The sequence below is a fragment of the Gordonia liuliyuniae genome, assembly GCF_021738805.1.
Lineage (GTDB): Bacteria > Actinomycetota > Actinomycetes > Mycobacteriales > Mycobacteriaceae > Gordonia > Gordonia liuliyuniae.
Genome location: NZ_JAKKOR010000005.1, coordinates 57,672 through 115,342, shown reverse-complemented (window position 1 = coordinate 115,342; position 57,671 = coordinate 57,672). Strand labels below are relative to the sequence as shown.

At 67.6% G+C, this 57,671-nt stretch carries 55 protein-coding genes (2 of these 55 cut by a window edge); 49 read left to right on the top strand and 6 right to left on the bottom strand.

Translation table 11 applies throughout. The features are described from left to right. From thrS to L5G33_RS06080, 10 genes are all read left to right on the top strand, one after another. Positions 1–2,051 carry the 3' portion of a threonine--tRNA ligase gene (gene thrS / locus L5G33_RS06125; protein WP_236997282.1) on the top strand. 52 nt of this gene lie to the left of the window's left edge, so only the last 2,051 of its 2,103 coding nucleotides appear in the window; the start codon falls outside the window, past its left edge; it ends in the stop codon at positions 2,049–2,051. Further along, complete coding sequence (locus L5G33_RS06120; protein ID WP_236997281.1) at positions 2,048–2,605, top strand: ATP adenylyltransferase; 558 nt, start codon at positions 2,048–2,050, stop codon at positions 2,603–2,605. The genes thrS and L5G33_RS06120 overlap by 4 nt, the downstream gene beginning before the upstream one ends. Then, entirely contained in the window at positions 2,598–3,272 is a 675-nt protein-coding gene (gene pgsA / locus L5G33_RS06115; protein WP_236997280.1) for a phosphatidylinositol phosphate synthase, read from the top strand. The genes L5G33_RS06120 and pgsA overlap by 8 nt, the downstream gene beginning before the upstream one ends. Positions 3,273–3,278: 6 nt before the next feature. Further along, a complete protein-coding gene (locus L5G33_RS06110; protein WP_236997634.1) occupies positions 3,279–4,190 on the top strand; it encodes a phosphatidylinositol mannoside acyltransferase in 912 nt (303 codons plus the stop codon). Positions 4,191–4,197: 7 nt separating this feature from the next. Then, entirely contained in the window at positions 4,198–5,322 is a 1,125-nt protein-coding gene (locus tag L5G33_RS06105) for a glycosyltransferase family 4 protein (protein WP_236997279.1), read from the top strand. 31 nt (positions 5,323–5,353) lie between these two features. Continuing rightward, the gene (locus L5G33_RS06100; protein ID WP_236997278.1) at positions 5,354–5,866 is read left to right on the top strand and encodes a LemA family protein; all 513 of its coding nucleotides are present in this window, start codon (positions 5,354–5,356) and stop codon (positions 5,864–5,866) included. A gap of 111 nt (positions 5,867–5,977) precedes the next feature. Further along, positions 5,978–6,883 (top strand): pyridoxal 5'-phosphate synthase lyase subunit PdxS, encoded by a 906-nt coding sequence (pdxS, locus tag L5G33_RS06095; protein WP_308191540.1) that lies wholly within the window; start codon positions 5,978–5,980, stop codon positions 6,881–6,883. Positions 6,884–7,089: 206 nt separating this feature from the next. Next, on the top strand, positions 7,090–7,875 hold the full coding sequence (locus tag L5G33_RS06090; RefSeq protein WP_236997277.1) for a PP2C family protein-serine/threonine phosphatase: 786 nt from the start codon (positions 7,090–7,092) through the stop codon (positions 7,873–7,875). Further along, positions 7,872–8,609, top strand: coding sequence for a hypothetical protein (locus tag L5G33_RS06085; RefSeq protein ID WP_236997632.1), 738 nt, complete (start codon positions 7,872–7,874; stop codon positions 8,607–8,609). The genes L5G33_RS06090 and L5G33_RS06085 overlap by 4 nt, the downstream gene beginning before the upstream one ends. 190 nt (positions 8,610–8,799) lie before the next feature. Next, the gene (locus tag L5G33_RS06080) at positions 8,800–9,273 is read left to right on the top strand and encodes a helix-turn-helix transcriptional regulator (RefSeq protein WP_236997276.1); all 474 of its coding nucleotides are present in this window, start codon (positions 8,800–8,802) and stop codon (positions 9,271–9,273) included. 6 nt (positions 9,274–9,279) lie between these two features. Here L5G33_RS06080 and L5G33_RS06075 read toward each other — a convergent pair whose 3' ends face one another. Next, the gene (locus tag L5G33_RS06075; protein WP_236997275.1) at positions 9,280–11,238 is read right to left on the bottom strand and encodes an acyl-CoA dehydrogenase family protein; all 1,959 of its coding nucleotides are present in this window, start codon (positions 11,236–11,238) and stop codon (positions 9,280–9,282) included. Positions 11,239–11,322: 84 nt separating this feature from the next. Here L5G33_RS06075 and L5G33_RS06070 point away from each other — a divergent pair, with 84 nt between their 5' ends. The 12 genes from L5G33_RS06070 (at position 11,323) to L5G33_RS06015 (ending at position 23,857) form a co-directional block, all read left to right on the top strand. Then, on the top strand, positions 11,323–12,174 hold the full coding sequence (locus tag L5G33_RS06070; RefSeq protein ID WP_236997274.1) for an acyl-CoA thioesterase: 852 nt from the start codon (positions 11,323–11,325) through the stop codon (positions 12,172–12,174). A gap of 53 nt (positions 12,175–12,227) precedes the next feature. Next, entirely contained in the window at positions 12,228–12,842 is a 615-nt protein-coding gene (pdxT, locus tag L5G33_RS06065; protein ID WP_236997273.1) for a pyridoxal 5'-phosphate synthase glutaminase subunit PdxT, read from the top strand. Between the two features lie 64 nt (positions 12,843–12,906). Then, entirely contained in the window at positions 12,907–13,662 is a 756-nt protein-coding gene (locus L5G33_RS06060) for a YebC/PmpR family DNA-binding transcriptional regulator (protein WP_236997272.1), read from the top strand. A gap of 63 nt (positions 13,663–13,725) precedes the next feature. Continuing rightward, complete coding sequence (gene ruvC / locus L5G33_RS06055) at positions 13,726–14,298, top strand: crossover junction endodeoxyribonuclease RuvC (RefSeq protein ID WP_236997271.1); 573 nt, start codon at positions 13,726–13,728, stop codon at positions 14,296–14,298. Then, positions 14,295–14,888 carry a Holliday junction branch migration protein RuvA gene (gene ruvA / locus L5G33_RS06050; protein ID WP_236997270.1) on the top strand — a complete coding sequence of 198 codons (594 nt, stop codon included), beginning with the start codon at positions 14,295–14,297 and terminating at the stop codon, positions 14,886–14,888. Before ruvC ends, ruvA begins: the two co-directional genes overlap by 4 nt. After that, positions 14,885–15,958, top strand: coding sequence for a Holliday junction branch migration DNA helicase RuvB (gene ruvB, locus L5G33_RS06045; RefSeq protein WP_236997269.1), 1,074 nt, complete (start codon positions 14,885–14,887; stop codon positions 15,956–15,958). Before ruvA ends, ruvB begins: the two co-directional genes overlap by 4 nt. A 123-nt stretch (positions 15,959–16,081) precedes the next feature. Further along, a complete protein-coding gene (gene yajC, locus L5G33_RS06040) occupies positions 16,082–16,513 on the top strand; it encodes a preprotein translocase subunit YajC (RefSeq protein WP_236997268.1) in 432 nt (143 codons plus the stop codon). 11 nt (positions 16,514–16,524) lie between these two features. Continuing rightward, positions 16,525–18,123: a protein translocase subunit SecD gene (gene secD / locus L5G33_RS06035; RefSeq protein WP_236997267.1), complete on the top strand. Its 1,599-nt coding sequence runs from the start codon at positions 16,525–16,527 to the stop codon at positions 18,121–18,123. After that, positions 18,120–19,166: a protein translocase subunit SecF gene (gene secF / locus L5G33_RS06030; RefSeq protein ID WP_236997266.1), complete on the top strand. Its 1,047-nt coding sequence runs from the start codon at positions 18,120–18,122 to the stop codon at positions 19,164–19,166. Before secD ends, secF begins: the two co-directional genes overlap by 4 nt. Continuing rightward, the gene (locus tag L5G33_RS06025) at positions 19,163–20,941 is read left to right on the top strand and encodes an ABC transporter substrate-binding protein (RefSeq protein ID WP_236997265.1); all 1,779 of its coding nucleotides are present in this window, start codon (positions 19,163–19,165) and stop codon (positions 20,939–20,941) included. Before secF ends, L5G33_RS06025 begins: the two co-directional genes overlap by 4 nt. After that, positions 20,938–21,516, top strand: coding sequence for an adenine phosphoribosyltransferase (locus L5G33_RS06020; RefSeq protein ID WP_236997264.1), 579 nt, complete (start codon positions 20,938–20,940; stop codon positions 21,514–21,516). Before L5G33_RS06025 ends, L5G33_RS06020 begins: the two co-directional genes overlap by 4 nt. A 37-nt stretch (positions 21,517–21,553) precedes the next feature. Then, complete coding sequence (locus L5G33_RS06015) at positions 21,554–23,857, top strand: RelA/SpoT family protein (RefSeq protein ID WP_236997263.1); 2,304 nt, start codon at positions 21,554–21,556, stop codon at positions 23,855–23,857. Between the two features lie 30 nt (positions 23,858–23,887). Here the strand turns inward: L5G33_RS06015 and L5G33_RS06010 are convergent, their stop codons facing one another. After that, positions 23,888–24,838: a peptidylprolyl isomerase gene (locus tag L5G33_RS06010; protein WP_236997262.1), complete on the bottom strand. Its 951-nt coding sequence runs from the start codon at positions 24,836–24,838 to the stop codon at positions 23,888–23,890. Positions 24,839–24,964: 126 nt separating this feature from the next. Between L5G33_RS06010 and L5G33_RS06005 the strand changes: the two genes are divergently transcribed. Further along, positions 24,965–25,675, top strand: a complete 711-nt coding sequence (locus L5G33_RS06005; protein WP_236997261.1) for an MBL fold metallo-hydrolase — start codon at positions 24,965–24,967, stop codon at positions 25,673–25,675. Then, positions 25,672–26,937, top strand: coding sequence for a histidine--tRNA ligase (gene hisS, locus L5G33_RS06000; RefSeq protein WP_236997260.1), 1,266 nt, complete (start codon positions 25,672–25,674; stop codon positions 26,935–26,937). The genes L5G33_RS06005 and hisS overlap by 4 nt, the downstream gene beginning before the upstream one ends. Positions 26,938–27,046: 109 nt before the next feature. Here the strand turns inward: hisS and L5G33_RS05995 are convergent, their stop codons facing one another. Beyond that, a complete protein-coding gene (locus L5G33_RS05995) occupies positions 27,047–27,859 on the bottom strand; it encodes a type IV toxin-antitoxin system AbiEi family antitoxin (RefSeq protein WP_236997259.1) in 813 nt (270 codons plus the stop codon). A gap of 316 nt (positions 27,860–28,175) precedes the next feature. After that, positions 28,176–29,024 carry a KPN_02809 family neutral zinc metallopeptidase gene (gene ypfJ, locus L5G33_RS05990; RefSeq protein WP_236997258.1) on the bottom strand — a complete coding sequence of 283 codons (849 nt, stop codon included), beginning with the start codon at positions 29,022–29,024 and terminating at the stop codon, positions 28,176–28,178. A 122-nt stretch (positions 29,025–29,146) separates the two neighbouring features. Between ypfJ and aspS the strand changes: the two genes are divergently transcribed. From aspS to aroB, 11 genes are all read left to right on the top strand, one after another. After that, positions 29,147–30,958, top strand: a complete 1,812-nt coding sequence (gene aspS, locus L5G33_RS05985) for an aspartate--tRNA ligase (protein ID WP_236997257.1) — start codon at positions 29,147–29,149, stop codon at positions 30,956–30,958. 7 nt (positions 30,959–30,965) lie between these two features. Beyond that, positions 30,966–32,126, top strand: coding sequence for a hypothetical protein (locus L5G33_RS05980; protein WP_236997256.1), 1,161 nt, complete (start codon positions 30,966–30,968; stop codon positions 32,124–32,126). A gap of 10 nt (positions 32,127–32,136) precedes the next feature. Beyond that, a complete protein-coding gene (locus tag L5G33_RS05975) occupies positions 32,137–33,495 on the top strand; it encodes a replication-associated recombination protein A (protein WP_236997255.1) in 1,359 nt (452 codons plus the stop codon). Between the two features lie 92 nt (positions 33,496–33,587). Then, positions 33,588–36,347, top strand: coding sequence for an alanine--tRNA ligase (gene alaS, locus L5G33_RS05970; protein ID WP_236997254.1), 2,760 nt, complete (start codon positions 33,588–33,590; stop codon positions 36,345–36,347). Then, positions 36,344–36,790, top strand: a complete 447-nt coding sequence (ruvX, locus tag L5G33_RS05965) for a Holliday junction resolvase RuvX (protein ID WP_236997253.1) — start codon at positions 36,344–36,346, stop codon at positions 36,788–36,790. Before alaS ends, ruvX begins: the two co-directional genes overlap by 4 nt. A 30-nt stretch (positions 36,791–36,820) precedes the next feature. Next, positions 36,821–38,623, top strand: a complete 1,803-nt coding sequence (locus L5G33_RS05960) for an endolytic transglycosylase MltG (protein WP_236997252.1) — start codon at positions 36,821–36,823, stop codon at positions 38,621–38,623. Continuing rightward, positions 38,616–39,449, top strand: a complete 834-nt coding sequence (locus L5G33_RS05955; RefSeq protein ID WP_236997251.1) for a shikimate dehydrogenase — start codon at positions 38,616–38,618, stop codon at positions 39,447–39,449. The genes L5G33_RS05960 and L5G33_RS05955 overlap by 8 nt, the downstream gene beginning before the upstream one ends. A 69-nt stretch (positions 39,450–39,518) precedes the next feature. After that, positions 39,519–39,932 carry a prepilin peptidase gene (locus L5G33_RS05950; protein ID WP_236997250.1) on the top strand — a complete coding sequence of 138 codons (414 nt, stop codon included), beginning with the start codon at positions 39,519–39,521 and terminating at the stop codon, positions 39,930–39,932. 83 nt (positions 39,933–40,015) lie between these two features. Then, complete coding sequence (gene aroC / locus L5G33_RS05945) at positions 40,016–41,194, top strand: chorismate synthase (protein WP_236997249.1); 1,179 nt, start codon at positions 40,016–40,018, stop codon at positions 41,192–41,194. Between the two features lie 14 nt (positions 41,195–41,208). Then, on the top strand, positions 41,209–41,739 hold the full coding sequence (locus L5G33_RS05940) for a shikimate kinase (RefSeq protein WP_236997248.1): 531 nt from the start codon (positions 41,209–41,211) through the stop codon (positions 41,737–41,739). Beyond that, positions 41,736–42,845 carry a 3-dehydroquinate synthase gene (gene aroB, locus L5G33_RS05935; RefSeq protein WP_236997247.1) on the top strand — a complete coding sequence of 370 codons (1,110 nt, stop codon included), beginning with the start codon at positions 41,736–41,738 and terminating at the stop codon, positions 42,843–42,845. The genes L5G33_RS05940 and aroB overlap by 4 nt, the downstream gene beginning before the upstream one ends. Positions 42,846–42,878: 33 nt before the next feature. Here the strand turns inward: aroB and L5G33_RS05930 are convergent, their stop codons facing one another. After that, positions 42,879–43,361 carry a B-4DMT family transporter gene (locus tag L5G33_RS05930; RefSeq protein WP_236997246.1) on the bottom strand — a complete coding sequence of 161 codons (483 nt, stop codon included), beginning with the start codon at positions 43,359–43,361 and terminating at the stop codon, positions 42,879–42,881. 48 nt (positions 43,362–43,409) lie between these two features. Between L5G33_RS05930 and L5G33_RS05925 the strand changes: the two genes are divergently transcribed. From L5G33_RS05925 to pyrF, 10 genes are all read left to right on the top strand, one after another. Beyond that, on the top strand, positions 43,410–44,558 hold the full coding sequence (locus tag L5G33_RS05925; protein ID WP_236997245.1) for an aminopeptidase P family protein: 1,149 nt from the start codon (positions 43,410–43,412) through the stop codon (positions 44,556–44,558). Positions 44,559–44,616: 58 nt separating this feature from the next. Further along, a complete protein-coding gene (gene efp / locus L5G33_RS05920) occupies positions 44,617–45,180 on the top strand; it encodes an elongation factor P (protein WP_236997244.1) in 564 nt (187 codons plus the stop codon). Between the two features lie 37 nt (positions 45,181–45,217). After that, entirely contained in the window at positions 45,218–45,667 is a 450-nt protein-coding gene (gene nusB, locus L5G33_RS05915) for a transcription antitermination factor NusB (protein ID WP_372476864.1), read from the top strand. A gap of 62 nt (positions 45,668–45,729) precedes the next feature. After that, entirely contained in the window at positions 45,730–46,308 is a 579-nt protein-coding gene (gene pyrR, locus L5G33_RS05910) for a bifunctional pyr operon transcriptional regulator/uracil phosphoribosyltransferase PyrR (RefSeq protein ID WP_265742569.1), read from the top strand. After that, positions 46,305–47,303: an aspartate carbamoyltransferase catalytic subunit gene (locus L5G33_RS05905; protein WP_236997242.1), complete on the top strand. Its 999-nt coding sequence runs from the start codon at positions 46,305–46,307 to the stop codon at positions 47,301–47,303. Before pyrR ends, L5G33_RS05905 begins: the two co-directional genes overlap by 4 nt. After that, a complete protein-coding gene (locus L5G33_RS05900; RefSeq protein ID WP_236997241.1) occupies positions 47,303–48,610 on the top strand; it encodes a dihydroorotase in 1,308 nt (435 codons plus the stop codon). Before L5G33_RS05905 ends, L5G33_RS05900 begins: the two co-directional genes overlap by 1 nt. Then, positions 48,607–49,191: a PH-like domain-containing protein gene (locus L5G33_RS05895; RefSeq protein WP_236997240.1), complete on the top strand. Its 585-nt coding sequence runs from the start codon at positions 48,607–48,609 to the stop codon at positions 49,189–49,191. The genes L5G33_RS05900 and L5G33_RS05895 overlap by 4 nt, the downstream gene beginning before the upstream one ends. Next, complete coding sequence (gene carA, locus L5G33_RS05890; RefSeq protein WP_236997239.1) at positions 49,192–50,424, top strand: glutamine-hydrolyzing carbamoyl-phosphate synthase small subunit; 1,233 nt, start codon at positions 49,192–49,194, stop codon at positions 50,422–50,424. Further along, a complete protein-coding gene (carB, locus tag L5G33_RS05885) occupies positions 50,424–53,759 on the top strand; it encodes a carbamoyl-phosphate synthase large subunit (RefSeq protein WP_236997238.1) in 3,336 nt (1,111 codons plus the stop codon). The genes carA and carB overlap by 1 nt, the downstream gene beginning before the upstream one ends. Beyond that, positions 53,756–54,577, top strand: coding sequence for an orotidine-5'-phosphate decarboxylase (gene pyrF, locus L5G33_RS05880; protein WP_236997237.1), 822 nt, complete (start codon positions 53,756–53,758; stop codon positions 54,575–54,577). The genes carB and pyrF overlap by 4 nt, the downstream gene beginning before the upstream one ends. A gap of 53 nt (positions 54,578–54,630) precedes the next feature. Here pyrF and L5G33_RS05875 read toward each other — a convergent pair whose 3' ends face one another. Continuing rightward, complete coding sequence (locus tag L5G33_RS05875; RefSeq protein ID WP_236997236.1) at positions 54,631–55,695, bottom strand: alpha/beta fold hydrolase; 1,065 nt, start codon at positions 55,693–55,695, stop codon at positions 54,631–54,633. A 220-nt stretch (positions 55,696–55,915) separates the two neighbouring features. On the opposite strand from L5G33_RS05875, the gene mihF reads away from it, so the two are divergent. The 4 genes in view from mihF to coaBC are tightly spaced (at most 8 nt apart) and all read left to right on the top strand, a layout consistent with a single transcriptional unit that may run on beyond the window. Beyond that, the gene (mihF, locus tag L5G33_RS05870) at positions 55,916–56,230 is read left to right on the top strand and encodes an integration host factor, actinobacterial type (protein ID WP_132993466.1); all 315 of its coding nucleotides are present in this window, start codon (positions 55,916–55,918) and stop codon (positions 56,228–56,230) included. 2 nt (positions 56,231–56,232) lie between these two features. Further along, entirely contained in the window at positions 56,233–56,853 is a 621-nt protein-coding gene (gmk, locus tag L5G33_RS05865; RefSeq protein WP_236997235.1) for a guanylate kinase, read from the top strand. Then, entirely contained in the window at positions 56,854–57,150 is a 297-nt protein-coding gene (gene rpoZ, locus L5G33_RS05860; RefSeq protein WP_236997234.1) for a DNA-directed RNA polymerase subunit omega, read from the top strand. Positions 57,151–57,158: 8 nt separating this feature from the next. Further along, a protein-coding gene (coaBC, locus tag L5G33_RS05855) for a bifunctional phosphopantothenoylcysteine decarboxylase/phosphopantothenate--cysteine ligase CoaBC (protein WP_236997233.1) crosses the window boundary here: on the top strand, positions 57,159–57,671 show its 5' portion. The gene runs 717 nt beyond the window's last position; 513 of the gene's 1,230 nt are visible here — the first part of the coding sequence; it begins with the start codon at positions 57,159–57,161; the stop codon falls past the right edge of the window.

Genomic DNA, 57,671 nt, shown 5'->3' with positions numbered 1-57,671 from the left:
GGGTTCCGGCGGGCACTACTGCGGGCGCAGCGATGCGGGACACAGAACTTCCCGACGGCGTCGAGCTGCCGAACAAGGGGCCGCAGGCCGTCGTCGTCGTCCGGGAAGCCGACGGCACCCTTCGCGACCTGTCGTGGGCGCCGGACATCGACAAGTACGTCGAGCCGGTGACCGCCGACTCCGACGACGGTCGTTCGGTGATCCGACACTCCGCCGCGCACGTGCTCGCGCAGGCCGTGCAGGACCTGAACCCGAAGGCACAGTTGGGGATCGGGCCGCCGATCACCGACGGCTTCTATTACGACTTCGCCGTCGACGACCCGTTCACCCCCGAGGATCTGAAGGTCCTCGAAAAGCAGATGCGCAAGATCATCAAGTCCGGTCAGAAGTTCTCCCGCCGCGTGTACGAGTCCAAGGACCAGGCCCGCGCGGAACTCGCGAACGAGCCGTTCAAGCTCGAGCTGATCGACGATAAGGGCGCAGCCAACGATGACGAGATCATGGAGGTCGGCGGCGGAGAGCTCACCGCGTACGACAACCTGAATCCGCGCACCGGCGAACGCGTCTGGGGCGACCTCTGCCGCGGCCCGCACGTTCCGACCACCAAGTACATCCCCGCATTCAAGCTGACTCGCAGCTCGGCCGCCTACTGGCGAGGCGACCAGAGCCTGGCCGATCTGCAGCGCGTGTACGGCACGGCCTGGGAGACGACCGACGCGCTCGATCTCTATCTCGACCGGCTGGCCGAAGCGGAGAAGCGCGACCACCGTCGTCTGGGCAGCGAACTCGACCTGTTCAGCTTCCCCGACGAGCTCGGTTCGGGTCTGCCGGTGTTCCACCCCAAGGGCGGCATCATCCGCAAGGAGATGGAGGACTACTCGCGCGAGCAGCATGCGGCCGCCGGGTACGAGTTCGTCAACACCCCGCACGTCACCAAGAGCAACCTGTTCGAGGTGTCCGGACACCTCGACTGGTATGCCGACGGCATGTTCCCGCCGATGCAGCTCGACGCCGAATACAACGAGGACGGCACGGTCCGTAAACCCGGCCAGGACTACTACGTCAAGCCGATGAACTGCCCGATGCACAACCTGATCTACGGCTCCCGCGGACGGTCGTACCGGGAGCTTCCGTTGCGGCTGTTCGAGTTCGGTTCGGTCTACCGCTACGAGAAGTCCGGCGTGGTGCACGGTCTCACGCGCGCTCGCGGATTCACTCAGGACGACGCCCACATCTACTGCACGCAGGAGCAGGTCGTCGACGAGCTCACGACCACGCTGAACTTCGTGCTGCAGTTGCTCAAGGACTACGGACTCGACGACTACTACCTGGAACTGTCGACGAAGGATCCGGTCAAGTACGTCGGCTCGGACGAAGTCTGGGAGCAAGCCACGCAGACGCTCCGGGAGGTCGGCGAGGCGTCCGGGCTCGAACTCGTCCCCGACCCGGAGGGCGCGGCGTTCTACGGTCCGAAGATCTCCGTTCAGGTCAAGGATGCGCTCGGTCGCACCTGGCAGATGTCGACGTTGCAACTCGACTTCAACCTGCCGGAGCGTTTCGACCTCGAGTACACGGCGACTGACGGCACCAAGAAGCGTCCGGTGATGATCCACCGCGCGCTGTTCGGCTCCATCGAGCGGTTCTTCGGCGTGCTCACCGAGCACTACGCGGGCGCTTTCCCGGTCTGGCTGTCGCCGGTGCAGGTGGTCGGCATCCCCGTTGCGGACGCGTTCGCCGGGCATCTGCAGACGACGATCAATCGGCTCAAGAGCCGCCGGGTCCGCGCCGAGGTTGACCACTCCGACGACCGGATGCAGAAGAAGATCCGCAACCACACCGCGGCCAAGGTTCCGTTCATGCTGCTCGCCGGGGAACGCGACGTCGAAGCCAACGCTGTCAGCTTCCGGTTCCGGGACGGCACGCAACTCAACGGGGTGGACGTCGACGACGCGGTGGTCGCCATCGACGAGTGGGAGGAGTCGCGCCGCAACGACTCGCCGACCGCCGACACGATGCGTGAGTTCCTCGAACTCGTGAGGAAACGCCGATGACAGCGGCCGACCGTTCGGCGCGCGAAGGCCTGGAACGACTCTGGACTCCGCACCGGATGAGCTACATCACCGCGGAGTCGCCGAAGAAGGCGTCCGATGGCGGTGAGCTCACTGGCCATCCGTTCCTGGACATCCCTCGGATGACGGACGAGGAAGGCCTCATCATCGCGCGCGGCGAGACCGTGTACGCGGTGCTCAACCTGTACCCGTACAACCCTGGGCACACCATGATCGTGCCGTATCGCCAGGTGGCCGACCTGGAGGATCTGACGGTCGACGAATCGCGCGAGCTGATGTCGTTCACCCAGCATCTGATCCGTGTCATCAAATCGGTGTCGAACCCGAACGCGTTCAACGTCGGTCTCAACCTCGGTGCGGCCGCAGGCGGGTCGCTGTCGGAGCACCTGCACCAGCATGTCGTGCCACGATGGTTGGGCGACGCGAACTTCATCACCGTCGTCGGCGACACGAAAGTGATGCCACAACTGCTTCAGGACACGCGGACGCTGCTGGCGCGGGCGTGGACGGACCTCGGGGGACCAGAGAGTGCTTAGCATCAAAGGCCGCGCGTCGGTGTCGAAGGTGACGCTGCCGATCGGCCGTGCCCTCATCCGGACCGGTCTTACCCCGGACCTGATGACAATCATCGGCACGGTCGTGACCGTCGCCGCGTCGATCTGGCTGTTCTCACAGGGGCACCTGTTCGCCGGAGCCCTCGTGACGTGGGCGTTCGTCATGTTCGACATGCTCGACGGCGCGATGGCCCGCGCCCGCGGCGGCGGCACCCGTTTCGGTTCGGTGCTCGACGCGACGTGCGACCGCATCGCCGACGGCGCGATCTTCGGCGGCCTCGCATGGTGGGCGGCCGTCCAGGACCCGCACGAACTGCTGCTCATCGCCACCCTGATCTGCCTGGTGACCTCACAGGTCATCTCGTACGCCAAGGCGCGCGCCGAGGCGGCGGGCCTGAACGGCGACGGCGGGCTCATCGAACGACCCGACCGCCTCATCATCGTGCTCGTCGGCGCAGGCCTCACAGACTTCCCGGGACTGCACTGGTGGTGGGCGATCCACGTCGCGATGTGGGCGCTCGCGGTCCTGAGCCTGATCACCGTCGCGCAGCGCATGTGGTCGATCTACTGCTCGCCGGGCGCGCGTGAACTGATCCCGGCCGCGACACCGGCCGTAGCCGAGTCCGACGAACGAACCGGGGAGGCCTGACAGGTGCTGGGCGGATTGGGCGACATCGTCGCCGACCTCGGCTATCGCGCCGGGTGGGCGGCCGTCAAGTACTCGCCGGAGACACTGGCGCGCGGCGTCTTCGACGCGGCGGGAACCTTCGCCGGCCGCCGCAACGGTGGACCGGAACAGCTCCGGAAGAACCTGGCCCGGGTGATCGGCACGACGCCCGACGACGTCCCCGCCCAACTGGTCGAAGAGGCCATGCGCTCGTACGCGCGCTACTGGCGTGAAGCGTTCCGGCTGCCGACGACAGACCCCGACGCGATCGCGGCAAGCGTGGCAATGACCGACTACGACCGGGACTCGCTCGACGCGTCGATCCGGTCCGGGCGAGGCGTCGTGATGGCGCTGCCGCACTCGGGGAACTGGGACATCGCAGGCGTGTGGCTGGTGAAGAACTACGGCCGGTTCGCGACCGTCGCCGAACGTCTCGAACCGGAGTCGCTGTTCGACCAGTTCGTCGCCTACCGGGAGTCTCTCGGCTTCGAGGTGTTCCCGCTCACCGGCGGCGAACAACCACCGTTCCAGGTCCTCGCTGAGCGTCTGCGCGCGGGTGGCCTCGTCTGCCTCATGGCCGACCGTGACCTGTCCGCGCACGGAGTGCCGGTCACGATGTTCGGGGAGAAAACCCGCATCCCAGCAGGCTCGGCGAAGCTCGCCATCGAGACCGGCGCGGTCCTGCACGCCGTGCATCACCGGTATACGGGTGTCGGGACGTCGCACCTGAGTTGCGGTACCGTCATCGACACCGACGGCGGCATCGCACCGACCGCGCAGCGGCTCGCCGACGCGTTCACCCGCGACATCGCGACCGCACCCGCCGACTGGCACATGCTGCAGCCGTTGTGGGAGGCCGACTGGTCGCCCGAACGTCGGGCGCGGCTCGGAATCGAATGAGGTTCGCGTGAAGATCGGCATGATCTGCCCGTACTCGTTCGATGTGCCGGGCGGTGTCCAAGCGCACGTCGTCGAGCTTGCGGAGGTGTTCGTCGGCCGCGGGCACGAGGTGCGTGTGCTCGCGCCCGCCGGCCCCGACGTGGTCCTTCCCGACTACGTCGACTCCGCTGGCCCCGCGCTCGGCATCCCGTACAACGGATCGGTCTCGCGTGTCACGTTCTCGCCCAAGGCCTACCATCGTCTCCGTCGATGGATCGCGACGAACGAGTTCGACGTGCTGCACGTGCACGAGCCGAACTCGCCGAGCCTGTCCATGCTGTCGTTGATGGTCGCCAGCGGGCCCATCGTCACGACGTTCCACACGTCGACGACGAAGTCGATGTGGCTGTCGATCTTCGATTCGGTGCTTCGCCAGTTCCGCGAACGGATCAGCGGCAAGATCGCGGTCTCCGAGCTCGCGAGGCGCTGGCAGATGGAGTCCCTCGGCAACGACGCGGTCGAGATCCCCAACGGTGTCGACGTCGCGGCGTTCACCGAGGCGACTTCGCTGGACGGATATCCGCGGGCCGGCCGCACCGTGATGTTCCTCGGCCGGTTCGACGAGCCGCGCAAGGGCATCGACATCCTGATGCGTGCGTTGCCGAGCATCGTCGAAGAATTCCCCGATGTCCAGGTCCTCGTGGTCGGCGGCGGGAACGAGGCGGCGCTGCGTCGACGCGCGGGCGGTCTGGCCGATCGTCTCCGATTCCTCGGCATGGTCGACGACGAGACGAAGGCGCGCGCGTTGGCGAGCGTCGACGTGTACGTCGCACCGAACCTGGGCGGCGAGAGTTTCGGCATCGTGCTCGTCGAGGCGATGGCCGCAGGTGCCGCGGTCGTGGCGAGCGACCTTGTCGCGTTCTCCCGGGTCCTCGACAGCGGGCAGGCGGGCTGCCTGGTGGCGACGGGGTCGCCGACCGCACTCGCCGACCAGGTCAATTCGCTGCTCGGCGACGACGAGCTGCGCGCGCGATACGTCGCCCGCGGCCGCGAGCGCGCCGACCTCTACGACTGGTCGCGAGTCGCCGACCAGATCCAGAGCGTCTACGACACCGTCACTTACAACGCCGGCCCCGTGGTGGTGTCCGACTGATGCGAACGAATGACGCCGCAGGCGGCACCGCATGACCGCCGCCGCGACCACCGCGACCGTCGTCGGGCTCGCCGTCGGCGTCGGCCTCGTGTGGCTCGTCGTCCTGTCGGCGACCCGAGCGACGAGGATGGACCGTCTGAACATCCGCGTCGATCTCACTCGGCAAGCGCTGTTCGGAGCGTTGGAGCGACGCGCCGTCGTCGCCCGGGCCATCGCCGCAGCCGACCCCGACGCGTCGGGTGCTCGCGACTTGGCGGCCGCGGCCGACGCTGCGGAAGGCGCTGCCCCCGAGGGGCGTGAAACCGCCGAGAACCGCCTGTCGGCCGCCATCGCACACGCCGACCCCGCACGCCGCTCGGCGGCGTTGACGGCCGAGCTCGCCGACGCGCAGACCCGCGTGACGATGGCACGCCGGTTCTACAACGATGCGGTCCGTGACGTTCGTACCCTCCGGAGTCGTCGGATGGTCCGATGGCTGCACCTGGCGGGGCACGCACCGCGCCCGGCCTACTTCGAGATCACCGAGCGGGTGACCAGCGGATGAGCCCGTACGTGGCGTGCATCTCGTAGGAGACGACCCGGCGTTGGACGACGCCGCCTGATCGGGTTTACTTGGACGCGTCAGACCCTCACCTGAGACCAAGGAGCACCGCCCGTGACCACTGATCCGCAGAACTCCCCGGCGACCGGTACCGCCCGTGTCAAGCGCGGCATGGCCGAGATGCTGAAGGGCGGCGTGATCATGGATGTGGTCACGCCCGAGCAGGCCAAGATCGCCGAGGACGCCGGTGCGGTCGCCGTGATGGCACTCGAGCGTGTGCCCGCCGACATCCGCGCTCAGGGCGGCGTGTCGCGCATGAGCGATCCGGACATGATCGACGGGATCATCGACGCTGTGTCGGTCCCGGTTATGGCGAAGGCTCGGATCGGTCACTTCGTGGAGGCGCAGGTCCTGCAGAGTCTCGGTGTCGACTACGTCGACGAGTCCGAAGTGCTGACCCCGGCCGATTTCGAGAATCACATCGACAAATTCGCGTTCACCGTGCCGTTCGTGTGTGGTGCCACCAACCTCGGGGAGGCGCTGCGTCGCATCAACGAGGGCGCGGCGATGATCCGGTCCAAGGGCGAGGCCGGGACCGGTGACGTGTCGAACGCGACGACGCACATGCGTCAGATCCGCCAGCAGATCCGTCGTCTCAGCTCGCTTCCCGAGGATGAGCTGTACGTGGCGGCGAAGGAACTGCAGGCGCCCTACGACCTGGTCGTCGAGGTCGCGAAGGCAGGCAGGCTTCCGGTCACGCTGTTCACCGCGGGCGGTATCGCCACCCCGGCCGACGCGGCGATGATGATGCAACTCGGCGCCGAGGGCGTCTTCGTCGGCTCGGGCATCTTCAAGTCGGGCAACCCGGCTCAGCGTGCCGCCGCGATCGTCAAGGCCACGACGTTCTACGACGACCCCGATGTGCTCGCGAACGTCTCGCGCGGTCTCGGCGAAGCCATGGTCGGCATCAACGTCGACGACCTGCCGCAGCCGCACCGGCTCGCCGAGCGCGGTTGGTGATCGACCCGACGGCGATCGCCGCCGCGATAGGGCGATAGGCGCGCCAGGGGAGTCCTGGCGCCACCGTCCCGATATGATCATGGGCGGTGATCTCGACTACGCTGACGGCACGGCTCGAGCTGTGGCAGTGCGCTGTCCGGCCCGACCGCGTCCGGTCGGCGGAGTCTTTCGACTCATGAGCCAGGGGTACTCAGGGAGAGGTGAGCATGGACGACACCGTCATCTTGCGTGACGAGGCGCGGACCGGACAGGATCGGATCGGCGACGTCACCGTCGACTGGTCGGTGGTCTGCCATGTGGGCCGCGTCCGTGAAGCCAACGAGGATGCCGCACTGGCGCTCCCCGGCTGCTATCTCGTCGCCGACGGCATGGGCGGTCACGACAGCGGCGAACTCGCCAGCGAAGCCGCGCTCCTCACCCTCGCCGACGCTCCGGTTGGCGAAGCCTTCGACGCGACGCGCACCGCCGTCGCCGCACTGCTCGTGCAGGCGCAGGAGAAGATCGGCGCTTTCGGTTCCGAATCCGGGCGACGCGCGGGAACCACGACGACGGGTGTTCTCCTCGCCGAAGGGGAGGACGGCCCGGCGTGGGTCGCGTTCAACATCGGTGACTCGCGTACCTACCTGTACTCCCAGGGCGCGTTGCGACAAGTCAGCGTCGACCACTCCCAGGTGCAGGAACTCGTCGAAGCGGGCTACCTGACACCCGAGCAGGCGCGAGTCGACTCGCGACGCAATGTGATCACGCGCGCACTCGGCGCAGGCATGGCGGAACCGGTCGCCGACTACTTCGCGTTCGCCGCGGTTCCCGGCGACATCGTGCTCCTCTGCTCGGACGGGCTGGACGGCGAACTCGATGACTCCGAGATCGCCTCCGTGGTCGCCGCGGCCGACGGCGACGTCGAACTCGCCGCGGCCGCCCTCGTCGAAGCCGCGCTCGAGAGCGGAGCCCACGACAACGTCACCGTCGCCGCGGTGACCGTGAGCCGATAACGGTGCAGCCCGCGGGCGACGGCACGACGTTTGTCGAGTTCGTCGGCGAGCGCTACCAGGTGGTGCCCGGTCAACCGTTCTACATCGGCCGGGAAGCCACCCTCACCGTCGACGACAATCCGTACCTGCATCGTCGTTTCCTGCTGCTGCACGACGAGAACGGCATGTGGTGGCTGACGAATCTCGGAACCCACCTGTCCGCGACGGTGACTGCCGCCGATCTCGGCTTCTCCGCGACGCTGGGGCCCGGTGCGCGCATGCCTCTCGTGTTCGGTCGGACCAGCATCGTCTTCAGCGCCGGACCCACCACGTACGAGGTCCAGGTTCAGGCAGGCGCGCCCGCGGTCGCCCCACCGGTCGGTACCTCGACGGTCGGCGGCGACACGACGCGCGGCGTCCCCAACTTCACCGAGAGCCAGAAGCTCGCCGTTCTCGTCCTCGCGGAGGCGATCCTCCGCCGCGACGGCACCGGTGCGAGCGCGCTGCCCAGCTCCGCGAAAGCGGCTGCGCGCCTTGGCTGGTCGCTGACGAAGTTCAACCGGAAACTCGACAACGTGTGCGACAAACTCGACCTGATCGGCGTCGCAGGCATGCGGGCCGGCGGCGGTCGTCTCGCGTCGAACCGGAGGCTCAAACTCGTCGAGTACGCGCTGTCGACCGGCCTCGTCAGTCGAGGCGACCTTCCGATGCTCGACGCCGAGCACGTGCGGAATACCCAGCCGCCGAACTCCTGACGCACCGACGCGCCACTCGCCCAGCACCGTTCCTGGGCACGCCGCCGCGTCGAGTCGGTCAAAAACGTAGCGTGACCTGCGTGTATACCATGGGTAGTTCTCCCCATCGCGTTATGGTCGCCGTCACCCTAACGTTCTTCTCATCAGCCCGGTGATCGACCGGTCCCGGGCGCCGAGGAAGGGAAGAAAGATGACCGTCGCCGCGATCCACACCGCCCCCGGATACCAGACCGCAGCCCGCACCGCCGTGTCCGCACCGAACCGTTCGAGTTCGGCAGAGGCGCGTCGCCGTGAAGCACTGGCCCGCCTGAGCGCTCGCGTGATGCCGCTGCCCGGCCGCCCCGTCTACGTCGAAGCGCCGCTGCGCCGTCGCGGCCACCTGGCTCCGGTCACCCTCGCTGCCGCAGCCGTCGTCGAGCCGACCGCCCCCGATCTGCCGCGCCCGACCCTGACCGACCGCGAAGTGGAAGTTCTCCGAACCTGGCTGATGGTCGACTCCAAACCGGCATGCGGCGAAGAACTCCACATCTCGCTGGGCACCGTCAACACCCACCTGACGCGCATTCGCGCGAAGTACGCCGAGATCGGGCGCCCCGCCTCCACGAAGGCCGCGCTCGTCGCCCGCGCCATCCAAGACGACATCATCGACATCGACGAGCTGTGACGCCGGTCAGCCGTGGCGGATCATCGGGACATCGAGTGCGGTGTCGGGGACGCCGAAGGCGTCGACGAGATCAGCAGCGTGCGGTCGCAGAACGCCGCACAATTCGTTGACACCGCGTCGGACGGCCTTGGCCCGCTCCACCGAGACGTGCCGATGCATCAGATACCAGCCGAGATCGTCCTCAACCAGTGAATAGACGAACAGATCGCGGACCCGCTTGAGCAGGGTCCGCGTCTGCTTGTCGGTCACCCTGCCGATCACGTCGACGACGGTCTCCAACACGACCCGCTCGATGTGCGCGTCGCCGACCTTGATCAGATGGTCCTGCGTGCCGGTGAACACTTCTTGGGCGTCCGCGTCCTCGTCTTGAGCCCGGCCCATCCGAGCGGCAGCGGTCCGCAGCAGGTGATCCTCCCTGTTGCGGAGCAGCCGCAGCTGGGTGCCGGGGTGGGTGAGGTCGCTGTTCTCCGGGTCTTCGTCCGAGTCGTCGAGAAGCGTCTGCACCACCTGGCGGGCGGCGGTCTTCTCCAACGCGATGTCCTTTACCGTCGAGGCGACGAACCGGATCCAGCCGACCGCGTCGAGGTCGCTCACATCGCTCGCATACGCAGTGAGGAGCTGTTTGGCGACGAGTTGGCGGAGAATCAGGTTGTCGCCCTCGAACGTCGTGAACACGTCGATGTCGCCGCGCAGACGCGACAGCCGGTTCTCGTCGAGGTACCCGGCGCCGCCGCATGCCTCCCGAGCCTCGGAGATGGCCCGCGACGCCAACTCGGTGTGGCCTGCTTTGATCGCGGCCGCTTTCACCTCGAGCTTGCGGATCTCCTCTGGGTCGGCGTCGGCGGGATCGCCGGACTGCAGTTCGTGGAGTTCGGCGACGACCTCGTTCTGCGCGATGGCGAAGGCGTACGCGCGCGCCACCAGCGGCAGGAGACGCCGCTGATGGGTGCGGTAGTCGAGGAGCACGAGCTCGTCGTCGCTGTCTGGACCGGAGAACTGGCGACGGACCAGTGCGTACTTGACGGCGAGCGTCAATCCGAGGCGGCCCGCTGCTCCCGCAGCGGCGCCCACCGTCACGCGGCCCCGGACAAGCGTCCCGAGCATGGTGAAGAAGCGTCGGTTCACCGACTCGATCGGGCTGGAGTACGTTCCGTCCGCGGCTACGTCGCCGTAGCGATTCAGTAGATCGTCCCGCGGAATCCGCACGTGATCGAACACGATCCGACCGTTGTCGACGCCGGGTAGTCCGCCCTTGTGGCCGCAGTCCGACGTCGTTACTCCCGGCAGGTCGTTACCGTCGGCGTCGCGGATCTGGACGACGAAGCAGTGGACGCCTCGGCCGGTCGGCTCTTCCCCGGGGCCCGCGGTGATCAACTGGGCGAACACCGCGGCATAGCGTGCGTGCTCCGCGGCGCCGCCGATGTAGTCCTTACGGGATCCCGGCGTCGGCGACGTGATCTCGAACTCGTCCGACTCAGGCAGATAGGTCGCGGTGGTCTCCAGCGCCTGCACATTGGAGCCGTGGCCGGTCTCGGTCATCGCGAAACAGCCGAGGACGTCCAGGTCGATGAGCCCGGGCACGTACTTCTCGTGGTGGCGCTCGGTGCCGAGATTCTCGATCGCCCCGCCGAACAGGCCCCACTGCACGCCTGCCTTCACCATCAACGAGAGGTCGCCGTAACCGAGTGTCTCGATAGCGGTGACGGCGGCGCCCACGTCTCCGGTTCCGCCATGCGGCACCGCGAAGCCGTCGGCTGGGAACCCGAGCGGCACCATCGCGGTCATGGCGTCGAGCATGCGAGCGCGATAGTCGGCCATCGACAGCCCCGACATGGGCACGAGGTCAGTCGCCTGGATCTCGTCGCGGACGATGTCACGGGTGTGCGCCCAGCGGCCGTCGAGAACGGCGCGCAACTGTGCGACGGTGTCGGTCGGGGGAGCGGAGACTTCCTCGCGTTCTGCCATACAGATGACACTACCGACGAGTAACGATCTGCGCAGCAGGGCGAACGATGCCGCCGCACATCGCCTGAGGGATAATGCGCAACTGTGGCTGACATCGAAGACATCTTGGCCGTCGAGCGCATCGACGACGACATCTATCGCAGCAGTGTGTTCGCGAGTGCACTACGCCGGACGTTCGGCGGACAGGTCGCCGGGCAGGCGCTCGTCGCGGCGACGCGAACGGTCGGCGCGGAGTTTCGGGTGCACTCCCTGCACGGATATTTTCTGCGTCCTGGCAAGCCCGACCATCCGACCGTCTTCCTCGTCGACCGGATCCGCGACGGTCGCTCGTTCGTGACCCGCCGGGTCAACGGCGTGCAGAACGGCGAGACGATCTTCTCGATGTCCGCGTCTTTCCATGTCGCGAACGACGAGGGGATCGAGCATCAGGACACGATGCCGCCCGCTCCCGATCCGGAGTCGCTGCCGGACGGCAGCGAACTGGAGGGGCCGGCCAAAGCGTTGCGCGCCGAGTGGGAGAACTTCGATGTGCGGGTGGTGCCGGAGGACCAGCTCGTCAAGCACGGCTGGTTCGCCTCGCAGCAGCGCGTGTGGTTCCGCTACCGGAAACCGCTGCCCGACGACCAGCTCCTGCACGTCTGCACGCTGGCTTACATGAGCGATATGACACTCCTCGGCTCGTCGAACGTGGCGCATCCCGGCGTCCGGCTGCAGAGCGCGTCGCTCGACCACGCGATGTGGTTTCTGCGGCCGTTCCGAGCCGACGACTGGTTGCTGTACGACCAGACATCGCCGTCGGCGAGCGGCGCCCGCGCTCTGACACAGGGCCGGATCTACGATCGGGCAGGCCGGATGGTGGCTGCGGTGACCCAGGAGGGGCTGACCAGGACCGGCGTGCCGGAGCAGAAGGCGAGCTTCATGGCGGAACGCGAGTGAGCGCCCAGATGGAGAGACCCCAGAGGGAGAGACCCCAGAGGGAGATACCCCAGATGGAGAAGCCGCTGATCGGCGTCCTCGCGTTGCAGGGCGACGTCCGGGAGCACACCGAAGGACTGATCGCGGCGGGTGCCGACGTCGTCGCGGTGCGCCGGGCGAGCGAGCTCGACCGGGTCGACGGGCTGGTCATTCCCGGCGGCGAGTCGACGACGATGAGTAAACTGCTGGGCGTCTTCGACCTCTACGACCCGCTCGTCGCGCGACTGGGCGACGGGATGCCCGCCTACGGATCGTGCGCGGGGATGATCATGCTCGCGTCGAACATCCTCGACACGCGCGCCGACGCCCGACACCTCGACGCGCTCGACGTCACGGTCCGCCGCAACGCATTCGGCAGGCAGGTCGAATCGTTCGAGACCGATCTGGAGTTCGCGGGCATCACCGACGTGCCCGGCGCCGCCCCGATGCGAGCCGTGTTCATCCGGGCGCCGTGGGTCGAGTCGGTCGGCGACGACGTGCAGGTCCTCGCCACCGTGCCGAGCGGGCCCGCAGCCGGGCGCGTCGTCGCGGTCCGCCAGGCGAACGTGCTGGCCACCTCGTTCCATCCCGAGGTCACCGGGGATCATCGAGTGCACAGGTACTTCGTCGACCTGGTACGTGCAGCGTAGAATTCGACAGTCACTCCGCTCGTCGTGCGACGACGGGCGAGCGTAAACGGAAGGGATCACCACCATGAGCGGCCATTCCAAATGGGCCACCACCAAGCACAAGAAGGCGGTCATCGATGCCAAGCGCGGCAAGATGTTCGCCAAGCTGATCAAGAACATCGAGGTGGCGGCCCGCACGGGTGGTGGTGATCCGGCAGGCAACCCGACGCTCTTCGACGCGATCCAGAAGGCCAAGAAGTCGTCGGTGCCCAACGACAACATCGAGCGGGCTCGTAAGCGCGGCGGCGGCGAAGAGGGCGGCGGCTCCGACTGGCAGACCATCATGTACGAGGGCTACGGTCCGAACGGTGTCGCGGTCCTCATCGAGTGCGTCACCGACAACCGCAATCGTGCGGCAGGCGAGGTCCGCACCGCGATGACCCGCAACGGCGGCAACATGGCCGATCCGGGGTCGGTGTCGTACCTGTTCACCCGCAAGGGCGTCGTGACGCTGGAGAAGGGCGACCAGACCGAGGACGACGTTCTCATGGCAGTCCTCGACGCGGGAGCCGAGGAGGTCACTGATCTGGGTGAGTCCTTCGAGGTCGTCAGTGAACCGGGTGATCTCGTCGCCGTGCGTACCGCGCTGCAGGAGGCGGGCATCGACTACGACTCGGCCGAACCGGATTTCCGCGCATCGGTGGAGGTCGTGGTGGACGCCGAGGGCGCCCGGAAGATGTTCAAGCTCATCGATGCGCTCGAAGACTCCGACGACGTGCAGAACGTCTACAGCAACGTCGACGTGAGCGACGAGGTGCTCGCCGAGCTCGAGGACGACTGATAGGATCTCGAACAAACGTTCGCCGCGTTCGGTGCGGTGCGCTTGTCGGGAGGTCGGTACGCGGTGCGAGTGATGGGTGTGGACCCGGGCCTCACCAGATGCGGTGTCGCACTGGTGGAGTCGGGGAGCGGCCGAAAGGTCACGGCGCTCGACGTCGACGTCGTCCGCACCCCGTCGGACATGGATCTCGCCGAGCGTCTCCTGGCGATTCATCGCGCTGTCGAACAGTGGCTCGACACGCACCGGCCGGACGTCGTCGCGGTCGAGCGAGTGTTCGCGCAACGGCAGGTGAGCACCGCCATGGGGACTGCGCAGGCCGCCGGAGTCGTTGCGCTCGCCGCGGCCGAACGCGGCATCCCGGTGCGCTTCCACACACCGTCCGAGGTGAAGGCGGCCGTCACCGGGTCCGGCCGCGCCGATAAGGCTCAGGTGACCATGATGATCACGCGGATCCTCGGTCTGCAGACGCCGCCGAAGCCCGCGGACGCGGCCGACGCTCTGGCCCTCGCGGTGTGCCACTGCTGGCGCGGCCCGGTCAACGAACGGATGGAGGCGGCGGCGGCGAAGGCCAAGGCCGCCCAAGACCGTCATCGTGCGCGCCTGAAGGCGGCACAGGAGGAGGCTGCAGCGCGATGATCGCGTCCGTGTCCGGCGAGGTCGTCGACATCGCCCTCGACCACGCCGTCGTTGAATGCGCGGGCGTCGGGTACCGCGTCCTCGCGACACCGCCGACGCTGGGAAAGCTGGTGCGCGGCAAGCAGACCCGCTTGCTGACGTCGATGATCGTCCGCGAGGACTCGATGACCCTGTACGGGTTCACCGATCCGGCGGCCCGTGACCTGTTCGGTCTGTTGCAGACGGTCACCGGGGTCGGGCCGCGTCTGGCGATGGCGACGCTGGCCGTCTTGGAACCCGAGAGTCTGCGTCGCGCCCTCGCCGACTCGGACGCGAAAGCGTTGACCGCCGTTCCGGGCATCGGTAAGCGGGTGGCCGAACGTCTCGTTGTCGAACTGCGCGACAAGGTCGACGCAGCGCCGGGCGCGCCGGGGGTTCCGGGAGTGTCCGCGAGCGGTGTGGGCGGGCAGGTCGCCGAGGCCCTCGTCGGGCTCGGGTTCACCGAGAACGCGGCGCAGCAGGCCGTCGCTGCGGTGCTCGCCGACCAGCCGGACGCCGACTCGTCGACACTGTTGCGTAGTGCTCTCGCCGGCCTCGGACCGCGACGATGACCGGAGAGTTCGACGGTTCGGCCGACGACTTCCTGGCGCCGGAGGAGATCCCCGCAGACCGCGACCTCGACGCGAGCCTGCGGCCCAGCAGCCTCGGCGACTTCATCGGCCAGCCGAAGGTCCGCGAACAACTCGAACTTGTGCTGCACGCGGCGCGCGCACGCGGCAGCACGCCCGACCACATCCTGCTGTCCGGCCCTCCCGGATTGGGTAAGACGTCGCTCGCGATGATCATCGCGAGCGAGATGGGTGCGGCCATCCGCATCACGTCCGGCCCGGCGTTGGAGCGGGCGGGCGACCTCGCCGCTATGCTCTCGAACCTCGTCGAGGGCGACGTTCTCTTCATCGACGAGATCCATCGGATCGCCCGACCCGCCGAGGAGATGCTCTATCTGGCGATGGAGGACTTCCGGGTCGACGTCGTCGTCGGCAAGGGGCCCGGCGCGACGTCGATACCACTCGAGGTCGCACCGTTCACACTGGTCGGGGCGACGACCCGGTCGGGAGCACTGACCGGTCCGTTGCGCGACCGTTTCGGCTTCACCGCCCACATGGAGTTCTATGAGCCCGCCGAACTCGTACGCGTCCTGGTGCGATCGGCGAAGATCCTCGGCATCGACCTCGACGCCGCCGCTGCCACCGAAGTCGCGGGACGGTCACGAGGGACGCCCCGGATCACCAACCGCCTGCTGCGGCGCGTCCGCGACTACGCGGAGGTCCGCGGAGACGGCCGGGTCGACGTCGAGACGGCGCAGGCGGCGCTCGCGGTGTACGACGTCGACGAACTCGGGTTGGATCGGCTCGACCGCGCGGTGCTCGGGGCACTGGTTCGCGGATTCGGTGGGGGGCCGGTCGGGGTGTCGACGCTCGCCGTCGCGGTCGGCGAAGAGCCCGCCACGGTCGAGGAGGTGTGCGAGCCGTTCCTGGTCCGGGCGGGCATGATCGCGCGGACACCGCGCGGCCGGGTCGCGACCGGTGCCGCCTGGAACCATCTCGGCCTAGCGGCGCCCCCGGACGCGATCGACCAGGTGCACGGTGTGCGTGCCCGCGAAGAAACCCTCTTCGACTGAACCGATCCGTCGGATTCGTCGCGGTGCGTCGTCGATCGCGAAGTGGTCGATCGCGTGGTGGTCGAGAGTTCATGTGCGTGTGCGCTGCACGGCGCCGGTGGCGGGCCTGGCACACTGGAGGGCATGTCATCCTCATTGATCATCCCGCTGATGCTGGCGGCTATGGCGGTCTTCATGTTCGTGAGTGTCCGCAACCAGAAGAAGCGGGCTGCAGCCGTCGCCGACATGCAGTCGGCCATCGGACCCGGTACCCGCGTTCAACTGCAGTCCGGTCTGTTCGGGGTGGTTGTCGATGCCTCCGACGACACCGTCGTCCAGATCGAGATCGCGCCCGGTGTCGTCACCGAGTGGAACCGCCTGGCCATCCGCGAATCCGTCACGGACACCCCGGAAGACGACGGCGACACGCAGACCTACGACCAGGACGCAGACGACTTCCGGGTCCCGGACAGCCTCGAAGGACTCGACGGCGACCCGACTGATTCCAATCCCGGAAGGCCCAACCTCGACAAGTCGAGTGACGAGTCGGGCGACGACAAGCACGAAGAGAAGTAGGCTGCCGAGACGTGAGCAGTAACAACCCACTCACCGCGCGACGCACTGCGCAGCGAGAGACGTCGCCGTGGGCGCCTCTCCTGGGGTTCATCGGCGTCCTCGCACTGATCTTCGTGCTCGTGTTCGCCACCGGTGATCACAAGGCCGAGCCCAAGCTCGGCATCGATCTGCAGGGCGGCACCCGTGTCGTCCTCACCGCACGCACCGAGAACGGTCAGGCACCCGACAAGACTCAACTCGACCTCGCACGCCAGATCATCGAGCAGCGCGTCAACGGGCTCGGCGTCGGCGGCTCCGAAGTGGTCGTCAACGGCAGCACCCTGGTCATCACGGTCCCCGGCGACGACGGCAAGCAGGCCAGGTCGCTCGGCCAGACCGCGCGACTGTACATCCGGCCGGTTGTCACACAGACGCCCGCGACACCGCAGAAGACCGACCCGAACGCCAAGAAGGTCTCCGAGATGACCTCGGAAGAGCAGACGGCGGCGATCGACGCCGCGCGCAAGGCACGGCAGGCGCCCGCCGGTGCCGACCAGGCCACGATGCAGCGCCTGCAGGCAGAGATGGCGAAGGTCAACTGTTCGCCGGACGCCGTCGACCCGCTCGTCGGCTACGACAAGCCCGACCAGTATCTCGTCGCGTGCGGCGACAAGGATGGGCAGGTGTATCTGCTCGAGCCGATGATCATCAAGGGCACCGACGTCGACAAGGCGAAGGCCCAACAGAACGAGGGCGGCCAATGGGTCGTCGCGGTCGATTACAAGGGCGACGGCAAGGACACGTGGGCCGAATACACCGGGAAGAACGTCGGAAAGGTCACCGCGACCGTCCTGGACACCCAGGTAGTGAGCGCCGCGACCATCAATTCGGCCATCATCGGCACCACCGAGATCTCCGGCGACTTCACCCAGTCCGAGGCCGAAGAACTCGCCAACGCGCTCCAGTACGGTTCGCTGCCGCTGTCGTTCGAGACGTCGGACGCGCAGACCGTGTCAGCGACTCTCGGCCTCACCTCGTTGCGCGCCGGTTTGATCGCGGGCGCCATCGGTCTGCTCGCCGTGCTGCTGTACGCGCTCCTGTATTACCGCATGCTCGGCTTCCTGACATTCCTGTCGTTGATCCTCGCGTCGGCGATGGTCTACGGTCTCATCGTCCTGCTCGGCCGCTGGATCGGATTCACGCTCGACCTGTCGGGCATCGCCGGTCTGATCATCGGCATCGGCATGACCGCCGACTCGTTCGTCGTCTACTTCGAACGAATAAAGGACGAGATGCGTGAAGGCAGATCGTTCCGGTCCGCGGTCAACCGCGGTTGGCAGAGCGCCCGCCGCACCGTCTGGACCGGTAACGCCGTCAGCTTCATCGCCGCGGCCATCATCTACTTCCTCGCGGTCGGCCAGGTCAAGGGCTTCGCGTTCACTCTCGGCCTGACCACCATCATCGACGTCGTGATCGTGTTCTTGGTGACGCATCCGATGGTCGTGTTGGCGAGCCGCACCGACTTCCTGTCCCGTTCGCGCATCAACGGCCTCGGCGCGGTCTCGGAAGTCGCGCGAAGACGTCGCGCCACCGCAGGTAAGCGGTCCGGCGCAGGAGAGGACACGCTGTGAGCGACGAGAAGTCCAGGACGGTCTGGGCCGACGAAGACTACGTCGGGGCGAAGAACCAGTCGTTCCTGTCCCGGCTCTACACCGGTACCGGCGCCTTCGACATCGTCGGCAAACGCAAGATGTGGTACGTGATCTCCGCGGCGATCATGTTGATCTGTCTGCTGTCGATGATCTTCCGCGGGTTCACGCCGGGCATCGACTTCGAGGGCGGCACCCAGGTGTCCCTTCCCGCGTCGGCGTCGGTCACGACCGACGCGGCGAGCGAAGTGTTCGCCAAGACGCTCGGGCAGGAACCGGAGTCGGCGCAGACCGCGGGCTCGGGTGGATCCGCCACGATTCAACTGCGCACCGAGACGCTGTCGTCTCAGGACGCGTCGAAGCTCGCGCATGCGTTCGCCGACGCCTTCAAACCCGATGTGACCGTGGCCGATGTCAGCAGTTCGGACGTGAGTTCCACATGGGGCCAAGAGATCACCCGCAAGATGGTGATCGCGCTCCTTGTGTTCCTGGTGGTCGTCTTCATCTACATCGCGGTCCGTTTCGATCGGGAGATGTCCGCGGCTGCCCTCGTATCGCTGTTATTCGACGTGGTCGCCACCGCGGGCGTGTATTCTCTCGTCGGCTGGGAAGTGACTCCTGCGATGGTCATCGGTCTGCTCACCGTCCTCGGCTTCTCCGTGTACGACACGGTCGTCGTGTTCGACAAGGTCGAGGAGAACACCAGATCGGTCTTCGCGACGTCGCGGCGTACCTTCGCCGAACAGACGAACCTCGCGGTCAACCAGACGTTAATGCGGTCGATCAACACGACAGTCATCTCGGTCCTGCCGATTATCGCATTGATGGTCGTCGCGGTGTGGATGCTCGGCATCGGGACGCTCAAGGACCTGGCGCTGATCCAGTTGGTCGGCGTCGTGGTCGGCACGTACTCGTCGGTGTTCCTCGCGTCGCCGATGCTCGTGTCGCTCAAGGAACGCCGCAAGGACGTCAAACGGCATACGGCCAAGGTGCTCGCTCGCCGAGAGAAGGTGGCGAGCGCATGATCGGTCCGCGGCTGCGAAGGGTCGCAGCGTTCGCCGCGACACTCGCGGCCGCGGGCACGATCCTGGTCGCGTGTGGTGACGACGAGGAGTCGAGCATCGACTACCTGATCGATGCGCGGGTCTCCGATTACAACGTCAACACCCGCGACGGATACGCCGAGGGCGCGTTGATGGCGTTGACCCGTGTGCTGCCCGGCTTCTCGCTCATCGGTCCGGACGGTCAGATCGTCGCCGACCGTGACGTCGGCACCGCGACGCTCACCGAGACGTCGCCGATGACCGTCCGCTACGACTTCAACCCGGACGCCGTCTACTCGGACGGCAAGCCGATGGTGTGCGACGACCTCGTGCTCGCCGCCACCGCGCTCGGGGGCCGGGTTCGCGGCTTCGACGCGGCCACCAACGCCGGCTATCGCGACATCGACAAAGTCGACTGCACGCCCGGCGCGAAGACCGCGACCGTCACCTTTGATAAGGACAGCGAGTTCCGTGAGTGGCGCGGACTGTTCGGCGCGGGCACGCTGCTGCCCGCGCACGTCGTCGGGCGGATCGCAGGTGTGCCGGACGTCGTCGGCACGCTGAACGGCAAGAACAGCGCCGCGATCGCAAAGATCGCGAAGGCGTGGAACACCGGATTCGCGATCGCGCCGGGCGACGAGATCGACCCCGAGACATTCGTGGCGTCCGGGCCGTACCGCGTCGAGGGCTACAGCACCGATCGCGGTCTGCGGCTGGTCGCCAACGACAAGTGGTGGGGGCAGAAGCCGGTGCTCGGCGACGTCACCGTCTGGCCGCTCGGCACCGACGGCAAGACGGCGGTCGACGACGGAGTCGTCGACGTCGCGGACACCGCCGACCTGTCGCTCGCCGACACGGTCGCCGGACGTGATCCGCAAGGCCAAGAAGGGGATACACAAGACGGGGCTACACAAGGCGGGGATGCACAAGAAGGGGATGCGCGAGACGGGGAGGGCGCCGAGACCGATCGCAGTGCTGCACGCGACATCGCGCCGCTCGCCGTGACGAACCTGGTGTTCGCGGACACCGGGGTGACCGCGGACCTGAAGGTCCGGCAGGCGCTGGCCACCTGCATGCCACGTGACCGGCTGGCGCGCGAGCACGGCTCCAATGGCATCGTGTGGAGCCTGCACAGTGCGTCGCCCGCCGACACCCTCGGCCCGTCGTTGAACGTCCAGTTCGGTCGCCGCTACCCGCGGTCGAATGTGGCGCGCGCCCGCACTCTGCTCGAACAGCGGGTCGCGGACGAGAACGGGCGCCGCGCCAAGCCGGTGATCCGGATCGGCTACCCGGCAGGCAGTGCCACGTCTGCCGCCGTCGTGAAGACGATCGCTGACGCTTGTGTCGGTGCGGGCATCACGGTGAAGGACGCGTCGTCACCGGATCTCTCGGTGGCCGGGCTCGGCAAGAAGGTCGACGCGCTGCTCATGTCCGGCGACACGTTCGCCGCGGCGGGCACGTCCAGCGGCATCCCGGCGCTCTACACGCTCTATCCCGGCGATCCTCTCAACCTGTCCGGCTACCGGAACGCCGAGGTCGGGAAGGCGGTCACCGGGCTCTCGGAGACCGCCAGCGACAGTGCGCGCCTGCCGCTCCTACGCACGATCGACACACAGGCGTGGGACCAGCTGCCCACGATCCCGCTCTACGGCAGCGTGCGCGGGCGTGACGCGTCCGCCGCGGTGCAACGCATGGTGCCCGGTATGGGGCGCTCCGGAACCGGATGGAACATGGACCGATGGGGAATGACCCGATGACCGTTGAGGTGGCCGCGAACGGCGTTCAGGATCGGCTCGATCGGGCACGCCGTTCCATCGACGCGCACGCCCGACTCGTTCCGGACTTCCCAGAGCCAGGCGTCGCATTCAAAGACCTGACTCCGGTGCTCGCCGCGCCCGACGGTCTGCGTGCCGTGACAGCGGCGCTCGCCGACGCGTGCGCGGGAGCCGAACTCATCGCGGGCATCGACGCTCGCGGCTTCCTGCTCGGCGGTGCGATCGCCCACCATCTCGGCATCGGCGTCGTCGCGGTTCGCAAGGGTGGCAAACTTCCGCCTCCGGTCATCGGCGTCGATTACGACCTCGAGTACGGCTCGGCCCGACTGGAAGTTCCCGCGTGCGGGATCGAGTTCGCCGGGCGCCGGGTCGCGGTCGTCGACGACGTCCTCGCGACTGGTGGAACTCTGTGCGCCACACTCGATCTCCTCAAACAGGTCGGCGCGAAGGTGTCCGATGTCGCGGTCGTCATGGAGTTGAGTGGATTCCCGGGACGCGCACGACTCGAAGCGGCGGGCGCCGGTCAGGTGCACGTGCACAACCTGTGCGAAGGGTGATGTGAATCACTGTCCGCGAGTGACTTAGACTCGCAGCATGAGTGAACCCGATGCCGCGCGCCGCAGCGAAGACACAGCTGCACCGTTGAGTTCTCGGCGCGTGCGGGCTCGACTCGCGCGCCGAATGACGTCGGCCCCGCGGGGCGGCGTCACGCAGGTGCTGGAGCCGCTTGTCACGCTCCACCGCAGCGTCTACCCGAAAGCCGACGTCGCGGTCCTCCAACAAGCCTATGAGGTCGCCGAACAGCATCACACCGGTCAGATGCGCAAGTCCGGTGACCCGTACATCACGCATCCGTTGGCCGTCGCGACGATCCTCGCCGACCTCGGAATGGATACGACGACGTTGATCGCCGCGCTCCTGCACGACACCGTGGAGGACACCGAGTACTCGCTCCAGCAACTCGAGAGCGACTTCGGCGCGGAGGTCGCGCACCTCGTCGACGGCGTGACCAAACTCGACAAGGTCGCCCTCGGTAGTGCTGCCGAAGGCGAGACGATCCGCAAAATGATCATCGCGATGGCCCGTGACCCGCGCGTGCTCGTGATCAAAGTGGCCGACCGTCTGCACAACATGCGGACCATGCGCTTCCTGCCGCCCGAGAAGCAGGCCCGCAAGGCCCGCGAGACGCTGGAGGTGATCGCGCCCCTCGCACACCGCCTCGGCATGGCGACGGTGAAGTGGGAGCTGGAGGACCTTGCCTTCGCGATCCTGCACCCGAAGAAGTACGAGGAGATCGTACGGCTCGTCGCCGACCGCGCGCCGAGCCGTGACACCTATCTGGCTCGGGTGCGTACCGACCTCGACAACGCGCTCGGCGGAGCCCACATCCAGGCGAACGTCGAAGGACGCCCGAAGCACTACTGGTCGATCTATCAGAAGATGATCGTCCGCGGCAAGGACTTCGACGACATCCACGACCTCGTCGGGATGCGCATCCTATGTGACGAGGTGCGTGACTGTTACGCCGCGATCGGTGTCGTGCACTCGCTGTGGCAGCCGATGGCCGGCCGCTTCAAGGACTACATCGCCCAGCCGAGTTTCGGTGTCTACCAGTCGCTGCACACGACGGTGATCGGTCCGGAGGGCAAACCTCTGGAGATCCAGATCCGCACCCACGAGATGCACCGGACCGCCGAGTTCGGCATCGCGGCCCATTGGCGCTACAAGGAGGGCCGGAAAGGCAAGGGACGCAAGGCGACCGATGTCGCCGAAGTCGACGACATGGCGTGGATGCGCCAGCTTCTCGACTGGCAGCGGGAAGCCGCGGACCCGGGGGAGTTCCTCGAATCACTGCGCTACGACCTGGCCGTCCGGGAGATCTTCGTCTTCACGCCGAAGGGCGACGTGATCACCCTGCCTGCGGGATCGACACCGGTCGATTTCGCCTACGCCGTCCACACCGAGGTCGGGCACCGCTGCATCGGCGCGCGCGTCAACGGCCGCCTGGTCGCGCTGGAGCGACCGTTGGAGAACGGTGAGGTCATCGAGGTCTTCACGTCGAAGGCGGAGACGGCGGGGCCGAGCAAAGACTGGCAGAACTTCGTCGTCTCGCCGCGGGCGAAAGCGAAGATCCGTCAGTGGTTCGCGAAGGAGCGTCGCGAGGAGGCGCTCGAGGCGGGTAAGGAAGCGATCGTCAAGGAGGTGCGACGCGGCGGGTTGCCGCTGCACCGCCTCCTGTCCGGCGAGTCCGTGATGTCCGTCGCCAAGGAGTTCGGCTTCAACGACGTCGATGCGCTCTACACAGCGGTCGGTGAGGGTCATGTGCCAGCCGGACGTATGGTGCATCGGCTGGTCGCGATGCTTGGTGGTGTCGAGGGGGCCGAGGAGGAGATCGCGAACCGAGCGACACCGTCGTCGACGCAGAACTCCCGTCCGAGTTCGGGCGACAGCGGTGTGGTCGTCGAAGGCCTCGGCAACGTGCTCGTCAAACTCGCCAAATGCTGCACACCGGTGCCGGGCGACGAGATCCTGGGTTTCGTGACCCGCGGCGGCGGCGTCAGCGTCCACCGCGCCGACTGCACCAACTCCGAGGAGTTGCGAACGCAGCCGGAACGACTCGTCCCGGTCAGTTGGGCCGCGACGACGAATGCAGTGTTCCTCGTCGCGATCCAAGTGGAGGCGCTCGACCGCCACCGGTTGCTGTCCGACGTGACCAGGGTGCTCGCGGACGAGCGGGTCAACCTGCTGTCCGCGTCACTGACGACGAGCCGCGACCGTGTCGCGATCAGCCGGTTCACCTTCGAGATGGGCGATCCGAAGCATCTCGGCCACGTCCTGAATGTGGTCCGCAACGTCGAAGGCGTCTACGACGTGTACCGGGTGACGTCAGCGGGCTGACGCCACCCGGGGGCGGCTATCTGGGATCTGTCAGTCGTCGTCGCTGACGGACGCCGTCTTGATCTCGAGGTTCGCCTTCGGGACGCCGTTCTCTGCAGTGGAGCCGGGTCCGACGACGGCGCCCTGCTTCATCACCTCATCGATGACTTTGATGCCATCCGGGGACGCTTTGCCGATCACGGACAGGGGCGACGTGGAGGTCGAGTCCTTGGTGAAGACGATGAAGTTGGCGTTGCCGGTGTTGGCCTGCTGGGCCGGATCCTGCGCCTGAGGGTTGTTCGAATTGATGATGGCGACGGTGCCGCGCGGGTAGGTGATCTGGCCCTGGGTCATGCCGAGCTGCGCCATCTGCGGATCGGGCGGCGTCATCTCGAGGAAGTCGGGCGCTTCGTCCGGTGAGTTCCAGCCCGGCGAACCCGCACCGGTGCGCGTCGGATCGCCGCACTGCAGACCTGCGATGTTCTGGCTGCTGGCGAGTCGGTAGCAGGTGGTCCCGTTGTAGTAGCCGTCGTTGGCCAGGGAAATGACGGCGTTCACGTTGCACGCAGCATGGCTGCGGTCGAGATCGACGGCGACGTCGCCCATATTGGTGGCTAGGGTCAATTCCGGGTTACCTGAGTTGAGGGTGCGGGAATCGGGTTTCGGGGAGGTCCGCTCCTTCTTGACTCCGTCGCGGAGGGTCGTCAGGAACGCCTCGGCCTCGGGCTTCTTGTCCGCTTCCAACTGCGGCAGCATCGCCTCGACGCTCTTGATCTGGCCCTGGAGGTCGGCGGGGGCGTCCGCGTAGTCGCACACGGTGTGTCGATCGTTGTCCCACGAACGCCACCAGAAGTATCCGCCGACGGCCGCGATGGCGACGACGACGACGCCTGCTGCGGCGATCATCGAGAGTCGACGCTTCTTCGCGGCCTGCTGCTCGCGTTCAAGCCGCTCTTCGAGCTTGCGGCGGGCGGCGTCGCGACGCTCTTCGTTGGTCGACACGCTGGTGGAACCTCCTGTAAGCGATGTCCGCGGGCGAGAGTCCGCGCGGGGCGGCCCCATGCTATCGCAGAGGCCTGATCACTCGATGAGACAATGGGTTCGACACACGAGAGAAGGGTGACGCCAGTGCTGATCGCAGGGTTCCCGGCCGGAGCATTCCAGACCAACTGCTATCTGGTCGCGTCGGCGCCAGGCTCGGACGCCGTCGTCATCGACCCGGGTCAGGACGCTGCGCCACAGGTGCGTGCCGCGTTGGCCGAGTATTCCCTGACGCCGGTCGCCGTGTTTCTGACGCACGGGCACCTCGATCACACATGGAACGCGCAGGAGTTGGCCGACGAGTTCTCGATGCCCGTCTATATTCATGCGGATGACCGTCCGATGCTGACCGACCCCGGGATGGGGATCGGGTCGGCGCTGTCGTCAATGATCGGCGACCTTGAGTTCGTCGAGCCGGAGAAGGTCATCGAGTTCGTCGACGGCGAGGACGTCGACGTCGCGGGTCTCCGCTGGAGCGTCGATCATGCGCCCGGCCATTCGCGGGGGAGCGTGCTGCTGACGCCCGACGTGCCAGCCGACCCGGATACGGGCGAGACAGTTTCCGTCTGCTTCTCCGGGGACGTACTGTTCAACGGTTCGATCGGCCGTACTGATCTGCCCGGGGGCAGTCATCAGCGGTTGCTCGACTCGATCGCGGCGAAGCTGTTGCCGCGAGAGGACGACCAGGTGATTCTGCCCGGTCACGGACCGCAGACGACGATCGGCGCCGAACGCACGGGCAACCCGTTCCTCGTCGATCTACCAGATATCAAGAAGAAGGGACGATTCGGACTGTGAGCGAGTTCTCCGCGCCGAAAGGCATTCCGGACTATTTTCCGCCCGCTTCGGCGGACTTCCTCGCCGTTCGCAACGCGCTGACCGATGCGGCGTACCGCGCAGGATACGGCCACATCGAACTGCCGATCTTTGAGGAGACTGCGCTGTTCGCTCGCGGCGTCGGTGAGTCGACCGATGTGGTGAGCAAAGAGATGTACACGTTTGCCGACCGCGGCGGTCGTACCGTCAGCCTTCGTCCGGAGGGGACGGCAGGTGTGATGCGCGCGGTGATCCAGCACGGTCTGGATCGTGGGCAACTGCCGGTCAAGCTGTGCTATTCGGGTCCGTTCTTCCGGTACGAGCGTCCGCAGGCCGGTCGCTACCGGCAACTGCAGCAGGTGGGTGTCGAGGCGATCGGTGTCGACGACCCGGCGTTGGACGCCGAGGTCATCGCGATCGCCGACGAGGGATACCGACGGCTCGGTCTGACCGGCTACCGCCTCGACCTGACGTCATTGGGCGACGACACGTGTCGGCCGCAGTACCGCGAGATGTTGCAGGACTTCCTGTCAGGCCTCGACCTCGACGAGCCGACGCGGGAACGGGCTCGCATCAACCCGCTGCGAGTGCTCGACGACAAGCGCCCGGAGGTGCGGGAGGCGACGGCCGACGCGCCGCTCATGCTCGACCATCTGAGCGATTCCGCGCGCGAACACTTCGAGCAGGTCAAGGCTCACCTGGACCGTCTCGGCGTGCAGTACGTGATCAACCCGCGGCTGGTCCGGGGGCTCGACTACTACACGAAGACGACGTTCGAATTCGTCCACGACGGGCTCGGCGCGCAGTCGGGGATCGGCGGTGGCGGACGCTACGACGGACTGATGAAGCAACTCGGCGGCAAGCAGGAGCTGTCCGGCGTCGGGTTCGGCATCGGCGTCGACCGCACGGTCCTCGCGTTGCAGGCCGAGGGGGTCTCGGTCGCGGGTGCGGGCCGTGTCCAGGTGTTCGGCGTCCCGCTCGGCGCCGCGGCCAAGGCCGAGATGGTCAGCGTCGCCGGTGCGCTGCGCGACGCGGGGATCTCGATCGACCTTGCCTACGGCGACCGCGCGCTCAAAGGCGCGATGAAGGCCGCCGACCGCTCCGGCGCGCGGCTGGCCCTCGTCCTTGGCGAGCGCGAACTCGACGAACGGATCATCGAGATCAAGGACCTCGGCAACGGCGAACAGCAGTCGGTGCCTCTCGACGACGTCCTCGCACAGGTCCGCAGCCGACTCACGTCCTGAGGCATCCGCGGGTTTCGGCGACGTTCGCGGTGTTCGAGGCACAGGCGCGGGCTTCAGCGACATTCGCGGCATTCACAGATGCCGCGAATGTCGGTGAGTGCCGCGACCGTCAGATGATGCCGGCGTCCTCGTAGTGTTTCCGGACAATCGACACCACCCGCCCGGTCCGCAGGTCGTCCCAGGTCCATCGGGCGACGTCGAGGCCGAGGTCGCGGAGCTCGTCCTCCCTGATCTTTTCGCGGATGACGACGTCTTCGGGCTCCTCGCCGTTGCGCATGTCGCGCCGGTACTTGACGAGCCCGTCGAATTCGCCGACGAACCTGCCCATCGTGCCGAAGTCGCAGAACGCTGTGCGGCCCGAGCGTAAGCGGTAACGGACCTGAAGGTCGGGGATCGGCAGCCCGGCGTTGATGATGTGCGCTCGGCTCCAGGACTCACCCGGCGACTCTGCTCTGCCGTCGGCGAACGACAGAGCTCGCCGCGCAAGTGCCACACCGCGCCGACTGGATGCGAGCGCACGCGCCATCTCGTCACGGCACTCGTCGTCGCCTGCTGGCGGGCTCTTCGCCAGTCCGACGTCGAAGGCCGTCAACGCCTGCGCGAAGTGCTTCGCCGCAAGAGCCAGATCCACGACGGTTCGCCCCATGCTCGTCACGAGGACGCCGTCCACTTCGGTGATGTCGTCGTCGGCGAGGACACCGGTGTGCACGATCCGTCGCTCCTGCTTGTAGCCGCCGCCGGGCCGACCGTTCGTCATATGCACGTGCGCGCGATCCGGGTAGAGAAGGGCGAAGCCGTGAACCGCGGCAGCGGATTCGTGGCTGAGTACCATCGCGTGCGGGCCGGTGGCGGCCGCGAGACACCTGGCCAGGTACAACACCGCGGTGGCGTCGGCCCGGCCGATGAGGCTCGTCTGCGGCATGTACCTCCCCCGGCCAACGACGAGAAGTTCCCCGGCCCGGACCGCGGCCGATAACGTCCGCTCAGAGAATCCGGCAGCGAGCGCCACGCGGCGATGCACGATTCCGTACCTGTCGACCGGCCACATATCGACAGTGAACGCCCACCGCACCGAAAACGCACCCCCGTTATCCACAGGGGCGAACCGCACACTCTTTCCGCGGGTCTCGTCGACATTCGCGGCACTCCTGAATGCCGCAGGTGTCGATGAGACCCGCGGCTGGCGTCAGCGGGTGCCGCGGATGTCGACGTGCCCCGCGTTTACCGGTCGGTCGCGTTTACAGGTCGTTGGTGGCGAACGTGTCGCAGCGTGTCGGGTTCCCAGACTCGTAGCCGGTGGTGAACCAGCGTTGACGCTGGCGGGCGCTGCCGTGGGTCCAGCCCTCCGGGTTCGAGTTGGAGCCTTGGATGCTGTCGTCTCCGATGGCTTTGGCGGTCTGGATCACCGACGCGATCTGGTCGTCGGTCAGCGGAGCGAGCATCGCGTCCGGGCCGTCGTCGGCGTGCTGGGCCCAGACACCGGCCAAGCAGTCGGCCTGCAGTTCGACGCGGACCGAGCCGTCGTTGCCCATCCGCTGTCCCTTGGCGAGGACGCCCGTCAAATTCTCGACGTGGTGGCCGAACTCGTGGGCGACGACGTATTCCTGCGCGAGCGGGCCGTCCGACCCGCCCATCCGCTTGAGTTCGGCGAAGAAACCCGGATCGAAGTACGCGGTCTCGTCTGCTGGGCAGTAGAACGGGCCCATCGCCGACGACGCCGCACCGCAGCCCGTGTTGATGTTCCCGGAGAAGATTTGGACGGACGGCTCGGTGTAGTCGCCCATCAGGTCGCCCCACACCTTGTTGACGCTGATCGCCGTCGCCTTGATCCGGCAGACGTCATCGGTGTTGGCCTGCTCGATCGTGCAGTTGTCGATGTGCTCCTGCAGCGCCGCGTCCGATCCGGTGCTCGTCTGGGACGACGTCGCGCCGCCACCCATGATGTCTCCGGGGTTGACGCCGAACAGCAGTGCGACGACGGTTACGACCAGGCCCAGGCCGCCGCCCATGGCGATCCGCCCGCCGCCGCCTCCGCCGCCGCCGGAGACATTGCCGCCGGCCAGCGGCCCGCTTCCCTGGAAAGTCATGGAGTCAGGCTAGCGGGTGCGGTGCCGGTTTCGGGGCATCGTCGGAGACGTAGCTGTCACTGCGTCGGACTCGAAACGTAGACTGTGGCGAGATCATCTTGTCCTTATCAGGAAGGAACCCAGTGCTCCGCACGCATTTCGCTGGATCGTTGCGCCGCGAGGACGCCTCGCAGACTGTCACCGTCGCCGGTTGGGTCGCACGACGCCGCGACCACGGCGGAGTCGTGTTCATCGACCTCCGCGACTCCTCGGGCCTGGTCCAGGTGGTGTTCCGAGACGACGAGGTGGCCGACGCTGCTCACCGTCTGCGTGCCGAGTTCTGTGTCCAGGTGACCGGCGTCGTCGAAGCACGGCCCGAAGGCAGCGAGAACCCGGCGCTTGCGTCCGGCGACATCGAGTTGAACGCCACCGAACTCGTCGTGCTCAACGAATCGGCTCCGCTGCCGTTCCAGCTCGACGAGCAGCCCGGCGAGGAGACGCGCCTGCGTCACCGCTACCTCGACCTTCGCCGTGAAGGGCCCGCGCGCGCTATCCGTCTGCGTTCGCAGGTGAGCGCTGCCGCTCGCACCGTCCTGGGGGGACACGACTTCGTCGAGATCGAGACACCGACCCTCACCCGCTCCACCCCGGAGGGTGCTCGCGATTTCCTGGTGCCCGCACGCCTGCAACCGGGCAGTTTCTACGCGTTGCCGCAGAGTCCGCAGCTGTTCAAGCAACTGCTCATGGTCGCGGGCATGGAGCGGTACTACCAGATCGCCCGCTGCTACCGCGACGAGGACTTCCGCGCCGATCGCCAACCCGAGTTCACTCAGCTCGACATCGAGATGAGCTTCGTGGACGAGGACGATGTGATCGCCCTCGCCGAGGAGATCCTGGTTTCGCTGTGGAAGCTGATCGGCCATGAGATCACCACGCCGATCCCGCGCATCACCTACGCGGACGCCATGCGACGGTTCGGCAGCGACAAGCCCGACCTGCGCTTCGACATCGAACTCGTCGAATGCACCGAGTTCTTCGCCGACACCCCGTTCCGCGTGTTCAAGGCGCCGTACGTCGGCGCCGTCGTGATGGCGGGCGGGGCGTCGCAGCCGCGTCGCCAGCTCGACGCGTGGCAGGAGTGGGCCAAGCAGCGCGGCGCCAAGGGGCTGGCATATGTGTTGGTCCAGGAGGACGGCAGCCTCACCGGACCGGTCTCGAAGAATATCTCCGACACCGAACGCGACACCATCGCGGCCCACGTCGGCGCGAAGCCTGGCGACTGCATCTTCTTCGCTGCCGGACCGACGAAACCGATGCGTGCTCTGCTCGGCGCCGCTCGCGGCGAGATCGCCGACAAACTCGGCCTCATCAACGACGACGACTGGGCGTTCACCTGGGTCGTCGACGCACCGATGTTCGAGCCCGCCGATGACGCGACCGCCGCGGGCGACGTCGCGGTCGGCTCGGGAGCGTGGACCGCGGTCCACCACGCGTTCACCTCGCCCAAACCCGAGTGCATGGCCGACCTGGAATCAGATCCGGGCGCCGCGGTGGCGTACGCCTACGACATCGTGTGCAACGGCAACGAGATCGGCGGAGGCTCGATCCGTATCCACCGCCGCGATGTGCAGGAACGGGTCTTCAAGATCATGGGGATCGGCGAGGAGGAGGCGCAGGAGAAGTTCGGTTTCCTCCTCGACGCGTTCGCCTACGGTGCGCCGCCGCACGGCGGCATCGCCTTCGGCTGGGACCGCATCACGTCCCTGCTGGCGGGCGAGGCCTCCATCCGCGAGGTGATCGCCTTCCCGAAGTCCGGCGGCGGTGTCGACCCGCTCACCGACGCACCCGCGCCCATCACTGCGGCGCAGCGCAAGGAGTCGGGCATCGACGCGAAGCCCGTCCCCAAGAACGAACCGGGTCCCAAAGCTCAGGAGGGACAGGCGGTTAACGCCTGAAACAGTCATGACCCTTGTGGCACACGATCGAATCGACTCCGTCCTCGACGCGGCGCAGGACGTCCTGACGCGACGAGCGGGAAGCCAAGTTCAGATCGACGATCCGGAGGATCTCGGTGGATCCGGACGCAGCACCGTGGTGCGCTTCCGGGTCGCCGACAACCCGGTCTCTCTCGACCGCACCGTCGTCGTCAAGGCGTTCGACGACAACTCCGAAGCGGGCCAGGTGCTGCGCGAGATCGCGTCGTACCGGTATGCGACTGCGTTGCCGACGGTGTCCCGGCCCGGCCCACAGCTGCTCGCGTCCGACCTGGACACGCGCATTCTCGTGCTGACCGATCTGGGCAGCGGCCGCGGCATGCTCGACCAACTCGCGTCGTCGGACATCGACGACATCCACCGCGGCGTCAGCGCGTGGGGTCAGGCGTTGGGACGCATGCACGCCGCTACCTACGGCGGCGAGGACGACTTCCAAGCGTTGCTCCGCGTGAGCGGGCGCGGCGGAGTCGGCCCACGCGATGTTGCCGACGACCCGGTGTTCGCGGGCATCGGCGGCGAGGCGTCGGAGTCGGTCCGGCGGGCCGACGAAGTGGCGGCGGAGGTCGGCGTCGACGTCCCGGACGAGTTCCGGAGAGTCCTCGACTCCGGTCTGACCCTCTTCGACGAGGGCCGGTTCCGCGCGTTCAGCCCGTCCGACGTCGGCCCGGACAACATCCTCATCAACGACGATGGTGTCCAGTTCATGGACTACGAGTGGGGCGCCTTCCGCGACGCGACCCTCGACGTCGCGTATGCGTTGACGACTTTCCCCGCGGCGCTATCCGACCAGGGCGTCGCCCACCAGGTGGAACTCGAGTCGGCGCTGGTGGACGCGTGGCGATCCGAAGCCGGACCGCTGTGGCCCGCGTTGAACGACGACACGACGCTGGGCAATCTGCTGCTGACACCGCGGACACTGTGGACGTGGTTGGGCACCTACTGGATGCTCGAATCGGACACGTCCGGGCACGATTGGGCGCTCCACACGAGCGACCCTCGCGTCGTGACCGCCCGGTGGGCCGATCTTGCGGTCGCGGCCGACGCCATGGCCGGCGGAGACGTCGTCGAGTCGGTAGCCGGCGTGGCGCACGACGTGCAGCGCGCGCTGCAACGACTCTGGTTCGAGTGATCGGCCGCCGATGAGCGATTCGGACGGGCTCTTCGACGACGTCGGCACCGGGACGCGCACCACCCCGCAGACGCCCGCGCCGTCGGCGCCGCTCGCGGTCAGAATGCGTCCGGCATCCCTCGACGAGGTCGTCGGACAAGACCACCTCCTGGGTGAGCGGTCTCCGCTGCGGAGGCTGATTGCGGGCTCCGGCGGGTCCTCGGTGATGCTGTACGGTCCACCCGGCACCGGCAAGACGACGATGGCGTCGTTGATCAGCCAGGCGACGGGCGGCAGTTTCGAAGCGCTCTCGGCGCTGTCTGCGGGCGTCAAAGAGGTGCGCGCCGTGATCGACGCCGCACGACGTCGGCTCGTTCGGGGCGAACAGACTGTCCTGTTCATCGACGAGGTCCATCGCTTCTCCAAGACGCAGCAGGACGCACTGCTCGACGCGGTCGAGAATCGCATCGTCCTGCTGGTCGCGGCGACGACGGAGAACCCATCGTTCTCGGTGGTCGCCCCGCTGCTCTCTCGGTCGCTCGTGCTGAACCTGCGGTCGCTGACCGACGAGGACGTCCGGACGGTTCTGCGGCGAGCGGTCGCCGACCCGCGCGGTCTCGACGGTTCGGTCGAGGTGGCCGACGAGGCGCTCGAGCATCTCGTCGCAGTCTCCGGCGGTGACGCCCGGCGCGCGTTGACCGCGTTGGAGGCCAGCGCCGACGGCGCCTCCGACGGCGTCGTCGCCGTCGCCGATGTCGAGGCCGCGATCGACCGGGCAGCCGTCCGCTACGACCGGTCCGGCGATCAGCACTACGACGTGACGAGCGCGTTCATCAAATCGATCCGCGGCTCGGACGTCGACGCGGCCCTGCACTATCTGGCTCGGATGATGTCAGCGGGCGAAGACCCGCGATTCATCGCGAGGCGTCTGATGATCCACGCGAGCGAAGACATTGGGATGGCTGATCCGACCGCTCTGCAGACGGCCGTGGCCGCGAGCCAGGTGGTCCAACTCGTCGGTATGCCGGAGGCGCAGTTGGCGTTGGCGCAGGCGACGATCCATCTGGCTACTGCGCCCAAGTCGGGGTCGGTGACGTCCGCGCTCGGTGCGGCCATGGCAGACGTCGCGGCGGGCAAGGCCGGAGCGGTGCCGCCACACCTGCGTGACGGTCATTATGCGGGCGCCAAGAAGCTCGGCAACGCCATCGGCTACCGGTTCCCGCACGATCATCCCGATGGTGTTCTACCGCAACAGTATCCGCCGGACGAACTCGTCGGATCCGACTACTACACGCCGACCGACCACGGTTTCGAACGCGAGTTGGGGCCGCGGGTGGGCAAGCTGCGCACCATCATCCGGAGCGCGGTGAACCGTGGCCGCCGCCACTGACGGCCCCCCGGTAAACTCAGACTCGAACACCCAGCAACCTGAACACCCAGCCACCTAAACGCTCAGCGATTCTCGACGAAGGACACCCCGCAGTGCAGACGCATGACATCCGGAAGCGGTTCCTGGATCACTTCATCCGTGCCGGACACACCGAGGTGCCCAGCGCATCGCTGATTCTCGACGACCCGAATCTGCTGTTCGTGAATGCGGGCATGGTGCCGTTCAAGCCGTACTTCCTCGGCGACCAGACGCCCCCGTACGAGCGGGCGACCAGTGTGCAGAAGTGTGTGCGCACCCTCGACATCGAAGAGGTCGGCATCACGACCCGGCACAACACGTTTTTTCAGATGGCTGGCAACTTCTCGTTCGGTGACTATTTCAAGCGCGAGGCGATCACCTTCGCGTGGACGTTGCTGACCGACCCTGTCGACGACGGCGGCTACGGTATCGATCCGACCCGGCTGTGGCCGACCGTGTACCTCGACGACGACGAGGCCGAGCGGATCTGGCGCGACGAGATCGGTGTGCCCGCCGAACGGATCCAGCGTCGGGGACTCAAGGACAACTACTGGTCGATGGGCGTGCCCGGCCCGTGCGGCCCGTGCTCGGAGATCTTCTATGATCGCGGTCCCGACTACGGCGTCGAAGGCGGCCCCGAGGCGGACGAGGACCGGTACATCGAGATCTGGAATCTCGTGTTCATGGAGAACATCCGGGGCGAAGGCGGAGGCAAGGACGACTACGAGATCCTCGGTCCCCTCCCGAAGAAGAACATCGACACCGGGATGGGCATCGAACGCGTCGCCTGCATCCTGCAGGGTGTCGACAACGTGTACGAGACGGACCTGTGCCGCCCCATCATCGATCTGGCGGCACAGTTGACCGGCCGCGGTTACGGTGTCGGTCGGCATGAGGACGACGTCTTGTTCCGGGTGATCGCCGACCATGCCCGCACGTCGGTGATGTTGATCGGCGACGGCGTCGTGCCGTCCAATGACGGACGCGGCTACGTGCTGCGGCGCTTGCTGCGCCGCGTCGTGCGCTCGGTCCGGTTGCTCGGCGCCGGGAACGAAGTGAGCGGGCCGGGAGGTGGCGGCGCCGGGAACGAAGTGAGCGGGCCGGGAGGTGGCGGCGCCGGGAACGAAGTGAGCGGCGCCGGAAATGCGTCGATGGGGCGGATCACGGAGGCGGTCATCGACCTGATGAGTCCGTCGTACCCCGAGCTCGCTCGACAGCGCGAGCACATCGTGGCTGTCGCCGTCGGCGAGGAGGCGAGCTTCTCCAGGACGCTCGCGGCCGGCTCGAAGCTCTTCTCCGAAGCAGCGGATGCGACGAGGGCGAGCGGTAGGTCGCAGATCAGCGGCAGCGATGCGTTCGCGTTGCATGACACGTACGGGTTCCCGATCGAGTTGACTCTGGAGATGGCGTCCGAGGCTGGCCTGCAGGTCGACCGTGACGGTTTCACCGAGCTCATGGCCGAACAGCGCAGCCGTGCGAAGGCGGATGCGACGTCACGGAAGTCGTCGCACGCCGACCAGACCGTGTACCGCGAGTTTCTCGACCGCGGCCCGACTGTCTTCACCGGATTCGACGAGTTGGTGTCGGAGGCGCGCGTGCTCGGCCTGGTCGCCGGCGGCGAACGGATCCGCTCGGCGTCGCCGGGCAGCGAACTCGAGGTGATCCTCGACCGCAGTCCGCTGTACGCGGAGGCCGGCGGCCAGACCGCGGACCAGGGCGTCATCACGACGTCGGATGGTGTCCGTTTGTCGGTGAAGGACGTGCAGAAGGTCGGCAAACAGGTGTGGTTGCATCGGGTGGTCGTCGACGAGGGTGAGATCACCGAGGGCGACGAGGTCCTCGCGAGCGTCGACGCCGGCTGGCGTCACGGCGCGACGCAGGGGCACTCGGGCACGCACCTGGTCGGGGCGGCGCTCCGGCAGATCCTCGGCCCGACCGCGACCCAGGCCGGGTCGTTGAACCGGCCGGGCTATCTGAGGTTCGACTTCCATTCGGCCAGCGGACTCACGGACGAGCAACGTGCGCAGATCGAACAGATCAGCAACGAGGCGGTCGAATCGAACTTCCAGGTCAATACGTTCGAGACCGATCTGGACAAGGCGAAGGCGATGGGTGCGATGGCGCTCTTCGGCGAGAATTATGGCGACCGCGTGCGCGTGGTCGAGATCGGTGGACCGTTCTCCATGGAACTGTGCGGCGGAACGCATGTCGGAAGCTCGGCGCAGGTCGGTCCGATCACGGTGATCGGCGAGTCGTCGGTCGGCTCCGGTGTCCGACGCGTCGAGGCGTACGTCGGCATGGACTCCTTCCGCTACCTGTCGAAGGAGCGCGCGCTCATGGCGGGCCTGGCGTCGTCGCTGAAGGTGCCGTCCGATCAGGTTCCGGGACGGGTCGAGCAGCTCGTCGCACGTCTGCGTGATGCGGAGAAGGCGCTCGACGCGGCGAGGGCCGAGCAGGCGCGCGCCGCCGTGACCGGACTCATCGACGAGGCTCAGACCGTCGGGGAGACCCTCGTCGTCGCCGGTCGCGTGGCCGACGGCGTCGACGCGAACGGGCTGCGTTCGCTCGTCACCGATCTGCGTGGACGTGTCGCCGACCGGAACGCCGTCGTTGCGCTGTTCTCCGCCGACGGCGACAAGGTTCCGTTCGCGGTCGGCACCACCGACGCGGCGCGCGCGGCAGGTATCAAGGCGGGCGACGTCGTCAAGGAGATCGCGCCGTTGGTGGCCGGTCGTGGCGGCGGCAAGCCCGATCTGGCGCAGGGATCGGGCACGGACGCCTCGGGTGTGGATGCTGCGCTCGTGCGCTTGCGCGACGTAGTCGGAGGGCGATGATCTCCCCTCGCGGCCGACGGATCGCGATCGACGTGGGGAGCGTGCGCGTCGGGGTCGCCGTGTGCGATCCCGACGGGATCCTCGCCACCCCCGTCGAGACGGTTCGGCGCGCCAAGGACCGCAGCGACATCGAACGCATCGTCGAGATCATCGACGAGTATGAGGCGGTCGGTGTGGTCATCGGGCTGCCGCGGACGCTCGCCAACACGGAGGGACACGCGACGAGGTTCGCGCGGGGGTTCGGGAGGGCGCTCGCAGCACGGCTGCGCGAGCGCGACGATCGACCGGACGTACCGACCGAGTTTTACGACGAGCGGTTGACGACAGTCACCGCAACAACGGCATTACGGGCAAATGGTGTGAAGGCGAAGGATGCGCGCGCCGTCGTGGATCAGGCCGCTGCGGTGGCTATCCTCCAGGGATGGTTGGACGCGCACCGGTGAGGCATTCGCCGATGAGGAGGATCGATCGACGTGACTGATCAGGACCCGATGTCTCGCCCGGGGAGCGACGACTCCCGGCGGTATTTCACCGACCGGCCCGCGTCGCAGGCCCCGAACAGGCATCGTCGTCGCCGCGGGCCGGGTGACCCCACGACTACGGGAAGTATTCCGATCGTCCGTGTCGACCGAGCGCTGCCGGACCCGACGATCGAGTATCGGACGCCGGAGCCCACCGAGGGTGCGTCATCGTACTTCGAAGTGCGCTACCGCAGCTCGGACGATTCGGCGATGCAGTTCACCGACCCGCGGTGGACGCAGCAGCCCCCGCCCGCGCACGCACGTCCTGAGCCGCCCGCACCGCGTCGGCAGGCGCCGCCCCCGGCTCCTCCGATCGAGACTCCTCCGGAGGCCACGACCCAGCCGACCCCGCGGTCCCGGCATGCGGCGCCCGCCGCCTTCGCGCCGCGGACCGAGCAGATGCCGCCCGCGTCGGTGCCTGCCGAACCTGTCACGGTGCACGACGCCGCGTTCGATGTCCTCGAGTCACGACCGGACGACGTAGGGGAGTTTCCGCGCGAGACGCAGGTGTACCCACCCGACGACGAGGAGTCCCCGGCCGGGTACGGGCCCGCGGCGCTCGACATCCTGGACGACGACGGCGACGACCCCGTCGTGGGCGGTGCGATGCCCGCACGTCGACGCAACAAACGCGTCCTGATCGGCATCGGAGTCGTCGTACTGATCCTGGTACTCGTCGTCGGCGGACTCGGACTGAAATGGTTCGGTGTCTTCGACTCCCGGACCGACTACGACAGCGCGACCGGGTCGGGCGCTGTGCTCGTCGAAGTGCCGTCGGACGCGGCGATCCGCGACGTCGGGCAGACCTTGGCCGACGCGGGCGTGGTCGGCAGCAAGCGGGCGTTCGTCGACGCTGCGGAGAACGGTCCCGGCGTGTCGGCGGGCTTCTACGACCTGCCGAAGGGGATCTCGGCGAAGAGCGCGCTCGACATGATGAGCGGCACCGACAAACGAGTCGGGCGGATCATCGTTCCCGAAGGGCTGCAACTGGATTCGAAGGAGAGCACCGGCGGGAACACGCGACCGGGCATCTTCGAGATGATCTCGAAGGCGACGACGTTCACCACCGACGACGCCGAGTACGGCGTGAGCGTCGAGCAACTCGACGAAGCGGCGGCTCAGGCGACTCCCGACGAGTTGGGCGTTCCGTCGTGGGCGAAACAGAAGGTCCAGGAGCTGACCGGCGACCACCGACGTATCGAGGGCCTCATCGCCTCCGGAGCGTGGGAGAACATCGATCCGCGGCTCGACGCGAAGCAGATCCTGCGCGAACTCATCACGCGCAGCGAGACGCGATACACGGCGTGGGGTCTCCTCGACGGCAACGACGCGAAGCTGTCCCCGTACGACGCGCTGACCGTCGCGTCGATCGTCGAAGCGGAGGCGAGGAAGGAAGACGACTTCCCGAAGGTCGCGCGCGTCATCCTCAACCGGCTCGATCGCGACCAGCGGCTGGAGATGGACTCGACCGCCAACTACACGGCGGACGTCCGGGCCAACGACTTGCACGGCGACGCCTACAACGACGACAACGAGTGGAACACCTACAAGCACAACGGGCTGCCGTTGACGCCGATCGGCGCGGTCGGCGACCGTGCGCTCCGCGCCACCGAGGACCCCGCCGACGGCACCTGGCTGTACTTCGTGACCGTCGACGAGGACGGGACTACGTTGTTCGCCAGCACCTTCGAGAAGCACAAACAGAACCGTCAGGTCGCGTGCCGCAACAAGTTCCTGTCGGTCGGCTGTGAATAACGGTCTCGGGCGTCGCGCAGCGGTGCTCGGGTCGCCGATCGCTCACTCGAAGTCGCCCGCGCTGCATCGGGCGGCGTACGCCGCGCTCGGTCTTACGGAGTGGACGTACGACGCGCTCGAGACGACCGCCGACCAACTCGCGGATCGAGTCGGCTCCGCGGGCCCGGAGTGGATCGGCTTCTCGGTGACGATGCCGTGCAAATCGGCTGCGCTCGCGTTCGCCGACACGGTGACTGAGCGCGCCGAGCTCATCGGTTCGGTCAACACCCTGGTCCGGTCCGACGGCGGGTGGCGAGCCGACTGCACGGACGTCGACGGCGTCACGGGCGCGATCGCGCAGACCGGGCTCGTCGAACCGCCGACCCGTGCGGTGCTGATCGGTGCGGGCGGGACGGCGCGGCCCGCGTTGGCGGCGCTCGCCGAGGCGGGCGTCACGGACGTCATCGTCGTGGCTCGGGACGCGGGACGGGCTGCCGGGCTCCTTATCCTCGCCGACCGGCTGGCGGTCAACGCGCACGTCGTCGGCTTCGCGCCGACCGATCGACTGCGCGCCGAGTGCGCGGCGGCCGACATCACGATCTCCACCGTGCCCGCTGCGGGCGCCGCCGTTCTGGCGCCGTCGGTCGCGGCGTCGGCGCGGCTGATCGACGTCATCTACGATCCGTGGCCGACGCCCCTCGCCGCCGCTGTCGCTGATGCCGGCGGCGTCGTCGTCGGCGGGCTCGTGATGCTCCTGAACCAGGCGTACAGCCAGGTGGCGCAGTTCACCGGTTCACCTGCGCCGAAGGCCGCGATGGCCGCCGCCGTCGGTATCGACACGGACTGAGCCGCTGCGCGCACCACACCTACTCGCCGGTTGTGGATAACGCGGTTGGCAGCGCCCAGCCGAGCGACGATGCTTGCACCCATGCTCGTGGTCGCACTCGTTCTCGCCTGTGCCGCGCTCGCATGCGCGGCGACGGACGCGTGGACCGGGCGCATACCCAATGCGATCACCCTGCCCGCGATCGGACTCGTGGTGGTGACCGGCGTCGTCGAACCGCTCGTTCTGCTCGCCGGCGTGCTGGGTGCGTCCGTCTACGCCGTCGCATTCGCCCTCCGGACATGTGGCGGAGGGGACGTCAAGCTCGCCGCCGTGGTCGGGGGAGCAGTCGGAGCGCCCGCCGCCGCATTGGCGACGGTCGTCGTCGCAGCGAGTGTCACGCTCGTCGTGAGCCTCGTCAGCCGTCGACGCGCCGTCGTGCACGGGCCCGCGCTCGTCGCTGCCGCGGGTCTGGTGACCGCGTTCTCGATCGCCGCAGGCCCGTGAGCGCTCGCGGGCCGTGACGTGGCGTGTGGGCGAATTCGGTGGGCGGACCCGACTCTGGAACAATTGACGACGTGCTGCGTTGGATGACTGCCGGAGAATCACATGGACCGGCCCTGGTTGCTCTTGTCGAGGGGATGGTGGCAGGCGTGGAGATCACGTCCGCCGACATCGCCGAACAATTGGCTCGGCGGCGCCTCGGCTACGGCCGCGGTGCGCGGATGAAGTTCGAAGCCGATGAAGTCACCGTGATCGGCGGTGTCCGCCACGGCAAGACCCTCGGCGGACCGATCGCTGTCGAGATCGGCAACACCGAGTGGCCCAGATGGGAGAAGGTCATGGCGGCCGACCCGGTCGACGAGGACGAACTCGCAGGCAGTGCGCGTAACGCCGCGCTCACCCGGCCACGTCCCGGACACGCCGACTACTCGGGCATGCTCAAGTACGGCTTCGACGACGCCCGCCCGATCCTGGAACGGGCGAGCGCCCGCGAGACGGCGGCCCGCGTCACCGCCGGAACCGTCGCCCGCAACTTCCTCAAGCAGGTGCTCGGCATCGAGATCGTGTCCCACATCGTCTCGATCGGCGACAGCGAACCCTACGCCGGACCCGCACCGCGGCCGGCCGACCTGGACGCGATCGACGCGAGCCCGGTCCGCGCGTTCGGTAAAGACGCCGAGACGTCGATGATCGGCGAGATCGAGGCCGCTAAACGCGACGGCGACACGCTCGGCGGCGTCGTCGAAGTCATCGTGACCGGTGTACCGGTCGGCCTCGGTTCGCATGTGAGCGGCGAGACTCGATTGGACGCGCGCCTGGCTGCAGCACTCATGGGGATCCAGGCCATCAAGGGCGTCGAGGTCGGCGACGGGTTCGAGACCGCACGACGCCGCGGCAGCCAGGCCCACGACGAGATGGTCGCAGGCGCCGACGGCGTCCTCCGTTCGACCAACCGGGCGGGCGGGCTCGAAGGTGGCATGACCAACGGCGAAGACCTGCGCGTGCGGGCGGCGATGAAGCCGATCTCGACAGTGCCGCGCGCCCTGGCGACCGTTGACATGTCCACCGGCGAACCCGCGAGCGCCATCCACCAGCGCAGCGACGTGTGCGCGGTACCCGCCGCAGGCGTCGTCGCCGAGGCGATGGTCGCGCTCGTCGTCGCACAGGCGGCGTTGGAGAAGTTCGGCGGCGACTCGGTCACCGAGACACAGACCAACGCGCGCGCCTACCTGGACTCGGTGCACGCGCGCCCGCCGCGCCCGTGACGGACACCGCGCCGATGACCGCCCGCACGGTCGTCGACCGCCCGCTCGTCGTCTTGGCCGGATTCATGGGGTCGGGTAAGTCGACCGTCGGCACCGCGCTCGCGGAGCGTCTGTCTGTCGACTTCGTCGACACCGACACCGAGATCGAACGGCGAGCCGGACGAACCATCCCGGAGATCTTCACCGCCGACGGCGAAGACGGATTCCGCGCGATCGAAGCCGACACGGTCCGAGACGTTCTCGCGTCGGCCCGTGGCGTCGTCGCGCTCGGCGGCGGGTCACCGACGGTAGCTGCGATCCGCGACGCCCTCGCCGGCTGTCACGTCGTCTACTTGGAGATCAGCGCCGACGACGGATTCGCGCGCGTCGCCGGGACGAATCGACCGTTACTCGCCGACGATCGTCCGGACGAGCGCTACCGCACGATCCTCGCGGCGCGCGTCGAGCACTACCGGGGCGTCGCCACCCACATCGTGGACGCCGCCCAGCCGGTGACGACTGTGGTCGCCGACATCATCAGCCGACTTGATCAGGAGAAATCATGACCGAACCGGTCACCGTCGCAGTTCGCGCCGCAGCCCCGTATGACGTCACGATCGGTCGAGGACTGCTCGACGACGTCGCGGCCGCCGCGAAGGGCGCCGACCGCGTCACCATCGTCTATCAGCCGACGCTCGCGCAGACCGCCGAACAGATCCGCGCATATCTCGCCGAGCGGGGCTTCGATGCACACCGTGTCGAGATCCCGGACGCCGAAGCGGGCAAAGACCTGTCGGTCGCGTCGTTCTGCTGGGAGGTGTTCGGACGCATCGGCATGATGCGCAACGACAAGGTGATCAGTCTTGGCGGCGGCGCAGCCACCGATCTCGCGGGTTTCGCGGCGGCCACCTGGATGCGCGGAATCGGTGTCATCCACGTGCCGACCACACTGCTCGCGATGGTCGACGCCGCAGTCGGCGGCAAGACCGGCATCAACACCGACGCCGGGAAGAACCTGGTGGGCTCCTTCCACGAACCGGACGCCGTCCTGATCGACCTCGCGACGCTGGAGACGGTGCCGCACAACGAGGTCGTGTCCGGGCTGGCCGAAGTGATCAAGACCGGCTTCATCGCCGACCCGGTGATCCTCGACCTGATCGAAGCCGACCCGCAGGCGGCCCTCGACCCGAAGGGCGACGTTCTCCCCGAACTGATCCGCCGCTCGGTACAGGTCAAGGCCGACGTAGTCTCTGCAGACCTCAAAGAGTCGGCGCTGCGGGAGATCCTGAACTACGGGCACACGCTCGGGCACGCGATCGAACGTCGTGAACAGTACAAGTGGCGGCATGGAGCGGCCGTCTCGGTCGGCATGGTGTTCGCCGCCGAACTCGCGCGCCTCGCCGGGCGCCTCGACGACGCGACCGCAGACCGCCACCGCACGATCCTGGAGCTCGTCGGACTCCCGACGTCATACGATTCGGACGCGCTGAACGCGCTCCTCAAGACCATGGCGGGCGACAAGAAGAACCGCTCGGGCATGCTGCGCTTCGTCGTGCTCGACGGACTGGCCAAACCGGGACGACTCGAAGCACCCGACCCGTCGCTCATCGCGGCGGCCTACTCGGCGATCGCAGGCGGGACACAGTCCGGCGGGGGAGCCGTCCTGCTCTGAGCCTCGGCCGCCGAGTAGAGGGGCCGGGGTGGCTCAGGCGGCGACGGGAGTCTGCTCGGTCGGGGCATCGGCGTTGCGCTCGGCCTTGCGCTGCTCGCGGCGGATGATCAGGCGGCCGATCGACGCGCCGAAGAAGGCCGGGACGAAGACGATGAGGGTGATGAACGACGTGCCCGCGAAGATCTCGACGGCGAACGACGCCTGGCCGATGCCGTTGAACCAGCCTGCGGTGCCGACGATCCAGCTGACCAGGCAGGAGACGAAGCCGGCCAGCAGGCCGGCCTTGAGCCAGCGGACGGTGAGGTCGTCGTAGTCGTCGGGGTCGGCGTGGGCGCGCGCATCGCGGATGCCGTCGATACCGCCCCAGACGATGGCGATGAGGACGACCGCCGCGAGCGCGAGCGACGTCGACAGCGTCTTCGACAACGGTGCGGCGATCACGACGGCACCGAGGATGAAGCGGGCGGCGATCTGCACAATGGACATCAGAACGCCACGGATAAGCCACGAAGTCATGAAGACACAGTAGCCGCCTAGAACATGTTCAACAATGGAGACATACCGATGAGTAATACGAACGCTCGCCGTCGTGCGGCGCTGGCCGGTTCTCCGGCCCTCACTGACGTCGACGCGGTCATCGTGACGGACCTGAACAATGTGCGGTACCTGACGGGCTTCACCGGAAGCAACGGCGCGGCCCTGGTGTGGGTCACCGAGCCCGCAGACCCCGACCAGACGAGCCCCGACCAGACGAGCCCCGACCAGACCAGTACCGACCGGATCAGTACCGACGGCCGCTACCTCACGCAAGTCGCGGAGCAGAGCGCGGACATGACGGCGATCATCGCCCGCGACTGCCAGAGCGCCCTGCTGCGGTTCGTCGCCGACCGCGAGCCGGGGGCACGCGTGGCCATCGAAGGGCACGTCGTCACCGTCGCCGCATATGAAGGCCTCACGGAACTCTCCAGCGAACTCGGCGTCCAGCTGGTCCCGGTGGTCGACGCGGTCGAGCAACTCCGCGTCGCGAAGGACTCGAACGAAGTGGAGTTGATCACGTCCGCCTGCGCGCTCGGTGACGCCGCGCTCGCGGACCTGATCGCGCGCGGAGCGATCTCGCCCGGTCGCACCGAGCGACAGGTGGCGCGCGACCTCGAGTGGGCGATGTTCGCACTGGGCGCAGACGCTGTCGCGTTCGAGACCATCGTCGCCGCGGGGGCCTGGTCTGCCGTGCCGCACCATCGGCCCACCGATGCCGTTCTGGCCGCAGGTGACCTGGTCAAGATCGATTTCGGCGCCGTCGTCGGCGGCTACCACTCGGATATGACGCGCACCTTCGTGCTCGACGAGCCGGCCGCGTGGCAGGTGGAGATCTACGACATCGTCGCCGCTGCGCAGCAGGCCGGGCGGGACGCGCTCGCCGTGGGCGCCGACCTCGCCGCGATCGACGGCGCGGCCCGCACGCTGATTGCCGACGCAGGATACGGCGAGTACTACGTACACGGTCTCGGGCACGGCGTCGGCCTGCAGATCCACGAAGCGCCGGGAATCGGAGCCGCTGCGAGCGGTACACTGCCTGACGGCGCAACGGTCACCGTGGAGCCCGGGATCTACCTCCCGGGGCGCGGTGGCGTGCGGATCGAGGACACCCTGGTGGTCACCGACGGCGGAGCGACGTCCCTGACGACGACGTCCCGCTCGCTGACCGTCCTGTAGACGCGCTCTATACGCCCACCCGGCCGACATGACGACACCAACCACGAGGAGAACACTCATGGCGACGACCGCCGACTTCAAGAACGGCCTCGTTCTGAAGATGGACAACCAGCTCTGGCAGATCATGGAGTTCCAGCACGTCAAGCCCGGCAAGGGGCCTGCCTTCGTGCGAACCAAGATCAAGAACGTCACGTCGGGCAAGAACGTCGACAAGACCTTCAACGCGGGCGTCAAGGTCGAGACCGCGACCGTCGACCGCCGCGATATGACGTTCCTCTACAAGGACGGCGCCGACTTCGTCTTCATGGACGGCGAGACCTTCGAGCAGATCAACATCCTCCCCGAGGTCCTCGGAGACGGTGCGCGCTTCCTCCTCGAGAACATGACCGTCCAGGTGTCGACGCACGAGGGCGAGCCGCTGTCGGTAGACCTGCCCGTCACCGTCGAACTCGAAGTGACCCATACCGATCCCGGCCTGCAGGGCGACCGCTCAACCGGCGGCACCAAGCCCGCGACCCTGGAGACCGGCGCCGAGATCAGCGTCCCGTTGTTCATCAACACCGGTGACAAGCTGAAGATCGACTCGCGCGACGGCAACTACCTCGGCCGCGTCAACAGTTGACGCCCCGTTCGACAACCAGTAGTGACGAGAACCATCAGTGAGTGAAGCGAAGGGCCGCCACCGCATGCGCGGGCGCGCGGTCGACATCCTGTTCGAGGCCGAGGCCAAAGAGGTCCCGGCGACCCAACTGGTCAAGGAGCGACGCGACTGGTTCGCCGAGCATGACGCCGTCGGCGAGATGACCGGTTACACGGTCACGCTCGTCGAGGGCGTCTCGGCCGACGCCGCGCAGATCGACGCGGTGATCTCGTCGCACCTCGAGAACTGGAAACTGCACCGGCTGCCCGCCGTCGACCGCGCCATCCTGCGGTTGTCGGTGTGGGAGCTGCTGTACTCGAACGAGGTCGACATCAACGTCGTCATCGACGAAGCGGTCAAGCTCGCCAAGGAGCTGTCGACCGACGAGTCGCCCGCGTTCATCAACGGCGTGCTCGGCCGGGTGGCCGAACTCGCACCTCAGGTCCGCGCCGCCGCATCGGCGGAGTAGACTTCTTCATCAAGCGCTAATCCTTTAACGGACCGTCCAGTGAGGCGGGGAAGGAGGTCGGCTTGGTTCCGCCAGTCGATGATGCCCACCACCCGACACCGGGTGATCCACGTGTACTGCTCGACGCGTCAGACGTCGGCCGCACCGTGGCCAGGATGGCACATCAAGTCATCGAGAAGACCGCTCTGGACGAGTCCGGTTCGCGCCGGGTGCTCCTGATCGGGATACCCACCCGCGGCACGTCGTTGGCGCAGCGGCTGGCCGACAAGATCGCCGAGTTCACCGGGGTCGCCGTGCCGACCGGATACCTCGACATCACCCTGTACCGCGACGATCTGCGCGACAAGCCGCATCGCCCCCTCGAACGCACGCTCGTCCCCGAAGGGGGCGTCGACGGCGCGCTCGTCATCCTCGTCGACGACGTCCTGTTCTCCGGCCGCACCGTGCGCGCTGCGCTCGATGCGCTGCGCGACCTCGGTCGACCGGCCGCCGTTCAACTCGCCGTCCTCGTCGATCGCGGTCACCGCGAACTGCCGCTGCGCGCGGACTACGTCGGCAAGAACATCCCGACGGCCCGCGACGAAGACGTACAGGTGCATCTGCACGAACACGACGGTCTCGACGAGGTGGTGCTCCGATGAAGCACCTGCTCTCCGCCGCAGACCTGTCGCGCGACGAGGCGATCGACATCCTCGACGAAGCCCAGCGGTTCGAGCAGGCGCTCGCCGGTCGCGAAGTGCGCAAGCTTCCGACACTGCGTGGCCGAACCGTCATGACAGTGTTCTACGAGAACTCGACGCGCACCCGCGTCTCGTTCGAGGTCGCCGCAAAATGGATGAGTGCCGACGCGATCAACGTGAGCGCGTCGACGTCATCGGTGAACAAGGGCGAATCGCTGCGCGACACCGCGAAGACTCTCCGGGCGCTCGGCGCGGATGCCCTCGTTGTCCGGCACCCGGCGTCCGGGGCCGCAGCCCAGATCGCGCGGTGGACCAACGACGGCAGCGACGTCCTCGGCATTCCAGGGTCCACCGGTCCGTCGATCATCAACGCGGGCGACGGCATGCACGAGCATCCGACGCAGGCACTGCTCGACGCCTACACGATCCGGCAGCGACTCGGCGGCCTGGAAGGTCGTCGCGTCGTCATCGTCGGCGATATCCTGCACTCCCGGGTGGCCCGATCCAACGCGCTGCTGTTGTCGACGCTGGGCGCCGACGTCGTCCTGGTGGCGCCGCCCACGCTGCAGCCGACCGGAGTCGACACGTGGCCGGTGCGCGTGGCGACCGACCTCGACGCCGAACTGCCTGCCGCCGACGCGGTCATGATGTTGCGCGTCCAGGCCGAACGCATGAACGGCGGCTTCTTCCCGAGCAGCCGCGAGTACGCGGTGCGTTACGGACTCTCGGACGCCCGCACCGCGATGCTGCGCGACGACGTCGTACTCCTGCACCCGGGCCCGATGCTCCGTGGCATGGAGATCGGCTTCGACGTCGCCGACGCACCCCAGGCCACGGTCCTCGAACAGGTCCGCAATGGCGTCCACGTCCGGATGGCGGTCCTGTTCCGGCTCATCGCAGGCGCTGAGGAAGCCGTCGCCCACCACACCCCAGTCGACCTCGGAGGAGACAAGTAGTGACCGTCACCGGTTCGGCCCTGATAACCAATGTTCGGCCATACGGTGACGGCGACCCGGTCGACGTCGCAATCGTCGACGGCGTCATCTCCGCGCTTGGCGCGGGCCTCGAAGCCCCCGACGGTGCGGAGAGGATCGACGGAGGCGGCGGCGTCCTGCTCCCCGGATTCGTCGACATGCACACCCACCTGCGTGAACCCGGCCGCGAAGACACCGAGACGGTCGCCTCGGGATCGCTGGCGGCGGCCCGCGGCGGCTACACCGCGGTGTTCGCGATGGCCAACACCGCGCCGGTCGCTGACAACTCGACCGTCACCGACCTGGTCTGGCGCCTCGGGCAGGAGGTCGGCCTCGTCGACATCCACCCGGTCGGCGCCGTGACCGTGGGACTCGCCGGCGAGCAGCTCGCCGAGATGGGCATGATGGCGCAGGGCGCCGCAGGCGTCCGGTTGTTCAGTGACGACGGGAAGTGCGTGCACGACCCGGTCCTGATGAAGCGCGCCCTCGAATACTCGAGAGGGCTCGGCGTCCTGATCTCGCAGCATTCGGAGGATCCGCGGTTGACCGTCGGCGCCGTCGCTCACGACGGACCGACCGCGGCCCGACTCGGTCTCGCCGGCTGGCCGCGCGCTGCCGAGGAATCGATCGTCGCCCGCGACGCGCTCCTCGCCCGGGACGCGGGAGCCCGTGTCCACATCGCCCACGCGTCGACCGCAGGCACCGTCGAGCTCGTCAAGTGGGCGCGCGACCAAGGCATCGACATCACCGCCGAGGTGACACCGCACCACCTTCTGCTCGACGACTCGCGGCTGGAAACCTACGACGGCGTCAACAAGGTGAACCCGCCGTTGCGTGAGGCCAGTGACGTCGCCGCGCTCCGTCAGGGGCTCGCCGACGGCGCGATCGACTGCGTCGCCACCGATCACGCGCCGCACGCGTCACAGGAGAAGTGCTGCGAGTTCTCGCAGGCCCGTCCCGGCATGCTCGGCCTCGAGACGGCGCTGTCGATCATCGTCGACACCATGGTGAACGCCGAGCTGCTCGACTGGCGCGGGGTGGCGCGAGTGATGAGCGAACGTCCCGCCGAGATCGTCGGACTCGACGACCAGGGCCGCCCGATCGCCGTCGGCGAACCCGCGAACCTGACCGTCGTCGACCCCGACGCCGAGTGGACGGTGCGCGGCGCCGCGCTGGCGAGCAAATCGCAGAACACGCCGTACGAGGAGATGACTCTGCCGGGAAGGGTGCGGGCGACCCTCTTGCGGGGGCGGGTAACAGCGCGTCGGACGGCGGGTGAGTGGCAGTGAGCAACTGGGCCTACTACCTCATCATCGCGATCGTCGCCATCGCGATCTGGCTGTTCCTGGTCTTGCTCGCGCTGCGCGGCTGGCACAACCGCGGACGACGCCAGGCCGACCTGGTCGGTGACTTCCCCGCGACGCCTGCCGACCTCGGCGAGCCGGTCCGCGGACCGCACACCGGACTGTACGTCGGCAGCACCCTCGCACCGAGTTGGCAGAACCGCGTCGCCGTCGGCGACAAGGGCGACCGCGCGAGTGCCGAACTCACCGAGTACCACGACGGACTGCTGATCACGCGCCACGGAGCATCGGAGATCTGGATCCCGCGCGAGTCCCTGATCGCGGTCCGCACCGAGAACGGCCTCGCGGGCAAGGCGATGAGCCGCGACGGAGTTCTGGTGATCCGCTGGAGGTTGCCGAGCGGCACCGAGATCGACTCGGGCCTGCGCGGCGACGACAAGACGACGTACCCGGCGTGGGTCGAGGCCTACGCCGAACTGAACGAACGGGCCTTCGCAGCCGTCGAAGCAGCAGACCTCGAGAACGCGAAGAACGAGGCCGGCACCACGAAGAAGAAGGAAGACTAGATGAGCAAGGCAGTACTGGTGCTGGAGAACGGCCAGGTGTTCACCGGGCTGGCGTACGGAGCCACCGGGCAGACGGTCGGTGAAGCCGTGTTCTGCACCGCGATGACCGGGTACCAGGAGACGCTGACCGACCCGAGCTACCACCGCCAGATCGTCGTGGCGACCGCACCGCAGATCGGCAACACCGGCTGGAACAGCGAAGACAGCGAAAGCCTGCTCGGCAAGCGCTCGGACGTCCGCTGGGTGCCGGGATCGCCGGAGAGTGGACCGTACAAGACGTGGTCGTCGGATTTCATCGACCGCGACGACCCGGGCAAGATCTGGGCGGCAGGCTATGCCGTCCGAAACCCGACACGCCGCGTCTCCAACTGGCGTGCCGGATCGACTCTCGACGGCGAGCTCGCCGACCAGGGCATCGTCTCGATCGCAGGCATCGACACTCGTGCCCTCGTCCGGATCCTGCGCGACAGCGGATCGATGCGGGCGGGCGTCTTCTCCGGGGACGCGCTGCGCTCCACCGAGGAGATGCTCGACGTGGTCCGCGCCCAGCCGTCGATGGCCGGCGCCGATCTCGCCGCCGAGGTCAGCACCGCTGAGCCGTACATCGTCGAAGCCGCCGGGGGAGAGGCCCGATTCAAGGTCGCGGCCCTGGACATGGGCATCAAAGCCAACACTCCGCGGATGCTCGCCGCGCGCGGCGTCGAGGTCCACGTCTTCCCGTCGACGGCGACGTTCGCCGACATCAAAGCACTGAACCCGGACGGCTTCTTCCTGTCGAACGGTCCGGGCGACCCCGCGACCGCCGACGCCGCCGTCGCGCTCACCAGCGAGATCGTCGACGCGGGCCTCCCCACGTTCGGCATCTGCTTCGGCAACCAGATCCTGGGCCGGGCCTTCGGCCGCGGCACCTACAAGCTCAAGTTCGGTCATCGCGGCATCAACATCCCGGTGCTGGACACGGCGACCGGCCGGATCGCCATCACCTCGCAGAACCACGGTTTCGCGATCGAAGGCGAGGCAGGCGAAGAGTTCGACACCCCGCTCGGGCGGGCCCGTGTCTCGCACGTGTGCGCCAACGACGGTGTCGTCGAAGGCGTCGAACTGCTGTCCGGCAAGGCGTTCTCCGTTCAATACCACCCCGAGGCCGCGTCCGGACCGCACGACGCCGCCAACCTCTTCGACAAGTTCGTCCACGTCATGGAGAACCCCGCCCAGGAAGGGAACCTTTCGTAATGCCCCGTCGTACTGACATCTCCCACGTCCTGGTGATCGGCTCCGGCCCGATCGTCATCGGCCAGGCCTGCGAGTTCGACTACTCGGGCACCCAGGCATGCCGCGTCCTCAAGGCCGAAGGCCTGCGGGTGTCGCTGGTCAACTCGAATCCGGCGACGATCATGACCGACCCGGAGTTCGCCGACGCGACCTACGTCGAACCCATCACCGCCGAATACGTCGAGCGGGTCATCGAAGCCGAAGCGGCCGCAGGCCACCCCATCGACGCCGTCCTGGCGACCCTCGGCGGGCAGACGGCCCTCAACACCGCCGTCGCGCTCCACGACCGCGGCTCGCTCGAGAAGTACGGGATCGAGCTGATCGGCGCCGACTTCGACGCCATCCAACGCGGCGAGGACCGCCAGAAGTTCAAGGACATCGTCGCCAAGATCGGCGGCGAGAGCGCCCGGTCCGCGGTCTGCTACACGATGGACGAAGTCCGCAAGACCGTCGACGATCTCGGCTTCCCCGTCGTCGTGCGCCCCTCGTTCACGATGGGCGGTCTCGGCTCCGGCATGGCGTACAACGACGAGGACCTCGACCGCATCGCGGGCGGCGGCCTCGCCGCGTCACCGTCGGCGAACGTGCTCATCGAGGAGTCGATCCTCGGGTGGAAGGAGTACGAGCTGGAACTGATGCGCGACAACATGGACAACGTCGTCGTCATCTGTTCGATCGAGAACGTCGACCCCGTCGGCGTCCACACCGGTGACTCGGTGACCGTCGCCCCGGCGATGACTCTCACCGACCGCGAGTACCAGGTGATGCGCGACCAGTCGATCGCGATCCTCCGCGAGGTCGGCGTCGATACCGGCGGCTGCAACATCCAGTTCGCACAGAACCCGCGGGACGGACGTCTCATCACCATCGAGATGAATCCGCGTGTGTCGCGGTCGTCGGCTCTCGCGTCGAAGGCGACCGGTTACCCGATCGCGAAGATGGCAGCGAAGCTCGCCATCGGCTACTCGCTGGACGAGATCACCAACGACATCACGAAGGTGACCCCGGCCGCGTTCGAGCCGACCCTCGACTACGTCGTCGTCAAGGCTCCTCGGTTCGCCTTCGAGAAGTTCCCGGGCGCCGACGACACCCTCACCACCACCATGAAGTCGGTCGGCGAGGCGATGAGCCTGGGCCGCAGTTTCGCCGAGGCCTTCGGCAAGGTGATGCGGTCGATGGAGACCAAGGCGGCAGGGTTCTGGACAGAACCGGACCGTCCGGACCCGGCGACGCTCGACGTGGACGCCCTCCTCGCCGACATCGCCGTGCCCCGCAACGGGCGCATGCACAAGCTGATGCTCGCGCTCGAGGCGGGCGTGTCGATCGAGAAGCTGTACGAGGTCACCGCGATCGACCCGTGGTTCCTCGCCGAGATCGACGGGATTCGCGAGGTTGGCCACCAGGTGCGTGACGCCGACGTCCTCGACGAGGAGTTGCTGCGCATCGCCAAGTCGACCGGTCTGTCGGACCGCCAGATCGCCGCGCTCCGCAGCGATCTCGTCGACGAGGACGCTGCCCGCGAACTCCGCGTCGGCCTCGGCGTCCGACCGGTCTACAAGACCGTCGACACGTGTGCCGCCGAGTTCGAGGCGAAGACGCCATACCACTACAGTGCCTACGAGATCGATCCCGCGGCGACGAGCGAAGTCGCCCCGCAGACCGAGCGGCCCAAGGTGCTGATCCTCGGATCCGGGCCGAACCGCATCGGCCAGGGCATCGAGTTCGATTACTCGTGTGTGCACGCCGCGCTCACGCTGAGTGAAGCCGGCTACGAGACCGTGATGGTGAACTGCAACCCGGAGACGGTCTCCACCGACTACGACACTGCGGATCGCCTGTACTTCGAGCCGCTCACCTTCGAGGACGTCATGGAGGTCGTTCACGCGGAGAGCGAGTCGGGCACCGTCGCGGGCGTCATCGTGCAGTTGGGCGGGCAGACGCCGTTGGGTCTGGCCGCTCGCCTGGAAGCCGCGGGCGTCCCCATCGTCGGCACCAGCCCGGAAGCCATCGACCTCGCCGAGGACCGTGGTGAGTTCGGCCGCGTGCTCACCGAGGCGGGGCTGCCCGCACCGAAGTTCGGCACCGCGACGACGTTCGACAGTGCGCGGGAGATCGCCGCAGGCATCGGTTACCCGGTGCTCGTGCGCCCCTCCTACGTACTCGGCGGCCGCGGTATGGAGATCGTGTACGACGAGCAGGCACTCGCCGACTACATCTCCCGCGCCACGGAGATCTCCGACGACCGCCCGGTGCTCGTCGACCGATTCCTCGAAGGCGCGGTCGAGATCGACGTCGACGCACTTTACGACGGCAGCGACATCTTCATCGGCGGCATCATGGAGCACATCGAGGAGGCTGGCATCCACTCCGGCGACTCCGCGTGTGTGCTACCGCCGATCACGTTGGGCGCCAACGTCATCGAGCGCGTCCGCGAGTCGACAGAGGCGCTCGCGAAGGGGATCGGCGTCCGGGGTCTGCTCAACGTCCAGTACGCGCTCGCCGACGACGTCCTCTACGTCCTCGAAGCGAACCCACGTGCCAGCCGGACCGTGCCGTTCGTGTCGAAGGCGACCGCGGTGCCGCTCGCGAAGGCCTGTGCGCGCGTCATGCTGGGCCGCACGATCGCGGAGCTGCGCACCGAGGGCATCCTGTCCGCGACCGGCGACGGGTCGTCGACACCGGCGCACGCTCCGGTCGCCGTGAAGGAGGCCGTGCTGCCGTTCAACCGGTTCCGTCGCGCGGACGGCTCGGGCGTCGACTCGCTGCTGAGCCCGGAGATGAAGTCGACCGGTGAGGTCATGGGCATCGACGCCGACTTCGGCCGGGCTTTCGCGAAGTCGCAGGAGGGAGCCGGGGGCGCGCTGCCGACGTCAGGCACCGTCTTCGTGTCCGTCGCCGACCGCGACAAGGCGTCCATCCAATTCCCGATCAAGCGGCTGGCCGACCTCGGCTTCTCCGTCATGGCGACAGCCGGGACGGCAGATGTGCTGCGCCGTAACGGGATCGACGTGACGACGGTGGCCAAGGCCGCGGACGCTGCGGAGGGGACGACCACGGTGATCGACGAGATCAAGGCAGGCAACGTCGACATGATCATCAACACGCCGTACGGCACGTCGGGCCCCCGCGTCGACGGCTACGAGATTCGGGCGGCGGCCATCGGCGCCACCGTCCCGTGCATCACGACGGTGTCGGGCGCGAGTGCCGCGGTGCAAGGCATCGATGCGGCGATCGGCGCGACGATGGGAGTCGCGTCCCTGCAACGTCGCCACGCGGAACTCCAGGGCCGAGCGTGAGCTTCGGCGTCCGCTACGCGGAGGCGGTCGCTACGCGCGGCCGCCTCTGCGCGGGGATTGATCCACACGCCGCACTTCTGACCGAGTGGGGTCTGCCGGTCTCGGTGGACGGCTTGCGTGTATTCGCACAGTCCTGCGTCGCGGGGATCGCACCGGTCGCAGCAGTGGTGAAACCGCAGGTCGCGTTCTTCGAGCAGTTCGGGTCGGCGGGGTTCGCCGTCCTGGAGGAGACGATCGCCGGATGCCGCGCAGCGGGCGCCATCGTGCTCGCCGACGCGAAACGCGGTGACATCGGGTCGACGATGGCCGCCTATACGACGGCGTGGCTCGATGACGCGTCCCGATTGTGCAGTGACGCCGTCACAGTGTCGCCGTATCTCGGGTTCGGCTCCCTCGACCCGACGGTTGCCGTCGCACGTGCCTCCAATCGCGGTCTGTTCGTGCTGGCGCGTACGTCCAATCCTGACGGCGAAGCCCTGCAGAACGCGTCGGTGGTCGGCGGCGGGACTGTCGCACAGGCGATCGTGGACGCGGCCGCCTCGGTCAACGCCGAGAGTTCGGGCACCGTCGGAGTAGTCGTCGGTGCGACGCGTGAACACGGACTCGACTTGAGTGCCCTCGGCGGTCCGATCCTGTCACCGGGGCTCGGCGCGCAGGGGGCGACCGCTGCGGATCTCGCCCGCATCTTCGACGGCGCCGACGTCTCCTGGCTCCTGCCCGCCGCCAGCCGCAGCATCCTGCGGTCCGGTCCCGACGTCGCCGGTCTCCGTGCCGCCGTCGAATCGACCAGAGACGAGGTCGAGAAGGCGCTGAGGTAGGGCCCCGCCCTGGCGTGCAGAGCGTGCAGGGAGACTACCGTGCAGGGAGACTACTAGGCGAGCGAGGTCACCAGGGACTCGCGGAACGCTGCGATCGCCGGCCATGTGTGCGCCTGCGCGTCGGCCCCGGTCAATAGGCCGAGGTGGCTGGATTCGACAGTGTGGAACTCGACGTGCGACGACGAGGTGAGAAGCTTCTCACCGTAGCGGGCCGCGGCATGACTGACGATCGCGTCGCGGTGCGAACCGACGAGGAACACCGGCGCCGAGATAGCCCTCAGGTCGACGGTGTGGCCGCCGAGGTGCAGTACACCTTCACCGACCTCGTTGCGCACCACCAGATTCACCAGCATTTGCTCGCTCAGCTTCCCCGAGTAGCCGGGCATCGCATCCTGAAAACGGTCGATCACCTGCATGCGGACCAGAGCCTCGTGATCGTCGAGATTGTCGAGAATGTACTTCGGCTTGCGGAGTTCGCGCTGCCACGCCGTCGCACGATACGACAGCTGGACGAGGGGAGCGGGAATGCCGCCGAGCGCCTTCAACACGTAGTCGATCGGCTTCCCGTCGGTCGGTGCGAGCACTGAGCGGACTGCGGCGTACATCGGCATCTTCGAGTAGTTCAACGGCGTACCGACCGTGATGATCGACCGGATCGGAAGATCGCGGCGATGCGCAGCCGTCAACAACGACAACGTGCCGCCGAGACTCCAGCCGAGAAGATCGACAGTATTCGAACCGGCCCGGAAATCGCCGATCGCGTCCGCGATCGCACGCGGAACGAAGCCGTCGAAGTAGTCCTCGAAACCGAGTCGGCGCGCCGCGTCACCGAAATCGACGACGTACGGAATGGTCCCCGCCGACAACAGGAACTCGACGACCGAGTTCGCCGGATCGACGCCCGGAGCCAGGTCGTAACACGATGCCGGAACCGCTAACGGCGGCACGAGGACGACGGGAACCGCACCTGCTTCACGGGCCGCGTCGAACTGATCGCGGGTCCCATACCTGCGAAGACGTCCGTGCGGGCGGTCACTGACGGTCACCGATTCGGTCGCGGTCCGGGGAGCATAGTCGTCTCGCAGAACGCGGGCGAGTGTACGCAGGTCGCTGAGCATGGACGCACACGGTACTACCAGAGGAGTTTCTGCGGCGCGCCCGGGGTGGAGGGTGCGAAGTGCCGGTGGCAGCGGGTACCGTTTGTGCTGGTCTCGGCGGCGAGCGTTACGATCGCCGAAGTACGTGAAGTCCTGATGGGCCTCACGACGAAACCACCGACCGATGTTGATAGCGTCGATCGGACCAACTGAACCCGCAGAAACGAAAGACGGAGGAACCGTGGCTCTTCCCCAGTTGACTGACGAGCAGCGCGCTGCTGCGCTCGAGAAGGCGGCTGCAGCCCGCCGCGTGCGTGCCGAGCTCAAGGAACGCCTCAAGCGTGGCGGCACGGACCTCAAGCAGGTCCTGGCCGACGCCGAGAACGACGAGATCCTCGGCAAGATGAAGGTTTCGGCTCTGCTCGAAGCCCTGCCCAAGGTCGGCAAGGTCAAGGCGCAGGAGATCATGACCGAGCTGGAGATCGCTCCGACCCGCCGTCTGCGCGGACTCGGCGATCGTCAGCGCAAGGCACTGCTCGAGAAGTTCAGCTCCTGAGCGTGCCCGATACGAACACCCGTCCGAGGGGCCGACTAGTAGTTCTGGTCGGCCCCTCGGCCGTCGGGAAGTCCACGGTCGTCCGCCGCCTCCGTGAGGAACTCCCCGATCTGCACTTCAGTGTGTCGGCGACGACGCGCGATCCGCGCCCCGGTGAGGTCGACGGCCGTGATTACCGCTTCGTCACCCGCGATGCGTTCGACGCGATGATCGACGCGGGCGACATGCTCGAATGGGCAGACATCCATGGTGGGCTCCAGCGGTCCGGGACGCCCGCGGCGCCCGTCGAGGCGGCCCTGGCCGACGGTCGTCCGGTGCTCATCGAGGTCGACCTCGTCGGCGCGCGCAACGTGCGCGAGCATCTCGCCGAGGCGATCACGGTGTTCCTGGCGCCGCCGAGCTGGGACGAACTCGTCTCCCGGCTGACGGGGCGGGGCACCGAGAGCAGCGACGCCATCGAGCGTCGTCTGGAGACCGCGCGCGTCGAAATGGCGGCGCAAGACGAGTTCGGACACGTCGTGGTGAACGACGATGTCGACGAAACCGTCGAAAGATTGCTAAACTTGCTGGTCGGGCCGCGGGCGGAAACGCGGTCGGCCGAACAAACTGCGCAGGAGATGTGAGTGACCACTCAGACCGAGATCGACCAGACTGTCGTCGATGAGCCCGTGTACGACACCCCGCTGGGTATCACGAACCCGCCGATCGACGAACTGCTCGAGCGCACGTCGTCGAAGTACGCGCTGGTCATCTATGCCGCCAAGCGTGCACGCCAGATCAACGACTACTACAACCAGCTCGCCGAGGGCATCCTCGAATACGTCGGCCCCCTCGTGGAGCCGGGCGTCCAGGAGAAGCCGCTCTCCATCGCGATGCGCGAGATCCACTCCGATCTGCTCGAGCACACCGAAGGCGAGTAGGCCGACCGGTGTCGCACGTCCTCATCGGGGTCGGCGGGGGGATAGCCGCCTACAAGGTGTGCAGTGTGATTCGTCACTTCACCGAGGCTGGACACGATGTTCGGGTGGTCCCGACGCGGTCCGCGTTGAACTTCGTCGGAGCGGCGACGTTCGAAGCCCTGTCGGGTAACCCCGTCAGCACCGAAGTGTTCGACGATGTCGACGAGGTGGCGCACGTCGCGCTCGGTCGACGAGCGGACCTCGTGGTGATCGCGCCCGCGACGGCCGACCTGATGGCTCGCGCCGTCGCAGGCCGGGCAGACGATCTGCTGACCGCGTCACTGTTGACCGCGACCTGTCCCGTACTGTTCGTCCCCGCGATGCACACCGAGATGTGGCAGCACCCGGCGACCGCGGCGAACGTCGCGACCCTCCGCGACCGCGGAAACACGGTGATGACCCCGGCGAGCGGTCGACTCACGGGCACGGACACCGGTGCGGGGCGGATGCCCGAGCCGAGCGAGATCGGACTGCTCGGCGAG

Coding starts and splice junctions, on each gene's coding strand:
- ruvB (WP_236997269.1), top strand. CDS start 14,885: ATGACCGGAGAGTTCGACGGTTCGGCCGACGACTTCCTGGCGCCGGAG.
- yajC (WP_236997268.1), top strand. CDS start 16,082: ATGTCATCCTCATTGATCATCCCGCTGATGCTGGCGGCTATGGCGGTC.
- L5G33_RS06025 (WP_236997265.1), top strand. CDS start 19,163: ATGATCGGTCCGCGGCTGCGAAGGGTCGCAGCGTTCGCCGCGACACTC.
- L5G33_RS05905 (WP_236997242.1), top strand. CDS start 46,305: ATGAAGCACCTGCTCTCCGCCGCAGACCTGTCGCGCGACGAGGCGATC.
- L5G33_RS06060 (WP_236997272.1), top strand. CDS start 12,907: ATGAGCGGCCATTCCAAATGGGCCACCACCAAGCACAAGAAGGCGGTC.
- L5G33_RS06080 (WP_236997276.1), top strand. CDS start 8,800: ATGACCGTCGCCGCGATCCACACCGCCCCCGGATACCAGACCGCAGCC.
- L5G33_RS06090 (WP_236997277.1), top strand. CDS start 7,090: ATGGACGACACCGTCATCTTGCGTGACGAGGCGCGGACCGGACAGGAT.
- carB (WP_236997238.1), top strand. CDS start 50,424: ATGCCCCGTCGTACTGACATCTCCCACGTCCTGGTGATCGGCTCCGGC.
- L5G33_RS05950 (WP_236997250.1), top strand. CDS start 39,519: ATGCTTGCACCCATGCTCGTGGTCGCACTCGTTCTCGCCTGTGCCGCG.
- ypfJ (WP_236997258.1), bottom strand. CDS start 29,024: ATGACTTTCCAGGGAAGCGGGCCGCTGGCCGGCGGCAATGTCTCCGGC.
- L5G33_RS05875 (WP_236997236.1), bottom strand. CDS start 55,695: ATGCTCAGCGACCTGCGTACACTCGCCCGCGTTCTGCGAGACGACTAT.
- L5G33_RS05925 (WP_236997245.1), top strand. CDS start 43,410: ATGAGTAATACGAACGCTCGCCGTCGTGCGGCGCTGGCCGGTTCTCCG.
- ruvA (WP_236997270.1), top strand. CDS start 14,295: ATGATCGCGTCCGTGTCCGGCGAGGTCGTCGACATCGCCCTCGACCAC.
- ruvX (WP_236997253.1), top strand. CDS start 36,344: ATGATCTCCCCTCGCGGCCGACGGATCGCGATCGACGTGGGGAGCGTG.
- L5G33_RS06015 (WP_236997263.1), top strand. CDS start 21,554: ATGAGTGAACCCGATGCCGCGCGCCGCAGCGAAGACACAGCTGCACCG.
- L5G33_RS05975 (WP_236997255.1), top strand. CDS start 32,137: ATGAGCGATTCGGACGGGCTCTTCGACGACGTCGGCACCGGGACGCGC.
- L5G33_RS06020 (WP_236997264.1), top strand. CDS start 20,938: ATGACCGTTGAGGTGGCCGCGAACGGCGTTCAGGATCGGCTCGATCGG.
- L5G33_RS06100 (WP_236997278.1), top strand. CDS start 5,354: ATGACCGCCGCCGCGACCACCGCGACCGTCGTCGGGCTCGCCGTCGGC.
- L5G33_RS05940 (WP_236997248.1), top strand. CDS start 41,209: ATGACCGCCCGCACGGTCGTCGACCGCCCGCTCGTCGTCTTGGCCGGA.
- pdxT (WP_236997273.1), top strand. CDS start 12,228: ATGGAGAAGCCGCTGATCGGCGTCCTCGCGTTGCAGGGCGACGTCCGG.
- L5G33_RS06075 (WP_236997275.1), bottom strand. CDS start 11,238: ATGGCAGAACGCGAGGAAGTCTCCGCTCCCCCGACCGACACCGTCGCA.
- L5G33_RS06120 (WP_236997281.1), top strand. CDS start 2,048: ATGACAGCGGCCGACCGTTCGGCGCGCGAAGGCCTGGAACGACTCTGG.
- L5G33_RS05980 (WP_236997256.1), top strand. CDS start 30,966: ATGACCCTTGTGGCACACGATCGAATCGACTCCGTCCTCGACGCGGCG.
- efp (WP_236997244.1), top strand. CDS start 44,617: ATGGCGACGACCGCCGACTTCAAGAACGGCCTCGTTCTGAAGATGGAC.
- aroC (WP_236997249.1), top strand. CDS start 40,016: ATGACTGCCGGAGAATCACATGGACCGGCCCTGGTTGCTCTTGTCGAG.
- carA (WP_236997239.1), top strand. CDS start 49,192: ATGAGCAAGGCAGTACTGGTGCTGGAGAACGGCCAGGTGTTCACCGGG.
- L5G33_RS05995 (WP_236997259.1), bottom strand. CDS start 27,859: ATGCCGCAGACGAGCCTCATCGGCCGGGCCGACGCCACCGCGGTGTTG.
- L5G33_RS05930 (WP_236997246.1), bottom strand. CDS start 43,361: ATGACTTCGTGGCTTATCCGTGGCGTTCTGATGTCCATTGTGCAGATC.
- aroB (WP_236997247.1), top strand. CDS start 41,736: ATGACCGAACCGGTCACCGTCGCAGTTCGCGCCGCAGCCCCGTATGAC.